The 52,344-nt window shown below is 66.9% G+C and carries 41 protein-coding genes and 4 pseudogenes; 25 read left to right on the forward strand and 20 right to left on the reverse strand.

Annotation, left to right across the window (positions count from 1 at the left end):
• A pseudogene (locus tag ABDV69_RS05480) lies at positions 1–723 on the forward strand (hypothetical protein); the annotation flags it as partial.
• 324 nt (positions 724–1,047) lie between these two features.
• Complete coding sequence (ileS, locus tag ABDV69_RS05485; RefSeq protein ID WP_343572351.1) at positions 1,048–4,206, forward strand: isoleucine--tRNA ligase; 3,159 nt, start codon at positions 1,048–1,050, stop codon at positions 4,204–4,206.
• Here ileS and ABDV69_RS05490 read toward each other — a convergent pair.
• A complete protein-coding gene (locus tag ABDV69_RS05490; RefSeq protein WP_343572353.1) occupies positions 4,203–4,688 on the reverse strand; it encodes a hypothetical protein in 486 nt (161 codons plus the stop codon). The two genes, ileS and ABDV69_RS05490, sit on opposite strands and share 4 nt — an antisense overlap.
• The gene (locus ABDV69_RS05495) at positions 4,688–5,251 is read right to left on the reverse strand and encodes a class I SAM-dependent methyltransferase (protein WP_343572354.1); all 564 of its coding nucleotides are present in this window, start codon (positions 5,249–5,251) and stop codon (positions 4,688–4,690) included. The genes ABDV69_RS05490 and ABDV69_RS05495 overlap by 1 nt, the downstream gene beginning before the upstream one ends.
• A 56-nt stretch (positions 5,252–5,307) precedes the next feature.
• Between ABDV69_RS05495 and ABDV69_RS05500 the strand changes: the two genes are divergently transcribed.
• Positions 5,308–6,696, forward strand: a complete 1,389-nt coding sequence (locus ABDV69_RS05500) for a DNA polymerase IV (RefSeq protein ID WP_343572444.1) — start codon at positions 5,308–5,310, stop codon at positions 6,694–6,696.
• Here the strand turns inward: ABDV69_RS05500 and ABDV69_RS05505 are convergent.
• The gene (locus ABDV69_RS05505) at positions 6,661–7,581 is read right to left on the reverse strand and encodes an asparaginase (protein ID WP_343572355.1); all 921 of its coding nucleotides are present in this window, start codon (positions 7,579–7,581) and stop codon (positions 6,661–6,663) included. The genes ABDV69_RS05500 and ABDV69_RS05505 overlap by 36 nt on opposite strands.
• Before the next feature lie 140 nt (positions 7,582–7,721).
• Between ABDV69_RS05505 and lspA the strand changes: the two genes are divergently transcribed.
• Positions 7,722–8,324, forward strand: coding sequence for a signal peptidase II (lspA, locus tag ABDV69_RS05510; protein ID WP_343572356.1), 603 nt, complete (start codon positions 7,722–7,724; stop codon positions 8,322–8,324).
• Positions 8,321–9,247: an RluA family pseudouridine synthase gene (locus ABDV69_RS05515; protein ID WP_343572357.1), complete on the forward strand. Its 927-nt coding sequence runs from the start codon at positions 8,321–8,323 to the stop codon at positions 9,245–9,247. Before lspA ends, ABDV69_RS05515 begins: the two co-directional genes overlap by 4 nt.
• Positions 9,248–9,313: 66 nt before the next feature.
• Here ABDV69_RS05515 and ABDV69_RS05520 read toward each other — a convergent pair whose 3' ends face one another.
• Positions 9,314–10,069, reverse strand: coding sequence for a class I SAM-dependent methyltransferase (locus tag ABDV69_RS05520; RefSeq protein ID WP_343572358.1), 756 nt, complete (start codon positions 10,067–10,069; stop codon positions 9,314–9,316).
• 662 nt (positions 10,070–10,731) lie between these two features.
• Between ABDV69_RS05520 and ABDV69_RS05525 the strand changes: the two genes are divergently transcribed.
• Positions 10,732–10,899 carry a hypothetical protein gene (locus ABDV69_RS05525; RefSeq protein WP_343572359.1) on the forward strand — a complete coding sequence of 56 codons (168 nt, stop codon included), beginning with the start codon at positions 10,732–10,734 and terminating at the stop codon, positions 10,897–10,899.
• A 141-nt stretch (positions 10,900–11,040) separates the two neighbouring features.
• Here the strand turns inward: ABDV69_RS05525 and ABDV69_RS05530 are convergent, their stop codons facing one another.
• A complete protein-coding gene (locus ABDV69_RS05530; RefSeq protein ID WP_343572446.1) occupies positions 11,041–11,448 on the reverse strand; it encodes a group 1 truncated hemoglobin in 408 nt (135 codons plus the stop codon).
• A gap of 164 nt (positions 11,449–11,612) precedes the next feature.
• Here ABDV69_RS05530 and ABDV69_RS05535 point away from each other — a divergent pair, with 164 nt between their 5' ends.
• The 4 genes and pseudogenes from ABDV69_RS05535 to ABDV69_RS05550 all read left to right on the forward strand — a co-directional run bounded on the left by ABDV69_RS05535 (position 11,613) and on the right by ABDV69_RS05550 (position 16,674).
• Positions 11,613–12,632, forward strand: coding sequence for an SDR family NAD(P)-dependent oxidoreductase (locus tag ABDV69_RS05535; protein WP_343572360.1), 1,020 nt, complete (start codon positions 11,613–11,615; stop codon positions 12,630–12,632).
• Between the two features lie 7 nt (positions 12,633–12,639).
• Positions 12,640–13,443 (forward strand): SDR family oxidoreductase, encoded by an 804-nt coding sequence (locus ABDV69_RS05540; RefSeq protein WP_343572362.1) that lies wholly within the window; start codon positions 12,640–12,642, stop codon positions 13,441–13,443.
• A 72-nt stretch (positions 13,444–13,515) separates the two neighbouring features.
• Positions 13,516–13,599 (forward strand): annotated as a pseudogene (locus ABDV69_RS05545) (SRPBCC family protein); the annotation flags it as partial.
• A gap of 144 nt (positions 13,600–13,743) precedes the next feature.
• Positions 13,744–16,674 (forward strand): RND family transporter, encoded by a 2,931-nt coding sequence (locus ABDV69_RS05550; protein ID WP_343572364.1) that lies wholly within the window; start codon positions 13,744–13,746, stop codon positions 16,672–16,674.
• 49 nt (positions 16,675–16,723) lie between these two features.
• Here the strand turns inward: ABDV69_RS05550 and ABDV69_RS05555 are convergent, their stop codons facing one another.
• Positions 16,724–17,059 (reverse strand): DUF202 domain-containing protein, encoded by a 336-nt coding sequence (locus ABDV69_RS05555; protein ID WP_343572365.1) that lies wholly within the window; start codon positions 17,057–17,059, stop codon positions 16,724–16,726.
• Entirely contained in the window at positions 17,060–17,410 is a 351-nt protein-coding gene (locus ABDV69_RS05560) for a DUF202 domain-containing protein (protein WP_343572366.1), read from the reverse strand.
• A gap of 224 nt (positions 17,411–17,634) precedes the next feature.
• Between ABDV69_RS05560 and dnaE the strand changes: the two genes are divergently transcribed.
• The gene (dnaE, locus tag ABDV69_RS05565) at positions 17,635–21,177 is read left to right on the forward strand and encodes a DNA polymerase III subunit alpha (protein ID WP_343572367.1); all 3,543 of its coding nucleotides are present in this window, start codon (positions 17,635–17,637) and stop codon (positions 21,175–21,177) included.
• A gap of 121 nt (positions 21,178–21,298) precedes the next feature.
• On the opposite strand, the gene ABDV69_RS05570 is transcribed toward dnaE, so the two are convergent.
• Positions 21,299–22,120, reverse strand: coding sequence for a class I SAM-dependent methyltransferase (locus ABDV69_RS05570; RefSeq protein ID WP_343572368.1), 822 nt, complete (start codon positions 22,118–22,120; stop codon positions 21,299–21,301).
• 73 nt (positions 22,121–22,193) lie between these two features.
• Here ABDV69_RS05570 and fadD11 point away from each other — a divergent pair, with 73 nt between their 5' ends.
• On the forward strand, positions 22,194–23,993 hold the full coding sequence (gene fadD11, locus ABDV69_RS05575; RefSeq protein ID WP_343572447.1) for a fatty acid--CoA ligase FadD11: 1,800 nt from the start codon (positions 22,194–22,196) through the stop codon (positions 23,991–23,993).
• Between the two features lie 12 nt (positions 23,994–24,005).
• Here the strand turns inward: fadD11 and ABDV69_RS05580 are convergent, their stop codons facing one another.
• Complete coding sequence (locus tag ABDV69_RS05580) at positions 24,006–25,217, reverse strand: acyl-CoA desaturase (protein ID WP_343572369.1); 1,212 nt, start codon at positions 25,215–25,217, stop codon at positions 24,006–24,008.
• A gap of 276 nt (positions 25,218–25,493) precedes the next feature.
• Here ABDV69_RS05580 and ABDV69_RS05585 point away from each other — a divergent pair, with 276 nt between their 5' ends.
• Positions 25,494–25,931: a nitroreductase family deazaflavin-dependent oxidoreductase gene (locus ABDV69_RS05585; protein ID WP_343572370.1), complete on the forward strand. Its 438-nt coding sequence runs from the start codon at positions 25,494–25,496 to the stop codon at positions 25,929–25,931.
• 28 nt (positions 25,932–25,959) lie between these two features.
• Positions 25,960–27,249: a threonine ammonia-lyase IlvA gene (ilvA, locus tag ABDV69_RS05590; RefSeq protein WP_343572371.1), complete on the forward strand. Its 1,290-nt coding sequence runs from the start codon at positions 25,960–25,962 to the stop codon at positions 27,247–27,249.
• A gap of 26 nt (positions 27,250–27,275) precedes the next feature.
• Here the strand turns inward: ilvA and ABDV69_RS05595 are convergent, their stop codons facing one another.
• The 7 genes and pseudogenes from ABDV69_RS05595 to ABDV69_RS05625 form a co-directional block, all read right to left on the reverse strand.
• On the reverse strand, positions 27,276–27,701 hold the full coding sequence (locus tag ABDV69_RS05595) for a hypothetical protein (protein ID WP_343572373.1): 426 nt from the start codon (positions 27,699–27,701) through the stop codon (positions 27,276–27,278).
• A gap of 40 nt (positions 27,702–27,741) precedes the next feature.
• Positions 27,742–29,463 (reverse strand): malto-oligosyltrehalose trehalohydrolase, encoded by a 1,722-nt coding sequence (treZ, locus tag ABDV69_RS05600; RefSeq protein WP_343572374.1) that lies wholly within the window; start codon positions 29,461–29,463, stop codon positions 27,742–27,744.
• A complete protein-coding gene (gene treY / locus ABDV69_RS05605) occupies positions 29,456–31,738 on the reverse strand; it encodes a malto-oligosyltrehalose synthase (protein WP_343572449.1) in 2,283 nt (760 codons plus the stop codon). Before treY ends, treZ begins: the two co-directional genes overlap by 8 nt.
• 18 nt (positions 31,739–31,756) lie before the next feature.
• Positions 31,757–33,937, reverse strand: a complete 2,181-nt coding sequence (gene glgX / locus ABDV69_RS05610) for a glycogen debranching protein GlgX (RefSeq protein ID WP_343572376.1) — start codon at positions 33,935–33,937, stop codon at positions 31,757–31,759.
• Positions 33,938–34,054: 117 nt separating this feature from the next.
• On the reverse strand, positions 34,055–36,208 hold the full coding sequence (locus ABDV69_RS05615) for an acyltransferase family protein (RefSeq protein WP_343572377.1): 2,154 nt from the start codon (positions 36,206–36,208) through the stop codon (positions 34,055–34,057).
• A 79-nt stretch (positions 36,209–36,287) separates the two neighbouring features.
• Positions 36,288–36,785 (reverse strand): annotated as a pseudogene (ripD, locus tag ABDV69_RS05620) (NlpC/P60 family peptidoglycan-binding protein RipD); the annotation flags it as partial.
• Positions 36,786–37,101: 316 nt separating this feature from the next.
• On the reverse strand, positions 37,102–37,545 hold the full coding sequence (locus ABDV69_RS05625) for a hypothetical protein (RefSeq protein WP_343572378.1): 444 nt from the start codon (positions 37,543–37,545) through the stop codon (positions 37,102–37,104).
• Positions 37,546–37,609: 64 nt separating this feature from the next.
• Here ABDV69_RS05625 and ABDV69_RS05630 point away from each other — a divergent pair, with 64 nt between their 5' ends.
• Genes ABDV69_RS05630 through ABDV69_RS05645 form a run of 4 tightly spaced genes read left to right on the forward strand, consistent with a single transcriptional unit; the run spans position 37,610 to position 41,265 of the window.
• Positions 37,610–38,926 carry an adenosylmethionine--8-amino-7-oxononanoate transaminase gene (locus tag ABDV69_RS05630; RefSeq protein ID WP_343572379.1) on the forward strand — a complete coding sequence of 439 codons (1,317 nt, stop codon included), beginning with the start codon at positions 37,610–37,612 and terminating at the stop codon, positions 38,924–38,926.
• A gap of 4 nt (positions 38,927–38,930) precedes the next feature.
• Positions 38,931–40,079: an 8-amino-7-oxononanoate synthase gene (locus ABDV69_RS05635; protein ID WP_343572380.1), complete on the forward strand. Its 1,149-nt coding sequence runs from the start codon at positions 38,931–38,933 to the stop codon at positions 40,077–40,079.
• Positions 40,076–40,756: a dethiobiotin synthase gene (gene bioD, locus ABDV69_RS05640; protein WP_343572382.1), complete on the forward strand. Its 681-nt coding sequence runs from the start codon at positions 40,076–40,078 to the stop codon at positions 40,754–40,756. Before ABDV69_RS05635 ends, bioD begins: the two co-directional genes overlap by 4 nt.
• Positions 40,756–41,265 (forward strand): 2'-5' RNA ligase family protein, encoded by a 510-nt coding sequence (locus tag ABDV69_RS05645; protein ID WP_343572384.1) that lies wholly within the window; start codon positions 40,756–40,758, stop codon positions 41,263–41,265. The genes bioD and ABDV69_RS05645 overlap by 1 nt, the downstream gene beginning before the upstream one ends.
• A gap of 1 nt (position 41,266) precedes the next feature.
• Here the strand turns inward: ABDV69_RS05645 and ABDV69_RS05650 are convergent, their stop codons facing one another.
• Positions 41,267–42,454 carry an NAD-dependent formate dehydrogenase gene (locus ABDV69_RS05650; protein ID WP_343572385.1) on the reverse strand — a complete coding sequence of 396 codons (1,188 nt, stop codon included), beginning with the start codon at positions 42,452–42,454 and terminating at the stop codon, positions 41,267–41,269.
• A 218-nt stretch (positions 42,455–42,672) separates the two neighbouring features.
• Between ABDV69_RS05650 and bioB the strand changes: the two genes are divergently transcribed.
• The 3 genes from bioB to ABDV69_RS05665 are packed head-to-tail and all read left to right on the forward strand — an operon-like array spanning position 42,673 to position 44,561.
• Positions 42,673–43,707 carry a biotin synthase BioB gene (gene bioB, locus ABDV69_RS05655; protein WP_343572386.1) on the forward strand — a complete coding sequence of 345 codons (1,035 nt, stop codon included), beginning with the start codon at positions 42,673–42,675 and terminating at the stop codon, positions 43,705–43,707.
• Between the two features lie 6 nt (positions 43,708–43,713).
• A complete protein-coding gene (locus ABDV69_RS05660) occupies positions 43,714–43,947 on the forward strand; it encodes a hypothetical protein (RefSeq protein WP_343572451.1) in 234 nt (77 codons plus the stop codon).
• An 11-nt stretch (positions 43,948–43,958) separates the two neighbouring features.
• On the forward strand, positions 43,959–44,561 hold the full coding sequence (locus ABDV69_RS05665; protein WP_343572452.1) for a DUF2567 domain-containing protein: 603 nt from the start codon (positions 43,959–43,961) through the stop codon (positions 44,559–44,561).
• Between the two features lie 590 nt (positions 44,562–45,151).
• Here the strand turns inward: ABDV69_RS05665 and ABDV69_RS05670 are convergent.
• The 3 genes from ABDV69_RS05670 to ABDV69_RS05680 all read right to left on the reverse strand — a co-directional run bounded on the left by ABDV69_RS05670 (position 45,152) and on the right by ABDV69_RS05680 (position 48,177).
• Positions 45,152–45,544: a PIN domain-containing protein gene (locus ABDV69_RS05670; protein ID WP_343572388.1), complete on the reverse strand. Its 393-nt coding sequence runs from the start codon at positions 45,542–45,544 to the stop codon at positions 45,152–45,154.
• 522 nt (positions 45,545–46,066) lie between these two features.
• Positions 46,067–47,404 carry a lipase family protein gene (locus tag ABDV69_RS05675; protein WP_343572389.1) on the reverse strand — a complete coding sequence of 446 codons (1,338 nt, stop codon included), beginning with the start codon at positions 47,402–47,404 and terminating at the stop codon, positions 46,067–46,069.
• A gap of 62 nt (positions 47,405–47,466) precedes the next feature.
• On the reverse strand, positions 47,467–48,177 hold the full coding sequence (locus ABDV69_RS05680) for an NUDIX domain-containing protein (RefSeq protein ID WP_343572390.1): 711 nt from the start codon (positions 48,175–48,177) through the stop codon (positions 47,467–47,469).
• 50 nt (positions 48,178–48,227) lie between these two features.
• Here ABDV69_RS05680 and nadA point away from each other — a divergent pair, with 50 nt between their 5' ends.
• The 4 genes and pseudogenes from nadA to ABDV69_RS05700 all read left to right on the forward strand — a co-directional run.
• Entirely contained in the window at positions 48,228–49,301 is a 1,074-nt protein-coding gene (nadA, locus tag ABDV69_RS05685; protein WP_343572391.1) for a quinolinate synthase NadA, read from the forward strand.
• Complete coding sequence (locus ABDV69_RS05690) at positions 49,298–50,884, forward strand: L-aspartate oxidase (RefSeq protein ID WP_343572392.1); 1,587 nt, start codon at positions 49,298–49,300, stop codon at positions 50,882–50,884. The genes nadA and ABDV69_RS05690 overlap by 4 nt, the downstream gene beginning before the upstream one ends.
• The gene (nadC, locus tag ABDV69_RS05695; protein WP_343572454.1) at positions 50,881–51,738 is read left to right on the forward strand and encodes a carboxylating nicotinate-nucleotide diphosphorylase; all 858 of its coding nucleotides are present in this window, start codon (positions 50,881–50,883) and stop codon (positions 51,736–51,738) included. The genes ABDV69_RS05690 and nadC overlap by 4 nt, the downstream gene beginning before the upstream one ends.
• A 242-nt stretch (positions 51,739–51,980) precedes the next feature.
• Positions 51,981–52,344, forward strand: a pseudogene (locus tag ABDV69_RS05700) (hypothetical protein); the annotation flags it as partial.

Genomic DNA, 52,344 nt, shown 5'->3' on the forward strand with positions numbered 1-52,344 from the left:
GGGGTGACCCAGCAGGCCGCGGCGACCACCCACGCCACCGCGGCCGCGGCGGGCAACACCCAAGAAACTCTGTCGCAGTGGCTTTCCGGGCTGAACATCTTCAGCCCGAGCAACGCCACATCCGATTACGGGCTGTCCGGGTTTCTGAACAACGTCATTGGCGGGGCGAACAACTCGGCGATATCCGACTTTTTGAACGCGCCTTACGTAGGCGGCTTTTTGTCCAACGGGGCTGTTGGCCCCGAGTTCTACCTCAACGATTTTCACTCTTTTGATTACCTGATCATCTACGCGGTTCAGGACTACGTGCAAAGCGTCAAAGCACTGTCAGGCGGGGGCGACGCATTAGGGCTCGGGCAGATCGCGAACCAGGCGGCCGTCCACACCCTCGGACGGATGGCTTTGGGGCCAGTGGGCGCCCAACCCGGCGGACAAGCGGTCCTGGCCGGGGCGTACGCCGACATCGGCGCAGCCGACCGGGTCGGGGCGCTCGCGGTGCCATCCAGCTGGACCGCCACCGCCCCGCCGGCGCAGACCGTCCATTCCTCCGAGATAGCACGACCCGCCACTGCCCAACTACCCAGCCCGATTCTCTCCACGGGCATGCCCCATCTTGGCCCAGCGCGGATGACCGGTAGAAGCCCAGGTTACGAAGCGAGCTCTACCTCTACCCGCGACCTGCCCACCAGGGCGCTCACTGCCCGCTCGCCAGCCGGCGGATAGGTCGCGCGGTAAAAGCGTTGTCGTGAAGTGCGGGTCTTGGCAGAGACGGTGTGGACTAGCTCCCCGCCGAGTGCGCGGGACCAGTACAGCGCCGCTGTGCACTGAGCCGTAGAATTCTGGACACAGCGTCGATCCGGCCATCACCGGGGAGCCTCCGGAAGAACAGCCGGGATGTCGGCCCAGTAGAACCGGACGGGTAAGCCCGTCACAGCTTGCAATGAGCGGCCACGCACGGGCGTGGCAAGCGGGGTGGTACCGCGGCGATTGCGCACCAGCGCGACGTCGTCCCCGTGCCCTGACAGCGGCACATGGAGACGACGCGCAGTGACCGAGAACACCTATCCGAAGCCGGCCGGCGGTGCACCGGATCTGCCGGCGCTGGAACTCGAGGTCCTCGACTACTGGTCCGCTGACGACACTTTCCGGGCCAGCATCGCCCACCGCGCCGACGCCCCTGAATATGTCTTCTACGACGGGCCGCCGTTCGCCAACGGACTGCCGCACTACGGGCACTTGCTGACCGGCTACGTCAAGGACATCGTGCCGCGCTATCGCACCATGCGCGGCTACAAGGTCGAGCGCCGTTTCGGCTGGGACACCCACGGCCTGCCCGCCGAACTGGAAGTCGAACGGCAGCTTGGCATCACCGACAAGTCCCAGATCGACGCGATGGGCATCGCCGCGTTCAACGAGGCTTGCCGCGAATCGGTGTTGCGCTACACCGACGAGTGGCGGGCCTATGTGACCCGGCAGGCGAGGTGGGTCGACTTCGACAATGACTACAAGACCCTCGATTTGCCCTACATGGAATCGGTGATCTGGGCGTTCAAACAGCTGTGGGACAAGGGATTGGCCTACGAGGGCTACCGGGTGCTGCCGTACTGCTGGCGCGACGAAACCCCGCTGTCCAACCACGAACTGCGGATGGACGATGACGTCTACCAGAGCCGGCAAGACCCGGCGCTCACCGTCGGATTCGTGATCACCGACGGCGATTTGGCGGGCGCGCACCTGCTGGTGTGGACGACGACGCCGTGGACCTTGCCGTCGAACCAGGCAGTCGCCGTCAACCCCGATGTCACCTATGTGCAGGTGCAGGCCGGCGAGCACCGCCTGATTCTTGCCGAGGCCCGGCTGGCCGCCTACGCCCGGGAATTCGGTGCCGAACCCGAGGTGCTGGACAGCTACCGCGGCAGCGACCTGGTCGGCCTGCGCTACAAGCCGCCGTTCCCGTATTTCATGTACGCCCCCAACGCTTTTCAGGTGCTGGCAGCGGACTTCGTCACCACCGACGACGGTACCGGCATCGTGCATTTGGCACCGGCCTACGGTGAGGACGACAAGGCCACGGCCGACCGGGTCGGCATCGTGCCGGTGACGCCGGTCGACGCCAGGGGCCGGTTCGATGGAACCGTCCCCGATTACCAGGGCCAGCATGTCTTCGACGCCAACCCGCAGATCATCAAGCACCTGAAGAACCACGCCGGCCCGGCCGCCGCCAACGGGGCGCTGCTGATCCGTCAGGAAACCTACGACCACCCCTACCCGCACTGCTGGCGGTGCCGCAATCCGCTGATTTACCGGGCGGTTTCGTCGTGGTTTATCAAAGTGACCGACTTCCGCGATCGGATGGTCGAACTCAACCAGCAGATCACCTGGTACCCCGGGCACGTCAAAGACGGGCAATTCGGCAAGTGGCTGCAGGGTGCCCGCGACTGGTCGATTTCGCGAAACAGATACTGGGGCACGCCGATTCCGGTGTGGGTTTCCGACGACCCGGCCCACCCGCGGATCGACGTCTACGGCAGCCTCGACGAGCTTGAGGGTGACTTCGGCGTACGGCCGGACAACTTGCACCGGCCCTATATCGACGAGCTCACCCGGCCCAACCCCGATGACCCGACCGGACAGTCGACCATGCGACGTATTGCGGACGTGTTCGACGTGTGGTTCGACTCAGGCTCGATGCCCTACGCCCAGGTGCACTATCCGTTCGAGAACCGCGACTGGTTCGACGGAATCGACGGCGCCGACCCTGACAAGCAGGCCGACGCGCACTACCCCGGAGATTTTATCGTCGAGTACATCGGGCAGACGCGCGGCTGGTTCTACACCCTGCACGTGCTGGCGACTGCGCTGTTCGACCGGCCGGCGTTCAAAACCTGTGTGGCGCACGGGATTGTGCTGGGCAGTGACGGCCAGAAGATGAGCAAGTCGCTGCGTAACTATCCCGACGTCAGCGAGGTCTTCGACCGCGACGGCTCCGATGCCATGCGCTGGTTTTTGATGGCGTCGCCGATCCTGCGCGGCGGCAACCTGATCGTGACCGAGCAGGGTATCCGGGACGGGGTGCGCCAGGTTCTGCTGCCGTTCTGGAACGCCTACAGCTTCCTGGCCCTTTACGCGCCGAAAGTCGGCGCGTGGCGCACCGATTCGCGCCACGTGCTGGATCGCTACATCCTGGCCAAGCTGGCGGTGCTGCGCGACGAGCTGACGGCGTCGCTGGACGGTTGCGACATCTCCGGAGCCTGCGAGCAGCTACGTCAGTTCACCGAGGCTCTCACGAATTGGTATGTGCGACGCTCGCGTTCGCGGTTCTGGGAAGAAGACGCCGACGCCATCGACACGCTGCACACCGTGCTCGAGGTGACCTCGCGGCTTGCCGCGCCGCTGCTTCCGATGACCACCGAGATCATCTGGCGCGGCATCACCGCCGAACGCTCGGTGCATCTGTCCGACTGGCCGGCCGCTGAGTTGCTGCCCGCCGACGCCGAACTGGTCGCCGGGATGGACCAGGTTCGCGAGGTGTGTTCGGTGGCCTCGTCGCTGCGTAAGGCGAAGAAACTGCGGGTGCGGCTGCCGCTGTCGAAACTCACTGTGGCGGTGGAGTATCCGGAGCGGCTCGCGCCGTTCGCTGATCTGATCGCCGACGAGCTGAACGTCAAAAAAGTCGAGCTCACCGACGACATCGACCGCTACGGGCGTTTCGAGTTGACCGTCAACGCCAAGGTCGCCGGCCCGCGACTGGGCAAGGACGTGCAGGCCGCGATCAAGGCGGTCAAGGCGGGGGAGGGCGAAGTCCAGAAAGACGGCACACTGATCGCCGGCCCGGCGATATTGCAGCCCGCGGAGTACAGCTCGCGGCTGGTCGCTGCCGACCCCGAGTACACCGCGCCGCTGCCGGGCGGGGCCGGGCTGGTGGTGCTGGACGCCACGCTGACGCCCGAACTCGAGGCCGAGGGCTGGGCCAAAGACCGCATCCGCGAGTTGCAGGAGCTGCGCAAGTCGAGCGGGCTCGACGTGTCCGACCGGATCAGCGTGGTGATGGCGGTGCCCGCGGAACGGGCCAACTGGGCGAGCACCCATCGCGACCTGATCGCCGGCGAAATCCTGGCTACCAGTTTCGAATTCGGCGAACCGGGCGCGGGCGGTGCCGAGATCGGTGACGGCGTGCGGGTGGCGATCGCTCGGCGAGGTGCTTAGCGGCCTGATCGCAACACGCGGTGGGCGTGCGGCCAGAACGGCATGCCGGCGAGGATTGCGCCGCCGGCGGCGATGAGACCGACCGCGAAGTCGACGCTTTCGCGCCCCTGGGCCTTCCAGTAGACGTCCTCAAGATCGAGCAGCAGTGCCAACTCGTCGGCGATCATGGCGTTCGCTGCGCCGAAAGCGACTGCCGCGGCAGGGTGGCGCCGTTGGTCTTCCGATCCGCGCAGACCCACCGCGCCCACCGTCGCCAGCAATGCAATGCCAATGTTGTAGTGGTGAAAATGCCTACTGCCCAGCGTGATACCGCCACCCTTCGGGCCGTGACCGGCGTGGATCCAGTGGGTGAGCGCCCTGAGTCCGGCGAACGTGACGGTGAATGCCACCCAGGCCAGCACGGCCGACCGCTCGTCGGATTCGAGCCGTTGCAACCATTCCTGGCGCAGCTGTGACCATCGGCGTGGTTTGGGCCCGCTCATCAGGCGGCCTTGAGCGCGCGCCAGCGGAGCCGGCGGCCGTGGGACTCGACCTGCACATCGCCGAAACCGGCTGCGCGCAAGCGATCCGGCAGAGCCTCGGGGGTGACAGTGTTGCAGGTGTCACGGAAGTGCAGAATCCGGAACCGCAGCGACGCCATGCTGTCGCTGCCGGCAAAGACACCGCCGGGCCGCAATACTCGAAAGGCCTCGGAGAACAGCCGGTCCTGCAGTTCGCCGGTCGGAACGTGATGCAGCATGGTGCACGACACTACCGAGCTGAACTCGTCGGCCGGTAATCCGGTATCGGTGCCATCGCCATTGATGATCCGTGCCCGGTCGCCGTACAGCCGCTGCAGCCGCTCTGCCATCGGGGTATCGATTTCCACCGACGTGAGGTTCGGCGTCCTGTTGACCAGCACCCGCAGGATTGCGCCGTAACCGCATCCGATTTCCAGGGTGTTATCGCCCAGTTCGACATCGGCCAGTGCCCACGGCAGCAGCTCGTCTTCGACTTGCTTCGCCCACCGGTCCGAGCTGCATAGTCGCCGGTGGGCGAGATTCATGGCCACGATCTTCAGACGTTAGCGCAATAGCATCGGTAATTGTGGATTCCCGCTGGGTGCTGCATCTCGACATGGACGCGTTCTTCGCGTCCGTCGAGCAACTCACCCGGCCCACATTGCGGGGCCGGCCGGTGCTGGTCGGCGGGTTGGGTGGACGTGGTGTGGTCGCCGGTGCCAGTTACGAGTCACGCGTGTTCGGGGCGCGGTCGGCGATGCCGATGCATCAGGCGCGTCGGTTGATCGGTGTGACGGCGGTCGTACTGCCGCCCCGCGGCGTGGTCTATGGAGTCGCCAGTCGTCGGGTGTTCGACACCGTGCGGGCCATCGTTCCCGTCGTCGAACAACTGTCCTTCGACGAAGCGTTCGGTGAGCCGCTTGAACTGGCCGGAGCGTCGGTAGCCGTCGTCGAGCAATTCTGTGCCGAGTTGCGGCGACGGGTGCTCGACGAGACCGGCCTGATCGCGTCGGTTGGTGCCGGCTCGGGCAAGCAGATTGCCAAGATCGCGTCCGGCTTGGCCAAACCCGATGGCATCGAGGTGGTTCCTCGCGCCGACGAGCAGCGTCTGCTGGACGGTCTCGCGGTGCGCAAGCTGTGGGGGATCGGACCGGTTGCCGAGGAGAAGCTGCATCGGCTGGGTATCGAGACGATCGGGCAGCTGGCCGCGCTGAGGGAAGCCGAGGTGGCCAACATCCTGGGTGCGACGATTGGGCTCGCACTGCACCGGGTGGCCCGCGGGATCGACGACCGCCCGGTGGCTGAACGCGCGGTGGCCAAACAGATCAGCGCCGAGTCCACCTTCGCGGTCGATCTGACCACGCTCGATGAGTTGCGCGACGCGATCGTCCCGATCGCCGAGCATGCCCATGAACGGTTGTGCCGCGACGGGCGCGGGGCGCGGACCGTCACTGTCAAGCTGAAGAAATCCGACATGGGCACCCTGACCCGCTCGGCCACCCTGCCCTATGCAACCACCGACGCCGCCGCGCTGGCTGCGACGGCCCGCCGGCTGCTGCTCGACCCGCGCCAGATCGGCCCAATTCGGCTTCTGGGCGTGGGCTTTTCGGGTCTGAGCACCGTGCAGCAGGACTCGCTGTTCCCGGATCTGGAGCTGGACATGTCGGACACCGGTCCGGGCGAGGACAGCCCACACCCCGAGCGGGATGCCGTCGGGCCGTCAACGACAAACAGCACGGGGTGGCGCATCGGGGACGACGTCACCCACCGCGAGCTTGGTCACGGCTGGGTGCAGGGCGCCGGGCACGGCGTGGTTACCGTGCGATTCGAGACCCGCGCCTCGGGGCCGGGCCCGGCGCGGACGTTCGGCTCCGACAGCGACGACATCGCCCCGGCGAATCCGATCGACAGCCTCGACTGGCCGGATTACCCCGCAGTGCTTGCCGACGCCCGGTCAGAGCAGCCGGTCGACGACGCCGCGCAGGGGTAACCCCGCCGCCAGCGCGGCCATCGTCAGCACCCTGGCCTGACTCGGCGGCAACATCGGCACCATGACCGCGCCCGCATCGACCAGATCGCGGCCGGGTCCATAGCCCGGGCTGACCCGACCACCGACCACCCGGGTCGACACCGCGACCAGCACTCCGTCGCGGCAGTGCCGTCGTACTCCCGCGATCACCGCGTCGGCCGCGTTACCGGAGCCGAGCGCTTCCAGCACGATGCCGCGGGCACCCGCGGCCACGAACGCGTCGATCGCCACCGCATCGCCACCGGCGTAGGTTGCGACGATGTCGACCCGCGGGGCGCGTTCCGCATTCAGCACATCTAGAAACGGTCGAGCCTTGTTCTGCGCCAACGTGACTCCGCCATCGACATTGCCGAGCACCTCGCCCGCGAAGCCGACACCGGCGACCACCTTGTGCAGCCCGGCGGGCCGCAGAATCTGACCGGCGAACGACACCAGCACACCGAGCTCGCGGGCGGCGGGGGCGCCGGCCACCGCCACCGCGTCGCGCAGGTTCGCCGGGCCGTCCGCGTCGGGGGCGTCGGCGCCGCGCATCGCGCCGGTGATCACCAGCGGAACGGCGCCGCCGTAGGTGAGGTCCAGCCATAGCGCCGTTTCCTCGAGGGTGTCGGTGCCGTGCGTCACGACCACGCCCCGGGCACCGCCGTCAGCCGCCGACCGGGCCGCCGCGCCGATCACGTCCCAGTCCGCCGGGGTCAGCCGCGAGCTGTCCTTCGCCATCACATCGACCACGTCGACGTCCAGGCCGGCGGTCAGATCCGCGCCGCCGTGCGTGGGGCGGTGCACCCCGTCCGCCGCTGCGCTGCTGGCGATGGTCCCGCCGGTGGCGATGACGGTCACGCGGCTCATTCTTCAGATCATCCCGCATCGCGGCGATCGCCAGCGCGGCGCAGCCGGGCGTGGCGGGTCGTCGCAATTGTCCGCGGCGGCGATCGCCAGCGCGGCGCAGCCGGGCGTGGCGGTGGCGGGCCCTAGTGGATGATGGAGGCGTGACTGAACCAGCGGGATCGGCGGACCCGGTGACCGAGGCCGACACGGCCGAAGAAGCCGAGGCTACGCCGCGGCGCCGCCAGCCGCTGCTGCTGGCGGTGGCGGCCGTCGTGCTGGCGCTGGACATCGTCTGCAAGGTGCTGGCGGTCAAGCTGCTGACCCCCGGCCAGCCGGTGCCGATCATCGGCGACACCGTGACCTGGACGCTGGTGCGCAACTCCGGGGCCGCATTTTCGATGGCGACCGGCTACACCTGGATGCTGACGCTGGTCGCAAGCGCCGTGGTGGTCGGCATCTTCTGGATGGGCCGACGGCTGGTGTCGACGGGGTGGGCCCTCGGCCTCGGGATGATCCTGGGTGGCGCGATGGGCAACCTGGTCGACCGGTTCTTCCGGTCGCCGGGACCGCTGCGCGGGCACGTCGTGGATTTCTTGTCGATCGGCTGGTGGCCGGTGTTCAACGTCGCCGACTCGTCGGTGGTCGGCGGGGCCATCCTGCTGGTGACGCTGTCGGCGTTCGGGTTCGATTTCGACACCGTCGGCCGCCGACCGGCTGACGACGTGGCCGAGGAGCCCGCCGAAGGCGCCGACGAGCCTCTATGACCGAACGGTCGATGCCGGTGCCGGAGGGCCTCGCGGGCATGCGGGTCGATGCCGGGGTCGCGCGGTTGCTCGGAGTTTCACGCACCGCTGCCGCGGCGATGACCGAAGAAGGCGGCGTCGAACTCGACGGCGTTCCGGCCGGCAAGTCGGATCGGTTGACCGCGGGGGCGTGGCTGCACGTGCGGCTGCCGGAGCCGCCGGCCCCGGTGGAAAACACTCCGGTCGACATCGAGGGCTTGGAGATCCTGTACTCCGACCAGGACATCGTCGTCGTCGACAAGCCCGCTGGAGTCGCCGCGCACGCGTCAGTCGGCTGGACCGGGCCGACCGTGCTCGGCGGACTGGCTGCGGCCGGCTATCGGATCACCACCTCGGGCGTGCACGAGCGGCAGGGGATCGTGCATCGGCTCGACGTCGGCACCTCCGGGGTGATGGTCGTCGCGATCTCCGAGCGGGCGTACACGTTGCTCAAGCGCGCGTTCAAACAGCGCACCGTCGACAAGCGTTATCACGCTCTGGTGCAAGGGCATCCGGACCCCTCCAGCGGCACCATCGACGCACCGATCGGTCGTCACCGCGGCCACGACTGGAAATTTGCCGTCACCTCCGATGGCCGACACAGCCTGACGCACTACGACACCGTCGAAGCCTTCGTCGCGGCAAGCCTGCTCGATGTGCATCTGGAAACCGGGCGCACCCATCAGATACGGGTGCACTTCGCGGCGCTGCATCATCCCTGCTGCGGCGACCTGACCTACGGCGCCAACCCGAAACTCGCGGAAAAGCTTGGGCTGGAACGGCAATGGCTGCACGCGCGATCGCTGTCATTTATCCACCCCGGCGACGGTCGACAGGTCGAGTTCGTCAGCCCCTACCCGGTGGATCTACAGCACGCGTTGGACGTGTTGCGGGCCGAACACTGATTGCGGACTTTTCCAAAGTAGTTTTTGCCGTTCGACCCATTCCCATTCGACCCGGCCGATCGGCGGCTATGGCTTGCGGGCTTCGACCAGTAGCCGCGTCGAATGCGCGACGAAGGGCCCGTCGGACTCGATGCGCTCGTGCATCTCCCGTAGCCGCTCGCGATAGCGCTCGACGGTGAAATCGGGCACGGTCCAGATCACCTTGCGCAGGAAATAGATGACCGCGCCGACATCGAAGAATTCGGCACGGAGGCGTTCCAGGCGCATCTGCAGGACCTGCAGACCGGCGGCCCGTGCCTGCGCGGTTTGGGCATCAGGTTGCAGCTCAGCCCATTTCGCCGGTTGCGGACCGAGGAAGTATTCGAACAGCTCCCTCATTGTCGCGGGCCCGATCTGCTGGGCGAGGTAGCTGCCGCCCGGCCGCAGCACCCGTGCGATCTCCGCCCACCGCACCGCGGTCGGGTGCCGACTGGTCACCAAGTCGAACGCCTGATCGGCGAACGGCAATCTTGGCTCGTCGCGGGTGGCCACCACCACGACCCCGCGCGGGTGCAGCAGCTTGGTGGCCAGCGCCGCGTTCGGTGGCCAGGACTCGGTGGCGACCATTGTCGGCGGGAACATCTCGGCTCCAGAAAGCACCTCACCGCCGCCGGTGTCGATGTCCAGCGCGGCGGTCACGGCCGCCAACCGTTGGCTCATCAGTCGCTGGTAGCCCCACGAGGGCCGCCGCTCGGTAGCGCGACCGTCGAGCCAGGAAAAGTCCCAGCCGTCGATCGGCGCCACTGCGGCTTCGCGGACGAGTTCGTCGAATGTCCAAGCCATAACCGCATTGTCGACCAAACGTGTCAGGGCGCCAGCCTGACATGGCCCGGGGGCATAGGCTGATCCGGAGTCTGGGGCGCCGGACCACTTCCGCCGTCCGTGTCGCCGCCGGGCCCACCGGGCCCACTACCGCCGGGTGCCGCAGGCGCGGGAGGTCCGGCCTCGGGCGGCGGTTCGTGCGGCGCCTCGGCCGGTGGCGGTGGCTCCTGCGGTGGCAGCGCGGCTTTTTGCGGGGCCTGCCGCACCCGTCGCGGTGGTGGAGGGGGCTGCTGAGGTGCCGGCTGGACCTCTTGCGGCACAGGTGGCGGGGGCTGGGCGGGCACCGGCAACGGGTTCGTCGGCGCAATGTCTCCGGCGTGGCCGGGTATGACCAGGGAGACCAGTTGTATGCGCGCAGAAGTGCCCGATCGGTATGCGGCAATGGAGGCGATTCTGCCCCTGTCGCGGGGGCAGTAGGCCTCCACTGATGCAGTGATGAATTGGGTGAGGGTCCGAGTTATGCGATCTTGAGGTTGTAGCCGGCTGAGGGGATTCTCGCGGAAGCCGTTTTCGCGCATCAACTCCACCAGGTCGCCCGCCGGCATGCCGCTATCCAGTTTTGCGCACACTTTTTTGGCGGTGATGATCAAGCTGTTCGCGTTGTCGACGGGGGGAATCTCTTTTTGGCCAAGGAGATCGAAGAATTTCTGGTCCTGGCCCGGATCGGCTGTCGCTGGTGGGCAGGGCGCTATCGTGGCCGTGGCAACGAAGCCAGCCGCAATCATCGCGGCGGGGAGGCTGCGGATAATGCCGGAAAACATGGCCTGGTTTCCGTCCTGCCAAAGTGCTGACGAGCCTTGGTTCCAATCTAGGCCGCACGGAGCAATTTGGCAGCAATCAGCAGCAAAGAAAATTAGCCGAGTGTGGGGTCACGCGATAGCCCAGGTCGCTCATTCGCAGACCACACGCGCTCGGCGAAGTTTTGGTGGTAGTCAGATGACCGCTTTGACCTCCTCCGAGGCAATCTGGCCGGCCAGTGGCGCGATCGCATGAAGAATCGCGGTAATCGTGTCGGGGTGCAGACCGGCGGCACACAGTGAATCGGCCAGATGCGCTGCCACCACGGCGAAGTGCTGCATCGTGATGCCACGGCCCTGGTGCACCTGCCGGATCGGCGAGCCGGTGTAGGGCCCGGGCCCGCCCAGCAGGGCGCTGAGGAATTCGACTTGCCGCGCTTTCACGGATCTGATGTCGGAGCCGGCGTAGAAACCGGCCAGGTGATCGTCGTCGAGCACCCGGCAGTAAAAGTCCTCGACAACGATTTCGAGAGCATCGTGGCCGCCGATCTGCGCGTACAGCGAGGACGCGCCCGGCCTGCGAAATCGGGTGAGTATTCCCATGTGCATCAGCGCACCACATGGCGGTTGCCCAGCAGTTAGGACGCCATCACCGCGCGATTACGCGCCGTAACAACCGGATTGCGGCGAGAATCACCTCAATTCCGCGGCGGTGTAGCAGACTTCGGTGGGAATTCAGGGAAGTCGCCACCGGGAGCGTGAGGGCTATGAATCTGGGTGATCTGACCGGTCTCGTCGAGAAGCCGCTCGCCGCCGTGTCCAACCTCGTCAACACCCCGAACGCGGCCGGCCGCTATCGGCCCTTCTACCTGCGAAATCTGCTCGACGCGGTGCAGGGTCGCACGCTGCGGGACGCCGTGGAGGGCACGATCACGCTGATTACCGGGGGGTCGTCGGGCATCGGCGAAGCGGCAGCGAAGAAGATCGCCGCAGCCGGCGGCGAGGTCGTGCTCGTCGCGCGCACCCAGGAAAACCTGGACAAGGTCGCGTCTGAAATCCGAGCCATCCGCGGCGGCACGGCACACGTCTACTCCTGCGATTTGGCCGACATGGACGCCATCGCCGCGATGGCCGACACCGTGCTGGCCGACCTCGGCGGCGTCGACATGTTGATCAACAACGCCGGACGATCCATCCGGCGCTCGCTCGCGCTGTCCTACGACCGCATCCACGACTACCAGCGCACCATGCAACTGAACTACCTCGGCGCGGTGCAGCTGATCCTCAAATTCATTCCGGGCATGCGGGAACGCGGGTTCGGGCAGATCATCAACATCTCCTCGGTCGGCGTGCAGACCCGGGCGCCGCGGTTCGGCGCCTACATCGCCAGCAAGGCGGCGCTGGACAGTTTGTGTGATGCGTTGCAGGCCGAGGTCGTCAGCGACGACATCAAGTTCACCACCGTGCACATGGCGCTGGTGCGCACGCCGATGATCAGCCCGACCACGATGTACGACAAGTTCCCGGCGCTGACGCCGGACCAGGCCGCCGGCGTCATCACCGATGCGATCGTGCAGCGGCCGCGCCGATCGAGCTCGCCGATCGGGCAGTTGGCCGCCGTCGCCGACGCCGTCAACCCGGCGGTGATGGACCGATTACGCAACCGGGCCTTCACCATGTTCGAAGACTCGCCGGCCGCCAAAGGCGATGAATCCGGGTGTAGTGCAACAGAATTAGATGACCGAAGCGAAACCTTCGTGCGGGCCACCCGCGGAATCCGCTGGTGAGGCGATCATGAGTCTTCCGAAACCGACCAACCAAGCACCCGTCGTCATCACCGGGGCCTCCTCCGGCATCGGTACCGAGCTGGCGCGCGGGCTGGCCCGGCGCGGCTATCCACTACTGTTGGTGGCCCGCCGCGAAGAGCGGATGGACGAGCTGGCCGACGAACTGCGGACGCAATACTCCGTCAGCGTCGAGGTGCAGCCGCTCGACCTGTCCGACGCCGGGTCCCGTGAACAGCTGGCCGAGCGGTTGCGCACGGAACCCGTTGCGGGCCTGTGCAACAGCGCCGGCTTCGGAACCAGCGGCGTCTTCCAGGAGTTGCCGGTCGAGCGCGAAAGCGAAGAGGTCGTGCTCAATTCGCTGACGCTGATGGAGCTGACCCACGCTGCCCTGGCCGGCATGGTCGAGCGGGGCACCGGAGCGGTGCTGAACATCGCCTCGATCGCCGGTTTCCAGCCGATGCCCTTCATGGCCGTCTACTCTGCGACCAAGGCGTTCGTGCAGACGTTCTCCGAAGCGGTCCACGAGGAGCTAAGCGGCACAGGCGTTTCCGTGACGGTGCTGTGTCCGGGCCCGGTGCCCACCGAGTGGGGGGAGATCGCCAACGCCGAGCGGTTCAGCATCCCGATCGCCCAGGTGTCCCCGCGTGACGTCGCGGAGGCGGCTATCGCCGGGATGGCCGACGGTAAGCGCAGCGTGGTGCCCGGGATCGTGCCGAAGGTCGTCAGCATCGGCGGCCGATACCTGCCGCGGACCCTGCTGCTGCCGGGCCTGCGCATCGGCAACCGCCTGCGCGGCGGGCCCAACTACTGATGGCCAAACTCGGCGTGACAGCCGATCGGATAAAGACGTAGCGTGGCGGACCCTGGCTTTAGCCGTGGGGGTGGGCCGGTGGGCGCGACCGCGGCCCGCGCGGTCAAAGGCGATGTCGAGCAATCGTTGAAGCAGATCATCGAGCTATACGGATAGCGTCTCGGGTGACTTACCGCGGTGATCGCGGGGACGGTGAAGCCGGGCGCAGCGGGTCGCCGCCCACTCTTAGCCCGAAGGCCCTACATGCTCAGCCAACCGGAGTACCCTGGCCCAGTGTTGCGGGGGGCTCATAAAGTGACGGTGGCCGACGGCAGAGGTGTCTTCGGCTGGATCGGCGTGTTGGTGCGGCGGTGGCCATGGGCCGTCATCGGGTTCTGGATCGCCTTGGCCGCCGTTCTGTCGGTGACGCTCCCGCCGCTGACCGAGATGGCCGCCAAGCGGCCGGTTCCGATCCTGCCGGCCGATGCCCCGGTGCTGCAGACGACTAAACAGATCTCCGAGGCCTACCACCAGTCCGGCTCCGAGAACGAAAACGTCCTGCTGGTCGTGCTGACCGACGACAACGGACTGAATTCCGCCGACCTCACCACCTACCGGACCCTGGTCAACAATCTTCGCCCGGACACCCGCGACATCGACTTGCTGCAGGACTTCGTCCGCACACCGGCCCTTCGCGAGGCGATGACCAGCAAGGACCACAAGGCCTGGTATCTGCCGATGGTGCTCGCCGGCGAGGTCGGCACACCCGAATTGCATGAGGGATTCGGCCGGGTCGCCGACATCGTCAAAAAATCCGTCGCCGGCTCCACACTGACCGCGAACCTGACCGGCCCGGCGGCCACCGGCGACGACCTGATGTACATCGGTATTCGCGACATGCACGTGATCGAGACCGCGGTCGCGCTGATGGTCTTGATCATTTTGTTCGTCATTTATCGAAATCCGCTCACGATGATGTTGCCGCTGATCACGATCGGCGTGTCGATCGGTGTGGCGCAATCCATCGTGTCCGGCGTCGCCGAACTCGGTCTGGGCGTTTCCAACCAGACCATCACGTTGATGACGACGATGATGGCCGGCGCGGGAATCGACTACGCGGTGTTTCTGATCAGTCGCTACCACGACTATCTGCGGCTCGGCATGGACTCCGATGAAGCCGTCGCCCGGGCATTGACATCGATCGGCAAGGTCATCGCGGGGTCGGCGGCCACGGTGTCGATCACGTTCCTGGGAATGGTCTTCACGCGGTTGGGGGCCTTCAACACCATCGGCCCGGCGTTGGCTATTTCCATCGCGGTGGCTCTGTGTGCGGCGGTGACGTTCCTGCCGGCCCTGATAGTCCTCACGGGTAGACGCGGCTGGATCAAGCCGCGCGGCAATCTGACCAGTCGCTTCTGGCGGCGCTCGGGAATACGCATCGTGCGCAAACCGGTGGCGCATCTGGCCGGCAGCCTCATCGTGTTGATGATCCTGGCCAGCTGCGCGATGTTCGCCCGTTTCAACTACGACGACAGCAAGACCCTGCCGAACTCCGTCGAGAGCTCCGTCGGTTACGCCACGCTGGCGCAACACTTTCCGCTGAACGCAACTATTCCGGAGTATCTCGTCGTCCATTCGGATCAAGACTTGCGTAAGCCCTCGGCCCTCGTTGACCTCAAGCAGATGGAGCAGCGGGTCAGCCAGCTGCCCGACATCGCGGCGATCCGGCCTGCCCCGGTGCCGTCGGCAAAATCGAACGATCACAAGCCGGCCGACGACGGCACGATTCCGGACAAGATCGACAACGACGGTAAGTCGGACGGCGAGGGGGCCGAAGGCTTTCCCAATGTGGCGGCCCTGTTGTACTCGGTGTCCAGCTCCGGAAACGTCGACCTGACGCCGGACCTCAGCAGCCTCGGCCTGCCGCCCGGCACGACGCTGCCGGCCGGACCGGCAGCGCCCAAAGCGGTCGATGACACGGCGATGTTCGTCAGCACCGTGCGCGGACTCGGCTTCGCGATGTCGGTCGACATCGCGGAGATCGCCAATACCGTCAACGCCGCACCCGTGACGGTGCTGGATGTGGTCGCAACCGCCGACCGCGACGGCGGAGCGTTGAAGAAGATGTCCGAAATCGCCCAGCAGTTGTCGTCATTCCCCGACGAGCCCTCCATGGAATCGGCGTCGCGCGACGTGCGCCGGATCGTGCACAACGCCCGAAACGACCTGCGAGTACTGAACAACGACGCTCCCCTCGACAAGGGCGTCGCGGTGCCGCCGAAAGACGCGCGCACCTACGCCGACGCGGTCCAGCAGATGATCGACGAGGTCAAGGCGCTGATCAAGGACACCTCACACACCGGGGGCGGTCTGAACAGCGCGCTGACGGCGTTCATCTCACCCGACGGACACACCGCGCGGTATCTGATTCAGACCAAGCTCAACCCGTTCGGCACCGAGGCCATGAATCAGATTCACGACATCACCGACGCGGCCCGCGGTCCGCACCCGCGCCCGATGATGAAAGGAGCGTCGATCTCGGTGTCGGGTGTCACCGCGATGCTGCGAGACACCCGCGCGTATTACGGGGACGACATCAACCTCATCGTCGTGATGACGATTCTGATCGTGTTCGGAATCCTGGTTGCGATACTGCGCGCGGTGGTGGCGCCGCTGTACCTCATTGCGTCCGTGGTGGTGTCGTATCTGTCGGCGCTCGGCGTGGGCGTGATCGTGTTCCAGTTCATCCTTGGCCAGTCTTTGAGCTGGAGTATTCCCGGGCTGACCTTCATCGTGCTGGTCGCCATGGGCGCCGACTACAACCTGCTGCTCATCTCGCGGCTGCGCGAGGAGTCGCCGCACGGGATTCGCTCCGGCGTCATTCACACGGTGAGCTCGACGGGTGGCGTGATCACCGCCGCGGGTGTCATCTTCGCCGCGTCGATGTTCGGCATGCTGTTCGCCAGCATCAGCACCCTGGTGCAGGCCGGGTTCATCATCGGGACCGGGCTGCTGCTGGACACCTTCCTGGTGCGCACCATCACCGTGCCCGCGATCGCGGTGCTGGTCGGCAAGTGGAACTGGTGGCCGTCGACGCCACCCCCGCCCGCGCCCCGTGAGCGGGCAGCACGGCCGGCTGAGTCCTCGGCGCCCGAAGTTGCGAACGGTACCGGCGGAAACGCGACCGCGCGGCACGCGCGGCACGCGCGGCACGTCGGGAGCAATCTTGAACCGGCGGCGATTCACTCGTGAGTGCGTAGGACGCCGAATTCTACGTTGCGACATGCCGGTGTGATGTCGTTCAAAGGCGTTCGTATTCCAGGATAATCCCGGCGCCGACACCGATGACGACAGCGACCGCGAGCCACGCGATCGCGGGGATGAGGTAGCGCGAGCACGGCGTCTGCCCGGCCCGCACGCTGTCGCGCATCTGCCGGTAGCGCACGCCAACCACCACGTAGCCACCCACGGCGGCCAGCGCCGTCAGGGCGATCCCAGGCCAGGTGGGGACGTGTTTTGACATGCTCCAGCGCACCACCAGCAGACCCACGCCGACCATGCTCATGCTGCTGCGCTGCCAGGCCAGGGCGGTACGTTCGGTGGCCACCCCCGGCAGCGGCCAGCGGTCTGGGTGCATCTATCGACCGATTTCGGCGAGGAAGATCAACGCGGCGGCCGCCACGATGATGATGCCCAGGCCGGCCACGATGATGCGCAGCAGCGGATCGGTTGGCAGTGGCCGGTTTTCCCGTAACGCCCGTTCGGCCCGGTACCAGCGCCGGTATGCGCCCATGATCACGGTGAGCGACAAGATAAGCAGCAGCACCGAGATGCCGATCCGGATGTAACGCGGGCCGAAGTCGTGGATCAGGCCGGCCAGTGCGATCGCGCCCGCCAGCAACGCCAAGCTCGTTCGCAGCCAAGCCAGGAACGTCCGCTCGTTGGCCAGCGTGAACCGATAGTCAGGGTCGGTTCCAACTGAACTCAAAGGTGGAAGTTTGGTAAGCATGCGCACCTTTCTGGTCCGGGGTCGGCTTGAGAAGACAGTAGCCCCGCCGAGTTCCACGAAGCGGCCCCCGGGTCTAGATGCAGCGACTTGACAGCCAATTCCCAGAGGCACGCTGTGTCGTCGGTTCGCTGTGGTCGATTCTCAGACACACTGAAGCGACACGCCGGGTACACGTCGGTGTCCGGTCCTAGACTGGCGACCCTATGGCCAAGTCGTTCGTGCACCTGCACAACCACACCGAATACTCGATGTTGGACGGTGCCGCGAAGGTCTCGCCCATGCTCGCCGAGGCGCAACGGCTGCAGATGCCGGCGATCGGGATGACCGACCACGGCAACATGTTCGGGGCCAGCGAGTTCTACATCGGGGCCACCGACGCCGGCATCAAACCGATCATCGGCATCGAGGCCTACGTCGCGCCTGCGTCGCGTTTCGACACCAAGCGCGTGCTGTGGGGTGACCCAGGGCAAAAGAGCGACGACGTGTCCGGTAGCGGCGCCTACACCCACATGACGATGGTCGCCGAGAACGCCACCGGGCTGCGCCACTTGTTCAAGTTGTCGTCGCTGGCGTCCTTCGAGGGCCAACTGGGCAAGTGGCCACGGATGGACGCCGAGCTGATCGCCGAGCACGCCGCCGGCATCATCGCCACCACCGGCTGCCCGTCCGGGGAGGTGCAGACCCGGCTGCGGCTCGGTCAGCACCGCGAAGCCCTGGAATCGGCTGCCAAGTGGCGGGAGATCTTCGGGCCCGAGAATTACTTCCTGGAGCTGATGGACCACGGGCTGTCCATCGAACACCGGGTGCGGGACGGGCTGCTGGAAATCGGTCGCGCGCTGAAGATTCCCCCGTTGGCCACCAACGACTGCCACTACGTCACCCGTGACGCCGCGCACAACCACGAGGCGCTGCTGTGCGTGCAGACCGGCAAGACGCTCACCGATCCGACCCGGTTCAAGTTCGACGGCGACGGCTACTACCTGAAGTCGGCCGCCGAGATGCGCGAGATCTGGGACGGCGAGGTCGCCGGCGCCTGCGATTCCACTCTGCTGATCGCCGAGCGGGTCACCTCCTATGCCGATGTGTGGGCCCCCAAAGACCGGATGCCGATCTTCCCGGTGCCCGACGGTCACGACCCGGCGTCCTGGCTGCGCCGGGAAGTCGAGGCCGGGCTGCGCCGCCGCTTCCCGGACGGCTCGCCCGATGGCTACTCGCAGCGCGCCGCGTACGAGATCGAAGTCATCTGCGACAAGGGTTTTCCGTCATACTTCCTGATCGTCGCGGACCTGATCAACTACGCCCGATCGGTCGACATCCGGGTCGGCCCGGGCCGTGGCTCGGCGGCCGGATCGCTGGTGGCCTACGCGCTGGGCATCACCGACATCGACCCGATCGAGCATGGGCTGCTGTTCGAGCGATTCCTCAACCCCGAGCGCGCGTCGATGCCCGACATCGACATCGACTTCGACGACCGGCGACGCGGCGAGATGGTGCGCTACGCCGCCGAGAAGTGGGGCCAGGATCGGGTCGCCCAGGTGATCACCTTCGGCACCATCAAAACCAAAGCGGCACTGAAGGATTCGGCTCGGATTCACTATGGGCAGCCCGGCTTCGCGATCGCCGACCGGATCACCAAGGCGCTGCCGCCGGCGATCATGGCCAAAGACATCCCGCTGTCCGGCATCACCGACCCCACCCACGAGCGGTACAAAGAGGCCACCGAAATCCGCGGCCTGATCGACACCGATCCGGACGTGCGCACCATCTACCAGACCGCCCGCGGCCTGGAAGGTCTGATCCGCAACTCCGGCGTGCACGCCTGCGCGGTCATCATGAGCAGTGAGCCGCTGACCGACGTGATCCCGCTGTGGAAGCGGGCACAGGACGGCGCGATCATCACCGGCTGGGACTACCCGTCGTGCGAGGCGATCGGCCTGCTGAAGATGGACTTCCTCGGGCTGCGCAACCTGACGATCATCGGCGACGCGCTGGCGAACATCAAAGACAACCGGGGAATCGAACTCGACCTCGAGTCGGTCCCGCTCGACAATCCGGCCACCTTCGAATTGCTGGGTCGCGGCGAGACTTTGGGAGTGTTTCAGCTCGACGGCGGACCGATGCGTGACCTGCTGCGTCGCATGCAGCCCACCGGGTTCGAGGACATCGTCGCGGTGCTCGCGCTGTATCGGCCCGGCCCGATGGGCATGAACGCCCACAACGACTACGCCGACCGAAAGAACAACCGGCAGGCGATCAAACCGATCCACCCCGAGCTCGAGGAACCGCTGCGCGAGATCCTCGCCGAGACCTACGGCCTGATCGTGTATCAGGAGCAGATCATGCGCATCGCGCAGAAGGTGGCCGGCTACTCGCTGGCCCGAGCCGACATTCTGCGCAAGGCCATGGGCAAGAAGAAGCGCGAGGTGCTGGAGGAAGAGTTCGAAGGCTTCTCAGCGGGCATGACGGCCAATGGATTCTCGGCCAAAGCCATCAAAGCGCTGTGGGACACCATCCTGCCGTTCGCCGACTACGCGTTCAACAAGTCACACGCCGCCGGGTATGGCCTGGTGTCGTACTGGACGGCGTATCTGAAGGCGAACTACCCCGGCGAATACATGGCCGGGTTGCTTACCTCGGTCGGCGACGACAAGGACAAAGCAGCGGTGTATCTGGCCGACTGCCGCAAGCTGGGCATCACCGTGCTGCCGCCAGACGTCAACGAGTCCGGGCTGAACTTCGCCTCGGTGGGCACCGACATCCGCTACGGACTGGGCGCGGTGCGCAACGTCGGCGCCAATGTCGTTGCCTCGCTCATCAATACCCGTAACGCGAAGGGCAAGTACACCGACTTCTCCGACTACCTGAACAAAGTCGACATCGCGGCGTGCAACAAGAAAGTCACCGAGTCGTTGATCAAGGCCGGGGCGTTCGACTCGCTCAAGCATCCCCGCAAAGGGCTTTTCCTGGTGCACACCGACGCGGTCGATTCGGTGCTCGGCACCAAAAAGGCCGAGGCGATGGGCCAGTTCGACCTATTCGGCGGCGACCCGAACGACGGGGGAGCGGGTGCCGACGCGGTGTTCACCATCCGGGTTCCCGACGAGGAATGGGACGACAAGCACAAACTCGCGCTGGAGCGCGAGATGCTGGGCCTGTACGTGTCCGGGCATCCGCTCAACGGCGTCGCGCATCTGCTGGCCGCCCAGGTCGACACCCCCATCCCGGCGATCCTCGACGGCGACGTCGCCAACGAGACCATGGTCAAAGTCGGCGGCATCCTGGCCTCGGTGAACCGGCGGGTGAACAAGAACGGGATGCCTTGGGCCTCAGCGCAACTGGAAGACCTCACCGGTGGTATCGAGGTGATGTTCTTCCCGCACACCTACTCGGCGTTCGGTGCTGAGGTGATCGACGACACCGTGGTCCTGGTGACCGCCAAGGTAGCGATCCGCGACGACCGGATTTCGTTGATAGCCAACGACCTGGTGGTGCCGGACTTCACCAATGCCCAGGTCAACCGCCCGCTGGCGGTGAGCCTGCCGACGCGGCAATGCACCATCGACAAGGTCAGCGCGCTCAAGCAAGTGCTCGCTCAACACCCCGGCACCTCGCAGGTGCACCTGCGACTGCTCAGCGGGGACCGGATCACCACGCTGGAGTTGGACCCGTCGCTGCGGGTGACCATGTCGCCGGCGTTGATGGGCGACCTCAAGGCGCTGCTCGGTCCGGGCTGTCTGGGCGGCTAGCCGATTGCCGTAGTCGGGTCGAACGTGACGCTGGACGCACACTCGCGCCCGAACGTGCTGCCAACTTCACGCTCGGGCATTGGCGGTAGCTGATCGGCGTCGCGCCCATCGTGGTCACCCTTCAGAAGCGGTAGCGCAGGATCCGTGCCGCGCGGGCACCGGCTTTGGTCATCCCCATCAACCGCGTCGACACCCGCGCCGCAGTGGGATACAGCTCGACCTCGGGGACGTGCGACAGGCTGGTCTCCTCGACCAGGTGTAGGCGCGGGCTCCAGCTCTCCGGGGTGCGGGCGTCACTGAAACCGCGGTATATCCACCGGGTTCCGACCGCGCTGAAGACGATCTTCATCGCGGTGATGTTGAGGGCGCTGACACGCCCGTAGTCGTTGATCGCAATTTCGCCGCTCCGGAAATGCTCCGGGACACGGCGAAACAGATTGACGAGCAAAGGCTCTGGGACGAACGCCAGCAGCCCGTCAGCGATCAGGAAGGTGGGCCGGTCGGCTGGGATCTGGTCGGTCCAATCATCGTCGGCCAGCGATGCCGCCACCGAATGCGCATGGTCCTCGGCGGGCACCACCTGTCGGCGCAGCGCGATGATGCTGGGCAGGTCGACGCTGTACCAGTCGACCGTGGGCGGCGGGCTGACCCGTTGCATCGGTGTCGCGAGGCCGGCGCCGAGGTCGACGATCACGGCGTCGGGATGATCGGCGATGAACTGGCGGGTCCAAACGTCGAGTAACCTCGCGCGCAGCGCCGTCTGGCGGATCGCGCTGACCGGAACTCCCAAACCGTGAAAGTCGAAGTCGATCTTGGCGACGATCTCTGCGGCCAGGGCGTCGCCGAGTATCGGACTGGGCCAGCGGCTGTCGACCGCTCGGGCGTATTGGGTGACGAACGCGGTCTGCTCGACGGGCGTCAAGTCGGTGATCGCAATTCCCATACCCGCAACCTACTCCGGGACTAGCCTTTGCCCAGTGACCGATTCGAAAACCCAGCTGAGCAACCCGGCCACCATGTGTGCGGCGTTCCAGCGCTCCGCCGCCGTCGACCCGGACGCCGTCGCGTTGCGCACCCCGGGCGACACCATGACGCTGACCTGGCGGGAGTACGCCGACGATGTCCGTCGCGTCGCGGCCGGCCTGGCCGGTATCGGCGTCGGCCGGGGTGACACGGTGTCGCTGATGATGGCCAACCGTGTCGAGTTCTATCCGTTGGAAGTCGGCGCGCAGCATCTCGGCGCTACCTCGTTCTCGGTGTACAACACGCTGCCCGCCGAGCAGCTGACATACGTGTTCGAAAACGCCGACACCAAAGTGGTGATCTGCGAACAGCAATACGTCGCGCGGATCCTGGCGAGCGGCGCGCAGCTCGACCGCATCGTCTGCATCGACGGTGCACCGGAGGGAACGATCTCTCTCGACGAGTTGTACGCTGCCGCTTCCGCCGATTTCGATTTCGAATTGACGTGGCGTGCAGTGCAACCCGACGATGTGATCACCCTCATCTACACCTCTGGCACGACGGGTAACCCCAAAGGGGTCGAGATGACGCACGCCAACTTGATGTTCGAGGCGGAAGCTCTGAGCGCCGTCGTAGACGTCAGGCCGGATGATCGTGCCACCTCCTATCTGCCGTCGGCCCACATCGCTGACCGCATGATGGCGCTCTACAACCAGGAGATGTACGGAATCCTGGTCACGGTGGTGTCCGATGTCCGCGAGATCGCGGTCGCGCTGCCGGACGCTCGACCCACCATCTGGGCGGCAGTTCCACGGGTCTGGGAAAAGCTGAAGGCCGCAATCGAATTCGCCGTCAACCATGAGCCAGACGAGACCAAGCGGCAAGCCTTGCAGTGGGCAATGTCGGTCGCCGATAGACGCGCGGCGGCGTTGATCGCCGATGAACCGCTGCCCGACGCCGCCGCCGCCGAATGGGCGCAGGCCGACGAATTGGTGCTGTCGAAGCTGCGTGAGAAGCTGGGCCTCGACCAGTTGCGGTGGGCGGTGTCGGGTGCAGCGCCGATTCCACCGGAGACGTTGGCGTTCTTCCTCGGTATCGGCATCCCGATCGCCGAAGTCTGGGGTATGTCCGAGCTGAGTTGTGTTGCCAGCGTGAGTCATCCCCGGGAGGCGCGACTGGGTTCGGTGGGTAAACTGCTGCCCGGGCTGGAGTCCAAAATCGCCGACGACGGCGAATATCTCGTGCGCGGACCGCTGGTGATGAAGGGCTACCGCAAGGAGCCGGCCAAGACCGCCGAAGCGGTCGACGCCGACGGCTGGCTGCACACCGGCGACATCCTGGATGAGGACGCCGACGGCTATCTGCGGGTGATCGACCGCAAGAAGGAACTGATCATCAACCAGGCCGGAAAGAACATGTCGCCGGCCAACATCGAGAACGCGATCAAGGCCGCGTGTCCGATGATCGGCGCGATGCTCACCGTCGGTGACGCTCGCCCGTACAACACCGCGCTGCTGGTGTTCGATGCCGATTCCGTCGGCCCGTATGCGCAAAGGCATGGGCTGGCCGACGCCTCACCCCAGGCGCTGGCAGCCCACCCGGAGGTGATCGCTCAGATTTCGGCGGGGGTGGCCGCGGGCAACGAGAAATTGTCTCGGGTCGAGCAGATCAAACGTTTCCGCGTGCTCCACACGTTGTGGGAACCGGGCGGCGATGAGATCACCCTGACAATGAAACTCAAACGACGGCCGATCGCAGCCAAGTACGCCGCGGAGATCGACGAGCTCTACGCCGACCAGCCGGGGCCGGATGTTCACCAGCCCGCCGGCGTGTTGTCAGCACAACCGGCCTGAGCGCTCCCTGACTCAGCGGCGATTCTGTGCCGCTGTCGCCAATCCGCGGCGCGGGCAGTCAGCATCGCGCCGGGCCAGGTTCGGACGCCCGTCGGCACCCCGAAATCTGTACTCGGAGGCCGTTTCCGGTGCGTCATTGCAGGTCGCGGTCAGAAAGCGGTCCGGCAGCGACAGCTTGCAGATCGTGCGCACCGTGAGCAGGTACTGACGCCACAACGGACCCGTTGTGTACGGCAGATCGTAGGTGATGCATAGGGCGCGCACCCGCTTGGCGATATCGGGGTATCGATTGTGCGGCAGGTCGGGGTAGAGGTGATGTTCGATCTGGTAGCACAGGTTTCCGGTCATGAACCCCAGCACCTTGCCGGCGCGGAAGTTCGCGGTGCCCAACATCTGGCGGAGATACCATTCGGGCTTCGTCTCGTCCTCGAGGACTGCCGGCGCGAATTTTTCCGCCCCATCCACAAAGTGACCGCAGACGATCACGATGTAGGCCCACCCGCTGCGCAGTCCGTTCGCGACGATGTTGGCCCCCAGCGTCCGCCGCCACTTCCGACGGGTGAAGACGGGAAAGAGCACGTAATCCTTGACGACCTGGCGAGCCATCTTGCGCAGTAGTGCCGTTTTCTGGGCGGCCCTGCCGGCGTCGGTAGTCCCCTCTTCTTCTTGCACTGAGTTCAAGCCGTGCAGTGCGACGCCCCATTCGAAGGCCATCCCGAGCAGCACAGCGAACAACGGCTGCAGCAACGCGACCGGCCGCCACTTTTGGTCCCGGGTGACCCGCAAGATTCGAAACCCGAGATCGTCGTCCACGCCGACGATATTTGAGAAGACGTGGTGTCGGTAGTTATGGGAATACCGCCACTGTGACGTGAGTCCGGCCGTGTCCCACTCCCAGGTGTTGGAATGAATTTCCGGGTCGTTCATCCAATCCCACTGGCCGTGGCTGATGTTGTGGCCGAGTTCCATGTTCTCGATGGACTTGGCCGCAGCCAGGGCGGCGGTTCCGATGGCCCAGCCGACTTTCCCTTTGGTGCCGGCGATGATCAGCCTCGCCGCGACGTCGGCGCAGCGCTGCAGTGTGATGGCGCGCGTGATGTACGCGCGATCGCGGGCACCCCGCGAAGCCTCGATGCCGCCACGGATTTCGTCCAACTCGGCCCCGAGTGCCAGCAGGTCCGCGTCGCTGAGGTGGGCGTACTCAGGTACCTCGGAAATCGCCATCGGCCCTCAACCGGATTCGGGGAACGTGGCGTGCGGCCCGGTGCGCGCCACGACGCGGGCACACCGGACGCTCGGGACTCGCGACACTGTGCGTCACGTCCGATCTGTTGGGCGGGTTTCCACCTGCGAGGCGAGGAGCCGTGCGACTTCCAGTACGTAGGGCGCGAGTTTGCTCGTGGCTCGCCGTTGACGATCGCAGACTCTACAGCGCCCATGCTGAGCGACGGCACAGGTGCGGGCGGGGTGTGCCCGGGTGAACGCCTTTAAAGTGGTGTGATGCCACTTGAAGGTGAATACGCCCCCAGCCCGTGGGACTGGTCCCGTGAACAAGCCGAGAAGTACGCCGAATCCGGTGGCGCCGAGGCCGCAGACATGAAGGGCAAGCCCATCATCCTGCTGACCACCGTCGGCGCCAAGACCGGCAAGCTCCGCAAAACGCCGCTGATGCGGGTCGAGCACAACGGTGAATACGCCGCCGTGGCGTCGCTGGGCGGGGCGCCTAAACATCCGGTCTGGTATCACAACATCACCAAGAACCCGCGGGTCGAACTACAGGACGGCACCGTCACCAAGGACTACGACGCCCGTGAGGTCTTCGGCGACGAGAAGGCCGCCTGGTGGGAGCGAGCGGTGGCGGCTTACCCCGACTACGCCGACTACCAGCTCAAGACCGAGCGACAGATTCCGGTGTTTGTGCTGACCCCTGTGCACTGAACACGCAGCTTGATGACACCATTGACCGGTGTCTGCGGAACTGAGTCAGAGCCCGGGCGCCCGGGGTGGCGGGCCGGTGTCGGCGGCTGATGTCGACAGTGCGGCCATCCGCATTGCCGGCGTGGTCACTCCCACGCCGCTGCAGTTTTCCGACCGGTTGTCCGCAACGACCGGGGCGAACGTCTACCTCAAGCGCGAAGACCTGCAGACCGTCCGCTCCTACAAGCTGCGCGGGGCCTACAACCTGCTGGTCCAGTTGTCCGACGAGGAACGAGTGGCCGGCGTGGTCTGCTCGTCGGCGGGCAACCACGCGCAGGGCTTCGCCTACGCCTGCCGCAGCCTGGGCATCCGCGGTCGGGTCTACGTGCCGGCCAAGACCCCGAAGCAGAAGCGCGACCGCATCCGCTACCACGGCGGCGAGTTCATCGAGCTGATCGTGGGCGGGTCGACCTATGACCTGGCCGCCGAGGCGGCGCTGGCCGACGTCGAACGCACCGGAGCCACGCTGGTGCCACCGTTCGACGACCCGCGCACCATGGCCGGCCAGGGCACGATCGCTGTCGAGATTCTGGACCAACTCGACAGCGAGCCCGACCTGGTCGTGGTTCCGGTCGGCGGCGGCGGGTGCATCGCCGGCATCACCACCTACCTCGCGGAGCGGACAACCAAGACCTCCGTGCTCGGTATCGAGCCGGCGGGCGCGGCTGCCATGATGGCCGCGCTGGCCAACGGCAGCCCGGTGACCCTCGGTCACGTCGACCAGTTCGTCGACGGCGCCGCGGTCAGCCGGGCCGGAAACTTGACCTACGCCGCCCTGGCCGCAGCCGGCAACATGGTGTCGATCACCACGGTCGATGAGGGCGCGGTGTGCACCGCGATGCTCGAGCTGTACCAGAACGAGGGAATCATCGCCGAGCCCGCGGGTGCGCTCGCGGTGACCGGCTTGCTGGAAGCCGACATCGATCCGGGTTCGACGGTGGTATGCCTGGTTTCCGGCGGCAACAACGACGTCTCGCGCTACGGCGAGATCCTCGAGCGCTCGCTGGTCCACCTCGGCCTCAAGCACTACTTCCTGGTCGACTTCCCGCAGGAGCCCGGTGCGTTGCGCCGTTTCCTGGACAACGTGCTCGGGCCGACCGACGACGTCACGCTGTTCGAATACGTCAAGCGCAACAACCGCGAGACCGGTGAGGCGCTGGTTGGTATCGAGCTGGGCTCGGCCGCCGACCTGGACGGCTTGCTGGAACGCATGCGGGCGACTGAGATGCAGATCGAGGCAATCGAGCCAGGATCGCCAGCCTATCGTTATCTTTTGTAGGCGCAGCCGATTTCGCCGCTGCGCAGCTAACCCAGCACTGCGACCGTTTCGTCGTTGGCGCGAAATATCGGCTCCAACGGGACAGCGAACCGTTCGGCCATGTCGGTCAACGACCTCGACCAGACCAGTTCGATCGTCGATACCGGCCCGCGCCCGGGACCCGTCAGCAGCAAGGCCACCGTCGTTCCCGGTTCCAGGTCGTCGAGCAGCGTCCGCAACGACGACATCAAGTTCCACACGATCCGGCCCCGGGGCCGGGGACGGATCGGGATCTGGCCGAGTTTCTTGGCGAAACAGCGATCCGGCCCGATCAGGCCGAACCACAGCAGTCGCGTCCCAAACCCCAACGGCCCCATCAGTGCACGCCACCGCTCGCGCAGGTCCTGCGTCGAATGCACCGGGTCGCAGGCGGACTGGATGGGCGGGATCGGCAGCAATTCAGAGTGCGTCATCCGCGTATCATCGGCTGTCGCGGATCCCGCCGGTAGTCAGTTATGCACAGCGCAGGACCGCGAACGCATGCCCGGGCAACTCGGTGCTCTTGTTGCCGATGTCGATCGGTTCCGAACTCAGCACGTGCTCCCCGGCGCACGGAACAGACACCGGCTCAGTGCCCAGATTGCAGGCCACCGTCAAGCCGCCGCGGCGCACCACAATCCAGCGGTGCGCCTCCTCGTAGTCGACGACCAGATTGTCCAGCCACGGATCTGCCAGGTCGCTCTCGGTGCGCCGCAACGCAATCAGGTCCTGGTAAAGCTGTAGGAGCCTGGCGTGCTCTGCTTGGTCGAGCTCGGACCAGTTCAGCTTGGAGCGCTGAAAGGACTGCGGGTCCTGCGGGTCGGGAATCTCGTCGGCGTCCCAGCCGTGATCGGCGAACTCTCGCTTGCGGCCTGCCGCGGTGGCGCGGGCCAACTCGGGTTCGGGATGGGAACTGAAGAACTGGAATGGGGTGGACGCGCCCCACTCCTCACCCATGAAAAGCATGGCCGTGTAGGGCGAGCACAGGACCAGCGCGGCCTTCACCGCGAGCTGACCGTAGGTCAGGTTCTGCGACGGCCGGTCGCCGAGCGCTCGGTTGCCGACCTGATCGTGGGTACAGGTGTAGGCCAGCAACCGGGTGGCCGGGATGGTCGATGTGTCCAGCGGTCGGCCATGGCGCCGCTGCCGGAACGACGAGTAAGTCGCGGCGTGGAAGAAGGCGTGGCGCAGCGCTTTTGCCAGCGCGGCCAGCGACCCGAAGTCGGCGTAGTAGCCCTGGCGCTCGCCGGATACCGCGGCGTGGATGGCGTGGTGGATGTCGTCGTCCCACTGTGCGGCCAGCCCGTGGCCGTGCTCGGTACGAGGGGTGATCATTCGCGGGTCGTTCAGGTCGCTCTCGGCGATCAGCGACAACGGCCGGCCGAGTCGCCCGGCGAGCGCATCGGTTTCGGCGGCCAACTCCTCGAGGATGTGGATCGCGGTGGTGTCGACGAGCGCGTGCACGGCGTCCAGGCGCAGCCCGTCGGCACCGAAGTCGCGCATCCAGCGCAGTGCGCAGCCGATGATGTAGCGGCGCACTTCGTCGGACTGGGCGTCGGCGATGTTGACTCCTTCGCCCCAAGGGTTGCTCGCCGACGACAGATAGGGCCCGAACCGGGGCAGGTAGTTGCCCGACGGGCCGAGGTGGTTGAACACCGCGTCGATCAGCACCCCGAGCCCGCGGCGATGGCACGCGTCGACGAAGCGCACCAGACCGTCTGGGCCACCGTAGGGTTCGTGGACGGCGTACCACAGCACGCCGTCGTACCCCCAGCCGTGGGTTCCGGAAAACGCGTTGACCGGCATCACCTCCACGAAATCGACGCCGAGGTCGACCAGGTGGTCGAGCTTGTCGATGGCCGCGTCGAACGTGCCGGCCGGGGTGAAGGTTCCGATGTGCAGCTCGTAGATCACCGCGCCCTGCACCGAGCGGCCGGCCCAGCTGTCATCGGTCGGCGCCGGCGGCGGCTCCCACAGTTGCGAGCGCTCGTGCACTCCCTCGGGCTGACGCGGGGATCGCGGGTCGGGCAGCGGCGTCGGGTCGTCGTCGAGCAGAAATCCGTAGCGCGCATCCGGGCCGGCATCGACTTCTGCGCGCCACCAGCCGTCTACGTCGCGGGTCATCGGCGACACCGACCCGTCGACGTCGAGCCGGACGGCCTTCGGTGTCGGTGCCCAGACGGCGAATTCAGGCATCGGCGCGCTCCAGCAGTGCGACCGGCAACTCGGCGAACAACTCGCTGGCCGGCACCGTCCCGCGCGCCGCCGCGCCGGTAAGCGCATTGCGCCATGCGCCCTCCGGCAGCGTGATCACGGTGTCTCCCCATCCGGTTTGTTCGAGTTGCACGGTCCAGCGGGTGACCGCGACGAGCACATCGTCGCCGCGGCGGAAAGCCACCAGGTGATCGGCGCCGGCTCCGGCGGCCAGAGCCGGGTGATATCCGCCCCGCAGGAAGGTGTCCGGGCGGGCGCGACGCATGTGCAGGGCAGCCTTCACCACTCGAATCTTCTTGTGCTGCAGCGACTTCAATGCCTCGCGGCAGGTGGCGTAGTCAACCGCACGCCGGTTGTCCGGGTCGACCAGACTGTCGTCCCACAACTCGGTGCCCTGGTAGATGTCGGGGACACCCGGGGACGTCAGCGACAGCAGCTTCTGGCCCAGCGCATCGTTTTCGGCATGCGGTTGCAGCCGAACGACCAGCATGGTCAGCTCCCGCGCCGCCGGGCCGTCCAGCACAGCATCCAGCCAGTGCTGCACCGCGTCTTCGAAGTCGGAGTCCGGATCTTGCCAGCAGGTATGCCATGCCGCTTCCCGGATCGCTTTCTCCGCGTAGGCGTGCAGCCGGTCGTGCAGCTCGGCGGTAACCACGCCGTCCGCCGGCCAGACGCCGAAGATGTTCTGCCACAGGAACAGTCCAGTGGCCGGATCGGGGGAGGGCGTCCAGACTTCCCAGCGGGCGACGCACTCCGCCCACAGCGACGGCACCTGCGACAGCACTGCGATGCGGGCGCGGACATCCTCACCACGCTTGGTGTCGTGAGTCGACAACGTCGTCATTGCCTGCGGCCACAGCCGGGCCCGGGTGGCTGCGCGAGAATGGAATTCGGCCAGACCGACGCCGAAGTCCCGCGGGTCGCCGCCGACCTCGTTGAGAGCTACCAGCCGGGCGTCGCGGTAGAACAGGCAGTCCTCGACGGCCTTCGCGGTGACGGCCCCGCACAACTGCTGCAGCCGGACGGCGGTCTCACCGCCATCGGCCACTGCGACCGCGATCAATTGCAGGGGGATGTCCAGTTCCGGTGCCGCAGATTGGGTCGCGGCCAGGGCCGCCGGCAGGATCGCAGCCAATCCGAGGTAATCGCTGCGGTAGACGTCGATGTGGGTCAGCAGCGCCGCCACCGCGTCGGGCAGTCGCGGGTGGTCGGCACCGGCCGCCGCGGCGATGCACCGGCGCAGCCTGGCCAGCTCGCCGGCCAAGGTCTCGGTGGCGGACGACTTTTTCAGTTCGGCGCTGGACAGCTCGGCGTCTGCGGAGTCTGCCAACGCCGTCAACGCCGGCGCCCCTTGCGGATCGACGAAGACTCCGCCGATCTCGCGCAGTGCGTCGTATCCGGTGGTCCCGTCCACCGGCAGGCTCACGTCCAGTGGCTCGTCGACCGCGAGGATCTTCTCGATCACGATCCAGGCGTCCGCGCCGACCAGTTCGCGCAGCCAGGTCAGATATCCCGCGGGGTCCGCCAGTCCGTCGGGATGGTCGATGCGCAACCCGTCGACGAGTCCGTCGGCGAACCACCGCGCGACCTCCGCATGGCTGGTGTCGAACACGGTGCGGTCTTCCTGGTGCAGCCCGGCCAGCGAGGTGATCGAGAAGAACCGGCGATAGCCGCACAGTCCGGTGCGCCAACCGATCAGCCGGTAGTGCTGACGGTCGTGCACGTGCGCGCCGCTGCCGTCGCCGGTGCCGGGCGCGATCGGCAGCGCCAGGTCGCCGAGCCGCAGTAGGTCGCCGTCGACGGTCAGGTCGGCGATGTCGTCATCAGAGCCCAGCAACGGCAGCACAATTCGGCCATCGTCCAGTTCCCAGTCGATATCGAAGAACGACGCGTATGCCGAGGACCGGCCGTGCCGCAGGACATCCCACCACCACGGGTTCTGCTCCGGCTCGGCCACCCCGACATGGTTGGGCACGATATCGACAATCAAGCCGATCTGCCGCGCCCGCGCCGCGGCCGACAGCTTCGCCAAGCCTTCGGGGCCACCGAGTTCGGCCGACACTGTGGTCGGGTCGGTGACGTCGTAACCGTGCGCCGAGCCGGCAACCGGGGTCAGAATCGGCGACAGATACAGATGCGACACCCCGAGATCGTCAAGGTAGTCGAGCAGGTGTTCGGCGTCGGCAAAAGTGAAACCGAACCCGCTCGCGGCACCGCGAAGCTGCAGCCGGTAAGTGGACAGTACCGGCAGGGCCACTTTGTGTGGGGCCATGCGTCACTTAGTCTTACGGAAGATGAGAAGTGAGCGTTCGGGCAGTGACACCTCGTCGCCGTCGTTGACGACCAGGGTTACCGATCCGCATGGGTCGGTGGTGTCCAGCACGGCGGTCCATTCCTGAGCGTAGTCGTCGGAGGGAATGACGAAGTCCACCTCGTGGTCGTGGGCGTTGAAGCACATCAGGAACGAATCGTCGATGACCCGTTCGCCGCGCGCATTCGGTTCAGGTAGCGCCTCGCCGTTGAGGAATACCGCAATACTCTTGCCGAATTCGCCGCCCCAGTCCTGGTGCTGCATTTCTTTTCCCGCCGGCGTCAACCAGGCGATGTCGCGGACTTCGTCGCCGCTTCTGATGGGCTCCCCGTCGAAGAACCGCCGACGGCGGAACACCGGGTGGCTCCGGCGCAGCGCGGTGACGCTGCGGGTGAACTCCAGGAGGTCGCTGTTCTTGTCGACCAAAGACCAGTCCACCCAGGACAATTCGGAGTCCTGGCAATAGACGTTGTTGTTGCCGTGTTGAGTTCGGCCGATTTCGTCGCCGTGGGCAATCATCGGCGTGCCCTGGCTCACCATCAGCGTTGCCATGATGTTGCGCATCTGCCGTCCGCGCAGCATCACGATGTTCGGGTCGTCTGTCGGGCCCTCGACGCCACAGTTCCAGGACCTGTTGTGGCTTTCGCCGTCGCGGTTGTCCTCGCCGTTGGCCTGGTTGTGTTTTTCGTTGTAGGAGACGAGGTCGTTGAGGGTAAATCCATCATGGGCGGTGACGAAGTTGATGCTGGCGCCGGGCCGGCGACTGGTCGCTTCGTAGAGGTCCGACGACCCGGTCAGCCGGGACGCGAACTCGCCCAATGTCGCGGGCTCGCCCCGCCAGTAGTCACGCATAGTGTCGCGGTATTTCCCGTTCCACTCGGTCCACAAACCCGGGAAGTTGCCGACCTGGTAGCCACCCTCGCCGATGTCCCACGGCTCGGCGATCAGCTTGACCTGGCTGACGATCGGATCCTGTTGCACGAGATCGAAAAACGCGCTCAGCCGATCCACGTCGTAGAACTCGCGGGCCAGCGTGGAGGCCAGGTCGAAACGGAAGCCGTCGACGTGCATCTCGGTGACCCAATAGCGCAGCGAGTCCATGATCAGCTGCAGGGTGTGCGGGTGGCGCGCGTTGAGGCTGTTGCCGGTGCCGGTGAAGTCCTTGTAGCTACTCAGATCGTCGTCGACGAGCCGGTAGTAGGCGGCGTTGTCGATCCCGCGAAAGTTGATCGTCGGACCGAGGTGGTTGCCTTCGGCGGTGTGGTTGTAGACCACGTCGAGAATGACCTCGATGCCCTGCTCGTGGAAGGCCCGCACCATTGCCTTGAACTCGGTGACCGCGCCGCGGGCACGTCGGTTCGCCGAGTACAGGTTGTGCGGGGCGAAGAACCCAAAAGTGTTGTAGCCCCAATAATTCCGTAGGCCCAGATCCACCAGGCGGTGATCGTGCAGGAACTGATGGACCGGCATCAGTTCGATCGCGGTGACGTTCAACGATTGCAGGTGCTCGATGATCGCGGGGTGGCCCAGGCCGGCGTAGGTACCCCGCTGCGCTTCCGGAATCGCGGGATGGTTCTGCGTCATGCCCTTGACGTGTGCCTCGTAGATCACCGTCTCGTGGTACGGCGTGCGGGGAGCGCGGTCGTTGCCCCAGTCGAAGTACGGATTGATCACCACGCTGGTCATGGTGTGCCCCAACGAGTCGACCCGAGGCGGAGTGCCGGTCTTGGCGGGGTCCTTCGCCGCCACGGCCAAGTCGTAGGAGAACAGCGCCTGGCCGAAGGTGAACTCGCCGTCAAAGCATTTGCCGTACGGGTCGAGCAGCAGCTTGCTCGGATCGCAGCGGTGGCCGCACGCCGGGTCGAAGGGGCCGTGCACCCGAAAGCCGTAGCGCTGTCCCGGGGTGACGTCCGGCAGGTAGGCGTGCCAGACGTAGCCGTCGACCTCATCGAGGCGAACGCGAGTCTCTTGCCCGTCGTCACCGATCAGGCACAGCTCGACCTTCTCGGCGATCTCGGAGAACAGCGCAAAGTTGGTGCCGGTGCCGTCGTAGTTGGCGCCCAGCGGGTAGCTGCTACCTGGCCAGACGGTGGCCAATGCGGGCGGGGCCGCGGCGGCGCCAGTGGTCGGGTCTGACGGGGGCATCACTCGACCTTAGTGGCGGTTGGTTCCGGTTGCCGGGTCGCATGGCGCGGTTCGCCCCCGCAAGCGGGAGGTATCCCCACCGCAGGCCGTGTGGCGGCCTGCATCGTCACCGCGGGGTCACCACCAGCCGGTGGCCGGCCCGAGCTGGCGGCTCAGCTCGTTGGTCATCGTCCGCATGTAGGTGGCAGAGATGTGATGAGCGTCGTGATATACCAACACGTTTCCCTCGACGGCCGGGCAGATGTCGGCACGGCAGACCGCGTTGCTCATGTCCAGCGGCTTGAGCATCGGGAACTGCTCGACCCAGTCGAGGGTGGGGTTGCGGTCGGCGATCACGTCGGAGCGCTTGATGCCGCACGACACCGCGTCGCCGCCCTTGGCCAGGCAGTCCGACGGATTGAACGGCTGGCCGTCCTTGACCAGCCACGGGGTGTCGCGCATCGCCAGGATCGGGATGTTGTTGTCCGAGAACGTCTGCCAGATCCCGACGTAGGTGCCCGGCATCACGTCGCCGGGCTTGATGTTCCACGGCCGCGTCGAGGTGGTGAACACGAAGTCCGGGTGGTCGGCGACCACCGCGGCCATCGCCTTGGGCACCCAGTCGCGGCACTCCGGGTAGGGGGCGTTGTTGCCCATCACCCGCGGCATCTTCTCGGTGGACAGCGGGCAGCCCATCTTGAGGTAGGTCGTCACTTTGAAGTGGTGTCTGCGGCCGAGGATGTCCAGCGCGGTCAGCCAATGCTCGGCGTGTGAACCGCCGGCCAATGCGATGGTCCGGGTGGCGGTCTTGTCGCCGTAGCTGCACGTGATTACGTTGGTGTTCTTGAAGTCGCTGATGCAGCCGTCGCGGGTGGACGGCGGGTAGTCGGTCTGGGCTTCCAGCACCGTGGGCCGCATCCGCAGGGTCGGCACCCGCACATGCTTGATGAGCGCGCGGGCGCCGGGATAATCGCTGGAGCTCAGGCCGCTGAGTTCCTTACCGCTGGCGCGCTCGACGCTGACGTGCTCGCGCCAGGTGAAGGCCGTCGCGGTGAGCGTGACGCCCAGTAACCCGACCACCGAGCCCAGCACGATCGTCGGGCGCCGCAACCGCGTCCGCCACGGCACCACGACGCTCGGCGCGGGCCCGGCGCTGGCGGGTTTGCGCTGGCGCAGCGGTTCTTCGATATACCGGTTGGTCAGGTACGCCAGCGCGCCGGAGACCAGCAACACCGCGGTGCCCTCGACGAAGTTCGCGTGCGCGTGACCGGAGTAAGCCAGCCAGAAGATCAGCAGCGGCCAGTGCCAGAGATATAGCGCGTAGGCCATCTCGCCGAGTCGCACCAGCGGCCGGGTGGCCAGTAGTCGGTTGGGCAGCGGCAACCTGTCGCCGTCAGCGCGGTTGGCGCCGGCCAGGATGAACAGCACGGCGGCGCCGACGGGAACCAACGCCCACGGGTCCGGGAACTGCCGGACGCCGTCGATCAGCGCGCCGCAGGACAGCACCGCCGCCAGGGCGATCGTCGCGGCGGTGGAGCGAAGCCACATCGGCCACCGAATGTAGGGGACCAGCGCGCCGACCAAGGCGCCGAGCAGCAACTCCCACGCCCGGGCAAAGCTGTCGTAGTAGGCGACCGCCTGGTTGGCCGCGTGCGCGAAGATTGCGTACCCGAACGACGCGACGGCCAGCGCACTGAGCAACACCACGAACGCCGTCCGCAGGCGGTCGCCGAGCCGGCGGCGAAACAGGTACGCGAAGCCGAAAACCAGCGCCAGGAACGCGATGTAGAACTGGCCCTGCACCGACATCGACCAGATGTTCTGCAGCGGACTGACGGACTCGCCGGCCCGCAGATAGTCGGCGACGGTGCCGGCCAGCTCCCAGTTCTGGTAGTAGCCGAGGCTGGCCAGGCTTTGGTCGGCGAAGGTTTCCCAGCGCGTTTGCGGCTGGATCAGGATGGTCAGCACCGCGCATCCGGCCAACACCACCACCAGGGTCGGTAGCAGCCGGCGCACCAGCCGAACCACGTCGGGGACGGGCGACAGCGACGACTCGGGATTGAGTGCGGCCCGAAGCAGCTTGCCGCCGAAGAAGAAGCCGGACAGGGCCAGGAACACATCCACCCCGCCGGAGACCCGGCCGAACCACACATGGAACATCGCGACGAGAGCGATGGCGATGCCGCGCAGCCCGTCGAGATCGAGACGGTAGAACCCTGCCCGGTTTCGTGTCGCGGGTTGCGCCTGGTGCGCAACGCCGGCATCGGCCGGGCGGTTCGGGGAGATCGTCATAATTGACGAATAATCTACCTAACCCGCCAGCCGACGTGTGTGCTCGAAAACCGGCCGGCGAGCTGTCCGGTCAGGACTCCAGGATGCGGGTCAGGTACGGATCCATCCCGCTGGTGCGGGCCGGAGTGACGGTGACCGCGGGCTCGGTGGCCTCGATCATTTGGTTGTTGCCGAGATACATCGCGACGCTCTGGGTGCCGCCGGGGCCGTAGCAGAGCAGATCGCCCGGGCGTGCCTGTGCCGGCGTGACTTTTCGCCCGACGTTGCACTGTTCGGCCGAGGTGCGGGGCATCTTCACCCCGGCACCGGCGTACGCGTACTGGATCAGTCCGGAGGCGTCGAAGCCGACGATGTTGGCCTTCAGACCGGTACCGCGGGTAGGCCCGGCCGAGTTACCGCCGCCGTACAGGAACGGCACATTGCGCTGCGACAGCGCGCGCTGAATCACGTAACTGGTGGTCTGCTGGGAACTCACCAGAGTCGGCCCGGTCGGGTCAGCGCCTGCGATGAGGGGGTTGAGCATCGGCAGCGTCAACAACAGGGCCAGGCTAAATGGGACAGCGAAGCTGCGCTTCATGTCGATCACCTCTTTCGTGGCGTCGGCGCGGTGACTGCACGCCTCTGCCGTCAATCCGCCGATTCACCCCGAGACCCGGGCGTTGGCCCGCCCCGTTGGGGGCCGCACGCCCCCTGGAACCGGTGTGGCCAGGAAGGCGATGCCCCGTCGGTGAACCGCTGAGTTCACAACAGTCACTAGGAACACTGTGGCAACAAACGGCTGGAAGAGCCACTTGTTGGGAGTCCCCGGCGGGATTTTTTGTCGTACCGTGACCGAACGGTGATCGCTGACGCCTCTGAAGATCAAATCTCCGCGCGCAGTTGTGATTTCGCTCTCACTCGCCGCTGTCGACGACCCCGGATCCGCCATGCCAGTAGGAGCTGCTGAAATCGGTCAGTGCGGCACCCGCTCCCGAGGCGAAGAGCACGAGGGCGATCGCCACGAGTGGCCAGAAGGACAGATACCACCCCTTCAGCAGCGACACCAGTGGACCGAGCAGTGCCGCTGCGACCGCAGCGCCGATGCCGCCCCACACCACCGGATAGATGTAGTAGTCGACGCCGAAGGGCGCGGCCGGGCAGTCGCCGACACAGACGTCTTTGAGAAAGCCGAAAAGCTTTGAATACCAATCGGTCCCGACGGCGAGCGCGGTAAGCAGAGCGAGCAACACCAGCAGCGAGATGACGTCCCACGGGATCAGTCGCAGTCGTAGCACCTGCGGCGGACTGTCCTCGTGGTGGCTGGGGGACAGGTCGTCGAACTGTTGCGGCGAATCCATGGTGACCGCAATGCTGCCGGATGCCCGGCGTTGGCGCGACCGAACTGCTTTACCCTCGTTGTCTATGGCCGCGCTGACGCCCGAGCAGATCAGCGCGATCGACGCGGCCCATCTGTGGCATCCCTACAGCACGATCGGGGCCTCGAATGCCGGCGCGGTGCCGCCGAACCTGGTGGCGGTGGGCGCCCGGGGCGCCTGGCTCACGCTGGTTCGCGACGGGCAGCAGGTCCAGGCCATCGACGCGATGAGCTCCTGGTGGACGGCGGTCCACGGGCACGGACACCCGGCGCTGGATGCCGCGATGACCCGCCAGCTCGCCACCATGAACCACGTCATGTTCGGCGGGCTCACCCACGAGCCCGCCGCCCGGTTGGCGAAGCTGCTGGTCGAGATCACCCCGGCCGGCCTGGACACGGTGTTCTTTTCCGACTCCGGCTCGGTGTCGGTGGAGGTTGCGGTCAAGATGGCGCTGCAGTACTGGCGCGGCCGCGGACGGCCCGGCAAGCGGCGGCTGATGACCTGGCGCGGGGGATACCACGGCGACACCTTCACCCCGATGAGCATCTGCGACCCCGACGGCGGCATGCACTCGCTGTGGTCCGACATCCTGGCCCAACAGGTGTTCGCCCCGCAGGTACCCCGCGACTACGAGCCTGCCTATGTCGCGGCGTTCGAGGCTCAGTTGGCCGAGCGCGCCGCCGAACTGGCCGCCGTCGTGGTCGAGCCCGTCGTCCAGGGCGCCGGCGGGATGCGATTCCACGACCCGCGCTATCTGACCGACCTGCGCGACATCTGCCGACGCCACGACGTGCTGCTGATCTTCGACGAGATCGCTACCGGATTCGGCCGCACCGGCGAATTGTTCGCCGCCGACCACGCCGGTGTCAGCCCCGACATCATGTGCGTCGGCAAGGCACTGACCGGCGGCTACCTCAGCCTGGCCGCGACGTTGTGCAGCACCGACGTCGCACACACGATCTCTGGCGGCGAGGCCGGGGCGTTGATGCACGGGCCCACCTTCATGGCCAACCCGCTGGCCTGCGCCGTCTCGGTGGCAGCGGTGGAGTTGCTGCTCGGCCAGGACTGGCGCTCGACGGTCGCCGAGATCGGCGCCGGGCTGGCCCGCGGACTCGAGCCGGCGCGGCCCCTGCCAGGCGTGGCCGATGTCCGGGTGTGCGGGGCGATCGGCGTGATCGAATGCGACCGCCCGGTCGACCTGGCGATCGCCACCCCGGCGGCGCTGGACCGTGGCGTGTGGCTGCGGCCGTTCCGCAACCTGGTGTACGCGATGCCGCCGTTCATCTGCACGCCGGAAGAGATCGCGCAGGTCACCTCGGCGATGGTGGAGGTCGCCCGGCTCACCGGCTCTCGTAGGCTCTAGGGCGATGACGCAGATCGAAACTTCCCCGCTGGCCTGGCTGGAGGCGCATGCCGAGCAGCGCCGGCAGGCCGGGCTGCGGCGCGCGCTGCGGCCGCGCCCAGCGGTGGCGACCGAACTCGATCTGGCGTCCAACGACTACCTCGGCCTCTCGCAGCACGCGCAAGTCATCGAAGGCGGTGTCGACGCACTGCGCACTTGGGGCGCCGGCGCGACCGGCTCGCGACTGGTCACCGGCAACACGTCGCTGCATGAGGAGCTGGAGTCCAACCTCGCCGAGTTCGTGGGCGCCGCAGCCGGTTTGGTGTTCTCGTCGGGCTACACCGCCAACCAGGGCGCGGTGGTCGGGCTCTCCGGTCCCGGTTCGCTGCTGGTCTCCGACGCGCTGTCGCACGCCTCTCTGGTCGACGCATGCCGGCTGTCCCGGGCCCGGGTCGTGGTTGCGCCGCACCGCGACGTCGACGCCGTCGACGCGGCGCTGGCCGCACGCGACGAGGAACGGGCGGTCGTCATCACCGAGTCGGTGTTCTCCACCGACGGCGCCCTGGCTCCGATCGGCGACCTGCACGAGGTCTGCCGCCGGCACCGGGCGCTGCTGATCGTCGACGAGGCCCACGGATTGGGTGTGCGCGGCAGCGGCGGACGCGGCCTGCTGCACGAGCTGGGCTTGGCCGGCGCGCCCGACGTGGTGATGACCACGACGCTGTCCAAGGCGTTCGGCAGCCAGGGCGGTGCGGTGCTGGGCTCTGTCGCGGTGCGCGACCACCTCATCGACGCCGCCCGGCCGTTCATCTTCGACACCGGTCTGGCGCCGGCGGCGGTCGGTGCCGCGCTGGCCGCGCTGCGGGTTCTGCACCGCGAGTCGTGGCGGCCCGAGGCGGTGCTACGGCACGCGGCCGCCCTGGCCGACATCTGCGATGTCGGCCAGGTGCCGCAGTCCGCAGTCGTGTCGGTGATCCTCGGCGAGCCGGCGGTGGCGCTGGCCGCCGCGACGGCCTGCCTGGACGCCGGCGTCCGGGTGGGCTGCTTCCGGCCGCCGACCGTGCCGACCGGCACCTCGCGTCTGCGCCTGACCGCGCGCGCGTCGCTGGACCACGACGACCTCGAGCTGGCCCGCGCGGTGCTGACCGACGTGCTGGCCACCGCACGGCGTTGACAGTTCTGGTCGTCACCGGGACAGGGACCGGGGTCGGCAAAACCGTCGCCACTGCGGCCCTGGCAGCGGCCGCCCGACAGGCCGGTATCCCGGTGGCCGTCTGCAAGCCGGTGCAAACCGGGACCGCCGCCGGCGACGACGACCTCGCCGAGGTGACCCGACTGACCGGGATCAGCCGGGTGGTCGGCCTGGCCCGCTATCCAGAGCCGATGGCGCCGTTGGCCGCCGCGGAGCGGGCCGGACAGGCGTTGCCCAGCAAACGCACCATAGTGAAACTCGTCGACGCGGTGGATCAACCGGGGCAGCTGACGCTGGTCGAGGGTGCCGGCGGTTTGCTCGTCCAGCTCGCCGACGGCGGTGTGACGTTACGCGATCTCGCCGCCGACCTGGGAGCGGCGGTGCTGGTGGTCACCACCGCCGAGCTCGGAACCCTGAACCACACCGCGCTGACGCTGGAATCCCTCGCGGCGCATAATCTTTGCTGCGTAGGCCTGGTGATCGGCAACTGGCCGCTGCCGCCAGGTGTGGTGGAGGCGTCCAACAGGTCGGCGTTGGTGCGACTCGGGCCGATGCGTGCCGAGCTGCCCGCGGGCGCCGGTCAGCTGAGCGTCGCCGAGTTCACCGCGATGAGCGCACACGCGTTCGACCGGGACTGGGTGAGAAGTTTGATTCGCTGATGGTGCACTCGGTCGAGCTGCTGTTCGATCCCGATACCGAGGCGAGGTTGCGACGGATCTGGGACGACCTGGCCGCCGCCGACCTACCGAGCCGTCTTCCGGCGGGCCGGCCGCATGTGACAGTCGCTGTGGCCGAACGGATTTCGCCCGATGTCGACGAGCTACTCCGGCCGATCGCGCAACGGCTGCCGCTGGCCTGCGACGTTGGGGCGCCGGTGTTGTTCGGGCAATCGAACGCGGTGCTCGCCCGACTCGTCGTGCCGACCACGGCGCTGCTCGCCCTGCACGCCGCGGTACACCGGGTGTGCGGGCCACATCTGCGGCCCGGCCCACTACCGCACAGCCTGCCCGGCCACTGGACCGCGCACGTCACACTGGCCCGCCGCATCGAAGGCGCCCAACTCGGAGCGGTGCTGGGCCTGGCGGGTCAGCCCGCAGAGATCCGGGGCCGCCTGGCCGGGTTGCGTCGTTGGGACGGCACCGACCGCGTCGAGTACCCGATCGGCTGACCTACCTGCCGCTGCTGCCCGGGCTCGCGTCACCACCCGCGGTGTAGGACGCCTTGCCGGTACCGGCCAGCGCCCCGCCCGACACGATCAGGTACTCGTCGCGAATCGGCTTGTCGGCGAAGAAGTCCTCGAGAATCTCCCGGGTGCCCGCGGCGTAGCGCGCCTGCGCCGACAGCGTCGTCCCCGAGACGTGTGGCGTCATGGCTTCATTCCGCATCATGCGCCAGGGGTGGTCGGCCGGCGGTGGCTGCGGATACCAGACGTCGCCCGCGTAGCCGGCCAGCTGACCGCTCTCCAATGCCGCCACCACCGCATCGCGCACACAGATCTCGGCGCGCGCGGTGTTGACGATGTAGGAGCCGCGGCGCATCGACGCCAGCAGCTGCTCGTCGAACAGGTGATAGGTCTGCGGATGCAGCGGAGCGTGGATGGACACCACGTCGACCGAGCGCGCCAGCGCCGCGGCGTCGGGGTGATAGGTGACGCCTAACTCTTTTTCGAGGCTCTCCGGCAGCCGACGGGTATCGGTGTAATGCAGGTTGACTTCGAAGGGCGCCATCCGGCGCAACACGGCTTGGCCGATCCGGCCGGCGGCGATCACCCCGACGTCCATGCCTTCGACGTCGTAGGCGCGCGCGACGCAGTCGGCGATGTTCCAGCCGCCGTCGACCACCCACTGGTGGGAGGGCACGAAGTTGCGGACCAGTGTCAGGATTTGCATCACCGCGTGCTCGGCGACACTGATGCTGTTGCAGAACGTGACCTCGGCGACCGTGAGGCCGCGGGAAATCGCCGCGTCCAGGTCGACGTGGTCCGAGCCGATCCCGGCGGTCAGCGCCAGTTTAAGGTTCTTCGCCTTGGCGATTCGCTCGGCGGTCAGATAGGCCGGCCAAAACGGTTGGGAGATCACCACATCGGCGTCGGGCAGTTCTCGCTCGAACTCCGAGTCGGGTCCCTCCTTGTCGGACGTGACGACCAGTTGATGACCGCCGTCCTCGAGGTACTTGCGCAACCCGAGCGCGCCGGACACGCAGCCCAGCAGCTCGCCGGGGGTGAAGTCGATCGCCGACGGGGTGGGCACAGTCTGGCCGTCCGGGTAGCCCTGGATCGACGGAATCCCGTCCCGCGCGTACACCGGGGGATAGCCGGTGACCGGATCCGGATAGAGCACAAGCAGAATTTTGGCCATCACAGTCTCCTTCGACGCCGCGGGATCACCCCAGCTTTCACCACCGCGATCCCGAAAGACGATGCAGGGTCAGTTGACGACGCGACCACATGACGTTTGTGCAGGTGCACACCGCTAGCCTAGCCTGGGCACCGTTCAACGCTGGTTGTGATGAGCCGGGAGCGACACCCGTGCTGTGTGCGCGGCCGGGACAACCGCAACGACCTAAGGAGTAGCTGGTGACTCAGGCGGCGACGCGGCCAACGTCCGACACCGACAGCACCGACATCCTGGCGGTGGCGCGCCGACAGGTGCTTGAGGGCGGCCAGGGGCTGAGCCGGCAGCAGGTGCTCGAGGTGCTGCAGCTGCCCGACGAGCGGCTCGAAGAGTTGCTGGCGCTGGCGCACGAGGTGCGGATGGCGCACTGCGGTCCCGAGGTCGAGGTGGAAGGCATCATCAGCCTGAAAACCGGTGGCTGCCCCGAGGATTGTCACTTTTGCTCCCAGTCGGGGTTGTTCGCCTCGCCGGTGCGCAGCGCATGGCTGGACATCCCCAGCCTGGTCGAGGCGGCCAAGCAGACCGCGAAGTCGGGCGCCACCGAGTTCTGCATCGTCGCCGCCGTGCGCGGACCCGACGAGCGGCTGCTGGCGCAGGTGGCCGCGGGCATCGAGGCCATCCGCGACGCTGTCGACATCCAGATCGCCTGTTCGCTGGGCATGCTGAACGCCGAGCAGGTCGAGCGGCTCGCCGCGATGGGTGTGCACCGCTACAACCACAACCTGGAGACGGCCCGTTCGTTCTTCCCCAATGTCGTCACCACCCACAGCTGGGAAGAGCGCTGGGAGACGCTGTCGATGGTGCGCGAGGCCGGCATGGAGGTCTGCTGCGGCGGCATTCTCGGCATGGGCGAGACGCTCGAGCAACGCGCCGAGTTCGCCGCCAACCTGGCCGAACTGGACCCCGACGAGGTGCCGCTGAACTTCCTCAACCCCCGACCCGGCACGCCGTTCGGCGACCTCGAGGTGCTGCCGGCCAGCGAAGCGCTCAAGGCGGTGGCGGCGTTCCGGTTGGCCCTGCCGCGGACCATGCTGCGGTTCGCCGGTGGGCGCGAGATCACGCTGGGCGACCTGGGCGCCAAGCAGGGCATCCTGGGCGGCATCAACGCGGTGATCGTCGGCAACTACCTGACCACGCTGGGGCGTCCCGCCGAGGCCGATCTGGAGTTGCTCGACGACCTGCAGATGCCGATCAAGGCGCTCAACGCCACCCTGTAGCGCGTGATGGTCCACGATCTGCCCGCTCCGGTCGGCGCCGGCGTCTACAACACCTACACGGGCCAGCCGTCCGCGGACGGTGCCGCCATCCCGACGGCGGCGCAACTGGGCCTGGAGCCGCCCCGGTTCTGCGCCGAGTGTGGCCGCCGGATGGTGGTGCAGGTGCGGCCCGACGGCTGGTGGGCCAAATGTTCGCGGCACGGGCGCCTCGATTCCGCCGAACTCGAGGCGCGCCGATGACCGATCCGCGGATGTGTCGGCGACGCGCGGCGATCACGGTCGTCGCGGGCCTGGTGCCGGTCGGTGTGCTCGTCGGTGCCCTGTGGGCCTTGCTGGCGCCGCCGATCAGAGGTGTGGTGCTGCTGACGCACAGCGGGGAGCGGCTGCACGAATACGGGGGTCCGGAGTCCGAGCACTTCTTCGTCGCCGCGTTCCTGATGCTCGGGATGCTCAACGTCGTCGCCGCCGTCGCGGCGGTGCTGGCCTGGCAGTGGCGGGCGCATCGCGGACCGGGGATGGTCGCGGCGCTGTGCGCCGGCATGCTAGTCGCGGCCGGCGCCGCGACCGGTGTGGGCGTCCTGGTGGCCCACTTACGTTATGGCACAGTCGATTTCGCTACGATACCGCTGAAGCCCGATCAGCTGCACTACTTCACGCAGGCGTCTCCGGTGTTCTTCGGCCCCTCGTGGTTGCAGATGGCTTGCACGCTGCTGCTGCCCGCGGCCACCGCGGCACTGGTGTACGCGGTGCCGGTCGCAGCGACCGCGCGCGACGACCTCGGCGGGTTTCCGCCCGGCGGGTCGATTCGTCCGCGAGTTGGCAGCGCTGAGAGCGATACTTTGGCACGTGACTGAAACTGAAGCCCGATAGAATTCGAAATGAGCTTGAAGGCCGGTTCCGTTTGTCGCCTACGCACACTCGGCAGGCACGCCGTACGGGCAGTGATAGGCAGCATGCGGGCCAACCCGGCGAATCATTCGTAGGTGCTCTTGCCCGGATAAGTGTGACCACAGCGATCCTGATTGGTTAGTCAGCCGCGCGCGATGGCGTCAGTGATGAGGTCGTCGATCAGCTTCGTTCGTGATACCACCGGCCAGCTGTCGCTCAGCATCGGTAATGCAGCGGCGATGATGTCGCGGCCCTTCACCCCTGCGAGCCGGTTAGCGAGAGCATCGCGGAACAGTGCGTCGGCGCGTGCGGATTCGCTGGCTCGATGTGCGGCGATGAGATGCGCCGTGTCCGAGACATTGCTGATGGGGCCGGGCCTGACTCAACATGTTTCGGCTATGCGAAGGTTCAAAACGTCGGGTCACCGACTGGTGCAACGGCTAAACGTGGTTTTCCGCCGACGCCGATCGCGGTCGGATTGGCGCCCGGATAATGTTGCATCCATTGCAACGCCACGCCAGATCGATCTTGAACCGAGTGCCAAAGTCTCGCGCGTTCAGCTGATGATGCGCGCGGTGACGTCGGGCAACTCACCGAACCTCGCCTGCATGTCCGTCGTGAGAATGGTGCGGTCGGTGGCGCGGGCGGTGGCGGCAACGATGAGGTCATGGGGGCCTCGGCGTCGGCCTTGGCGGGCGGTGTGGGCTAGCAGGTCTGCATGGTGCTCGGCCACCGTCCGGTCGTAGGCGCAGACCGGTATGACAGCGACAACGTGATCGAGGAAGGTGCGTTGCGCTGCCTGGCGACCGGCGTCCGGATCCAGGTGCACGCCAGCAAGATATTCGGCGATGACAATCGCGGGCATGACGACGTCGGCGTCATCGGGGATCGTGGCTCGGCCACGGACGGCAGCGACGAGAACGCCGGTGTCGAGGATCAAGCGGTCCACGGGTCGCGGTCATCCTCGATCGATGCGGCGGCGCGCGCAGTGCCAATCGACTCAGAGAATGCGTCGTCAAGGGCGGCGGACCCGCGCCATCGGGCAAGCACCGCATTCAACACCGCACCCGTCGCCGCGGGCGCAGGCGCGATTGACGCGATGCGCCGACCTGATCGAGTGACCACGACGGTTTCACCGTGCTCCACAGAATCAAGGACCGCCGAGAAGTTCCGAGATGCTTCGGAAGCAGTCATTTCCCGCATGACATCAGAATATCATGTTCTGATGTTCAGATCAGCTGTCCGAGCGTCCCAAACACCCGCCGACAGATGACCGTCACATTCGTTCGACGAATACCGCACGTTTGGAATACGTGCACTCCGCCAGCAAACCGAGCGGAGTTGGACAAATTCAGCGGTCCGGTATGCGCATCAGCCCGGTCCTCGCTGTCACATACATGGGTCCTCGTTCGAAGACGAACACCTACGCCGAGCGACACAGCGAATCGGTGCCCCGGATGGCGCGACGCCGTCATAGCGGACGGCGGTGCACCGACTTCCCGGTGATGACTTTGGCGGCGATCACGCCCAGTCGCGCCATCCCGACGTAGGTCATCGGGTTGAACATCGTCGGCCATTTCGTCCGGATCAGGTGATCGGTCAACGGCCGTCGGGTAAAACGGTCCCGCAACCAGCGCAGCGTCATCGGCGCCGACAGCGGGTGCAGCAGCAGGTGCTCGTTGAACGCGTCACGGTGGTAGGTGACGTCGGCACCGCCGGCCGAGTAGGCGTCGGCCAACCGGTCGATGTCCTCGACGTCGATCAGGTAGTCGTGCACCGCCTGCACGATCAGCACCGGCGGCGTGGGCACCTTGGCGCCCAGCCTGATGCTGTCGAAGACGTGCTGAACCTCGGGCATCGTCAAAATCTCGTCCAGCGGCCGGTCGAGATAATTGCCCAAGTCTTTCTTGACCATCCGGATCACCGCGCCGACCGTCGTCATGCTCTCCAGCCGTCGCAGCAGAGCGCGACCCTCGTCACTGGCGTGCTCGTCGATCACCTGGTTCAGGTCGGGGTAGATGTGCACCAGCGCGGCGACCACCATCGCGGGCAGACCGGACAAGAAGCTGCCGTTGAGCCGGCGGAAGGTGTGGCCGAGGTCGCCGACCGGTGACCCGAGGACCGCGCCGACGATGTCCAGCTCGGGCGCGTAGTCGGCGCACAACTCGGCGGCCCAACCGGTCGCCAGCCCACCGCCGGAGTAACCCCACAGCGCCACCGGCGCCGAGCGGGACAGTCCCAGACGTTCGGTACCCAGCGCGGCCCGGATGCCGTCCAGAATGAAGTAGCCGGGTTCGAACGGCGCGCCCCACATGCCGGTGCGGCCTTCGTGGTCGGGGATCGACACCGCCCAGCCCTCGGCCAGCGCGGCGGAGATCAACAGGAATTCCAGCTGGGCCAGCGATCCCAGCGCGTTGGCGCGGCGGCGCAGCGCGTAGGACGGGAAGCAGCGCGACGACACGGCGTCGATCGCGCACTGGTACGACAGCACCGGGCAGGGGCGGTCAGGACTGGCATCGGCGGGGAGGATCACCGTGGTCGCGGTCGCCTCGGGCCGGCCGTTCATGTCCGTGGTCCGGTACAGCAGCTGGGTGGCCATCGTCCGCTGCGGGATCAGCCCGAGAAACGCCAGCTCAACGTCGCGCGAACGCAGGACCGTGCCGGGGGTGGCGTGCTGGTAACCGGGTGGCGGCTGGTAGAACGGGTCCTCGGTGGGCAGCTGCGGTCGGGCCTTGGCCTGCAGTCCTTCGTGCGGCGCACGTCCGATCCACTCGGCGCCGGTCGAGGTCGCAAGGTTGCCAATGTCCATCGGGGCATTGTTGCTTAAGAGTGCTTTAAGAATCCAGTTGACCCGCCGGTGAGTCGCCTACCTCACGCTGAACCGGGAGGTCGCAGCGCCGCGAATTCGTCGGTGACGCGCAACTGGGAATCCGTGAAGCGGTACAACGCTGCCGGACGACCACCGCTGCGCCCGGACTGGGCGACGGTTCCGGTCGGGCTGATCACCCCGCGGCGGGCCAGCACACGCTGCAGGTTGGTGGTGTCGACCGGATGGCCCAGCGTCGCGCTGTAGATGTCGCGCAAGGTCGACAAGACGAATTCGGTCGGCGCGAGAGCGAATCCGATATTCGTGTACGACATCTTGGCGACCAGCCGGATGCGGGCGTGTTCGACCATCGGCCCGTGGTCGAACGCCATCGGCGGCAGCGAGGTGACGGGGTGCCAACTGGTATCCGACGGCAGTTCCGGGATGGCGGGGGAGGGCACCAGGCCCAGGAAGGTCGATGCGATCGTCCGGGTGTCGGGCAGTCGCCCGGGTTCGGAGAACACCGCAAGCTGCTCCAGATGAGCGACCTCACGCAGGTCGACCTTCTCGGCGAGCTGGCGCCGCACCGACGTCGTCATGTCCTCGTCGTGGCGTAACCGTCCGCCGGGCAGCGCCCACGCACCGCGCTGCGGAGTCCGGGCGCGTTGCCACAGCAGGACGTTGAGCTGGGGTTTCTGCGCCTTCGGGCCTGCTCCGAGCCCGCGAACCTGGAATACGACAGCGAGCACTTCGTGCGCGGTGCTACCATTGGCCATGTTTTCGATTATAAGTCGAAAACCCAAGCCGGGAGGCGAAAGGACCGACTATGGCAGTCGTGAATCGCACCGATCTGCGGTCAAACGGACTGGATACTGACCTGGCGAACGATCTGGCCTCGGGAATCACAAACTCTCCCAATGGTTTCGGTGGTATCGAGGGAGACGAGCAATGGGCGGCCGAGGTTCGTCGGCTGGCCGTGCTGCGGAACGCCACGATCTTGGCGCACAACTATCAGCTGCCGGCCATCCAGGATGTCGCCGACCATGTCGGCGACTCGCTGGCGCTGTCCCGGGTGGCCGCCGAGGCGCCCGAGGACACCATCGTGTTCTGCGGCGTGCACTTCATGGCCGAGACCGCGAAAATACTGAGCCCCGACAAGACGGTGCTCATCCCTGATCAGCGAGCCGGCTGCTCGCTGGCCGACTCGATCACGCCCGAGGACCTGCAGGCCTGGAAGGACGAACACCCGGGAGCGGTCGTCGTCTCATACGTCAACACCACCGCTGCGGTGAAGGCGCTCACCGACATCTGTTGCACCTCGTCCAACGCCGTCGACGTGGTCGCCTCTATCGACGCCGATCGCGAGGTGCTGTTCTGCCCGGACCAATTCCTCGGCGCGCACGTGCGACGGATGACGGGCCGGGATAACCTGCACGTCTGGGCCGGCGAATGCCATGTGCACGCCGGCATCAACGGCGACGAGCTCACCGAGCAGGCCCGCAGGCATCCGGACGCCGAGTTGTTCGTCCATCCCGAATGCGGTTGCGCGACCTCGGCGCTGTACCTGGCCGGCGAGGGCGCATTCCCGGAAGGACGGGTCAAGATCCTGTCGACCGGCGGCATGCTCGACGCCGCCCGCGCGACCCGGGCCCGTCAGGTGCTGGTCGCCACCGAGGTCGGCATGCTGTACCAGCTGCGTAATGCCGCGCCGGACACCGACTTCCAAGCGGTCAACGACCGCGCCTCGTGCAAGTACATGAAGATGATCACCCCCGCGGCGCTGCTGCGCTGCCTGGTCGAGGGCTCCGACGAAGTCGACGTCGATGCGCAGACCTCGGCACGGGCGCGGCACAGCGTGCAGCGGATGATCGCCATCGGCCAACCGGGCGGCGGCGAATGAGTAGCTACCCGGCCTGGGAAGAGCACGCCGACGTCGTCGTGATCGGGACCGGTGTCGGCGGACTGGCCGCCGCGCTGGCCGCTCATCGGACCGGCGCCCGGGTGATCGTGTTGAGCAAGGCGGCCGGTAAACCGGGCGTGACCGCAACCCACTACGCACAGGGCGGCATCGCTGTGGTGCTGCCGCACACCGACGACTCGGTCGACGCTCACGTGGCGGATACCCTCGCGGCCGGAGCCGGGTTGTGCGACGCCGATGCGGTGACGTCGATCGTCGCCGACGGCTACCGGGCGGTCAGCGAATTGGTCGGCGACGGAGCACGATTCGACGAAGCGGCCGCCGGTGGCTGGGCGCTCAGCCGTGAAGGCGGGCATTCCCGTCGGCGCATCGTGCATGCCGGCGGCGATGCCACCGGCGCCGAAGTGCAGCGCGCGCTCGACCATGCCGCCGCCACGCTGGACATCCGGATCAAACACGCCGCGCTGCGGTTGCTGCCCGACACCACGTCGGGAACAGCTGCGGTGACCGGTGTGCTGGTGGCCGATCGGCGAGGCATCGGGACCCTACACGCGCCGTCGGTGATCCTGGCCACCGGCGGTCTCGGCCAACTCTACGGCGCGACCACCAACCCCAAGGGCTCTACCGGCGACGGCGTCGCGCTGGCGCTCTGGGCGGGTGCCGCAGTGGGCGACATCGAGTTCATCCAATTCCACCCGACGATGCTGTTCGACGGACGCAATGGTGTCCGTCGGCCGTTGGTCACCGAAGCGATTCGCGGTGAGGGCGCGAGTTTGGTTGACAGTCAAGGTAATTCGGTGATGGCAGGTGTGCACCCAATGGGTGACCTGGCGCCGCGCGATGTGGTGGCCGGCGCCATCGACGCCCGGCTGCGGGCGCTCGGCGACGACTGCGTATTCCTCGACGCCCGCGGCATCGAGGACTTCGGGCGCCGCTTTCCGACGGTGGCCGCGGCCTGCCGGGGGGCGGGCATCGACCCCGTTCGTCAGCCGATCCCGGTGGCGCCCGGTGCGCACTACAGCTGTGGTGGCGTGGTCACCGATGTCTGCGGTCGCACCGAACTGCCGGGGCTGTTCGCCGCCGGCGAGGTCGCCCGGACCGGAATGCATGGCGCCAACCGGCTGGCCTCCAACAGCCTCCTGGAAGGGCTGGTGGTCGGCGGGCGGGCCGGGCGGGTGGCCGCCGAGCACGCCGGGCTGGTCGGCCGGGTACGTGCGACGGCCCCCGAGCCGGCCGACTGCGGCGCGCTGGCTCGCGACGAGTTGCAGGCTGCGATGAGCCGCGACGCCTCGGTGGTGCGCGACGCCGACGGCCTGCACCGACTGATCGACACGTTGTCGTGCGCGTCCACTTCCGCGGTCACCACTCGCGCCGGCCTCGAGGACGCGGCGTTGACGGTTGCCGCACGCGCGGTGGCGACCGCCGCACTGGCCCGCGAGGAAAGCAGGGGCTGCCACCACCGGGCCGAGTACCTGGACCCGACTCCGGCACCCGCAGGCAGCCTGATCGTCCGGCTGGCCGCCGACTGCGGCCCGCAGGTCGACGAGCTGGCGGCGGTCAGCTGATGCTGTCCGACAGCGAGCGTGTCGAGGCTCGCGCCACGATCGTGCGCGCGCTCGACGAGGACCTGCGCTGCGGGCCCGACATCACGACATCGGCGACGGTGCCCGCTGGGGCGACCACCACCGCGTCGCTGATCACCCGCGAACCCGGGGTGATCGCCGGGGTGGACGTCGCCCTGCTCGTTCTCGACGAGGTGCTGGGCGCCGACGGATACCGGATCGTCAACCGGGTCGACGACGGTGCGCGCTTGCAGCCCGGTGATTCGGCGTTGACGGTCGAAGCGCGGATGCGCGGCCTGCTGACCGCCGAACGCACGCTGCTGAACCTCGTCTGTCACCTGTCCGGGATCGCCACCACCACCGCGGCGTGGGTGGCCGCGGTGGACGGCACCAAGACCAAGATCCGTGACACCCGCAAGACGCTGCCCGGTCTGCGCTCCCTGCAGAAGTACGCGGTGCGCGTCGGCGGCGGCCTGAACCACCGACTCGGCCTCGGCGATGCCGCGCTGATCAAGGACAACCATGTGGCCGCCGCGGGATCGGTAGTGGCCGCCCTGCGCGCAGTACGGGCCGCCGCGCCCGACCTGCCCTGCGAAGTCGAGGTCGACTCGCTCGAGCAACTCGACCAAATCCTTTCCGAAAAAGCCGAATTGGTGTTGCTGGACAATTTCCCGGTCTGGCAGACCCAGATTGCCGTGCAGCGTCGCGACAACCGGTCACCGGGCACCCAACTCGAGTCCTCCGGCGGGCTTTCGCTGGACACCGCCGCCGAGTACGCCGGGACCGGAGTGGACTACCTCGCGGTCGGGGCGCTCACGCATTCAGTGCGGGTCCTCGACATCGGCCTGGACATCTAGTGGGCGTCGCAGCACCCCCTCCTGGACCGATTGTGTTGGTTAGCCAAGACGGGCACTGGATGATCACGATGCTGCCATGACCGCGCTAAACGCTTTCTGGTACAACGCGACCCGCTACATCATGCACGGCAAGAGCATGTCTTGCTGATCAGCAAGCCTCAAGGTTGACTGAGTAAAACTCACAGCCCTCGACGCGACTGCGCGACCGTAATCGAAACTAAAGTCGTGAGATGTACGCGCGATTGTTCTCCGGTATCGCGACCGCAACGATGGCGGCGGCGCTGATCGCCGCACCCGCAACAGCACACGCAGACTGCGGCGACGACGGGCAACCCGCATGCACCGGGCCTGCCCCCACCCCTGATGATGTGGTCGCGATCATGGCTGAGCTGACCGACCCGAACAAGCCCGCTGCAAGCAAAAATGACATCGTCACGCCAGGGTTCGCTCCCGACGAAGCTGGGACTATCGACGATCATTTGAACTCGCTCAACTCGCGCGGATACCTCCCCTACAGCTTCGTCGTCACCGACATCCAACCCGCGCCGGACAATTTCGCGGGGGCCACCGTGGCCGCCCCGAAGAACTGGCCCTACCCTTCCGTAC

The organism is Mycobacterium sp. (assembly GCF_039583785.1).
Taxonomy (GTDB): domain Bacteria; phylum Actinomycetota; class Actinomycetes; order Mycobacteriales; family Mycobacteriaceae; genus Mycobacterium.

Bases quoted from the DNA above. Each gene is read 5' to 3' on its own strand.
- ABDV69_RS05645 (WP_343572384.1), top strand. From the start codon at position 40,756: ATGGTGCACTCGGTCGAGCTGCTGTTCGATCCCGATACCGAGGCGAGG.
- ABDV69_RS05505 (WP_343572355.1), bottom strand. From the start codon at position 7,581: ATGAGCCGCGTGACCGTCATCGCCACCGGCGGGACCATCGCCAGCAGC.
- ABDV69_RS05495 (WP_343572354.1), bottom strand. From the start codon at position 5,251: ATGAATCTCGCCCACCGGCGACTATGCAGCTCGGACCGGTGGGCGAAG.
- ABDV69_RS05490 (WP_343572353.1), bottom strand. From the start codon at position 4,688: ATGAGCGGGCCCAAACCACGCCGATGGTCACAGCTGCGCCAGGAATGG.
- ABDV69_RS05580 (WP_343572369.1), bottom strand. From the start codon at position 25,217: ATGGCGATTTCCGAGGTACCTGAGTACGCCCACCTCAGCGACGCGGAC.
- ABDV69_RS05585 (WP_343572370.1), top strand. From the start codon at position 25,494: ATGCCACTTGAAGGTGAATACGCCCCCAGCCCGTGGGACTGGTCCCGT.
- ABDV69_RS05675 (WP_343572389.1), bottom strand. From the start codon at position 47,404: ATGGACATTGGCAACCTTGCGACCTCGACCGGCGCCGAGTGGATCGGA.
- nadA (WP_343572391.1), top strand. From the start codon at position 48,228: ATGGCAGTCGTGAATCGCACCGATCTGCGGTCAAACGGACTGGATACT.
- ABDV69_RS05515 (WP_343572357.1), top strand. From the start codon at position 8,321: ATGACCGAACGGTCGATGCCGGTGCCGGAGGGCCTCGCGGGCATGCGG.
- ABDV69_RS05680 (WP_343572390.1), bottom strand. From the start codon at position 48,177: ATGGCCAATGGTAGCACCGCGCACGAAGTGCTCGCTGTCGTATTCCAG.
- ABDV69_RS05540 (WP_343572362.1), top strand. From the start codon at position 12,640: ATGAGTCTTCCGAAACCGACCAACCAAGCACCCGTCGTCATCACCGGG.
- ABDV69_RS05650 (WP_343572385.1), bottom strand. From the start codon at position 42,454: ATGGCCAAAATTCTGCTTGTGCTCTATCCGGATCCGGTCACCGGCTAT.
- dnaE (WP_343572367.1), top strand. From the start codon at position 17,635: ATGGCCAAGTCGTTCGTGCACCTGCACAACCACACCGAATACTCGATG.
- ABDV69_RS05660 (WP_343572451.1), top strand. From the start codon at position 43,714: ATGGTCCACGATCTGCCCGCTCCGGTCGGCGCCGGCGTCTACAACACC.
- ABDV69_RS05630 (WP_343572379.1), top strand. From the start codon at position 37,610: ATGGCCGCGCTGACGCCCGAGCAGATCAGCGCGATCGACGCGGCCCAT.
- ABDV69_RS05530 (WP_343572446.1), bottom strand. From the start codon at position 11,448: ATGGGAATACTCACCCGATTTCGCAGGCCGGGCGCGTCCTCGCTGTAC.
- ABDV69_RS05555 (WP_343572365.1), bottom strand. From the start codon at position 17,059: ATGCACCCAGACCGCTGGCCGCTGCCGGGGGTGGCCACCGAACGTACC.
- ABDV69_RS05570 (WP_343572368.1), bottom strand. From the start codon at position 22,120: ATGGGAATTGCGATCACCGACTTGACGCCCGTCGAGCAGACCGCGTTC.
- treZ (WP_343572374.1), bottom strand. From the start codon at position 29,463: ATGCCTGAATTCGCCGTCTGGGCACCGACACCGAAGGCCGTCCGGCTC.
- ABDV69_RS05535 (WP_343572360.1), top strand. From the start codon at position 11,613: ATGAATCTGGGTGATCTGACCGGTCTCGTCGAGAAGCCGCTCGCCGCC.
- ABDV69_RS05635 (WP_343572380.1), top strand. From the start codon at position 38,931: ATGACGCAGATCGAAACTTCCCCGCTGGCCTGGCTGGAGGCGCATGCC.
- ABDV69_RS05520 (WP_343572358.1), bottom strand. From the start codon at position 10,069: ATGGCTTGGACATTCGACGAACTCGTCCGCGAAGCCGCAGTGGCGCCG.
- ABDV69_RS05595 (WP_343572373.1), bottom strand. From the start codon at position 27,701: ATGACGCACTCTGAATTGCTGCCGATCCCGCCCATCCAGTCCGCCTGC.
- fadD11 (WP_343572447.1), top strand. From the start codon at position 22,194: ATGTGTGCGGCGTTCCAGCGCTCCGCCGCCGTCGACCCGGACGCCGTC.
- glgX (WP_343572376.1), bottom strand. From the start codon at position 33,937: ATGCCCCCGTCAGACCCGACCACTGGCGCCGCCGCGGCCCCGCCCGCA.
- ABDV69_RS05690 (WP_343572392.1), top strand. From the start codon at position 49,298: ATGAGTAGCTACCCGGCCTGGGAAGAGCACGCCGACGTCGTCGTGATC.
- ABDV69_RS05615 (WP_343572377.1), bottom strand. From the start codon at position 36,208: ATGACGATCTCCCCGAACCGCCCGGCCGATGCCGGCGTTGCGCACCAG.
- ABDV69_RS05625 (WP_343572378.1), bottom strand. From the start codon at position 37,545: ATGGATTCGCCGCAACAGTTCGACGACCTGTCCCCCAGCCACCACGAG.
- ABDV69_RS05665 (WP_343572452.1), top strand. From the start codon at position 43,959: ATGTGTCGGCGACGCGCGGCGATCACGGTCGTCGCGGGCCTGGTGCCG.